50 protein-coding genes and 2 pseudogenes (1 of these 52 running past the window's edge) are annotated in these 56915 nt (G+C 72.5%); 19 read left to right on the top strand and 33 right to left on the bottom strand.

Translation table 11 applies throughout. The annotated features are described in order from the left end of the window. From galT to ACNAYW_RS12670, 3 genes are all read left to right on the top strand, one after another. A protein-coding gene (galT, locus tag ACNAYW_RS12680; RefSeq protein WP_415850057.1) for a galactose-1-phosphate uridylyltransferase crosses the window boundary here: on the top strand, positions 1-437 show its 3' end. It extends 664 nt beyond the left edge of the window; only the last 437 of its 1101 coding nucleotides appear in the window; its start codon lies beyond the left edge, outside the window; its stop codon occupies positions 435-437. Then, positions 434-1534, top strand: a complete 1101-nt coding sequence (gene galK / locus ACNAYW_RS12675; protein WP_415850056.1) for a galactokinase — start codon at positions 434-436, stop codon at positions 1532-1534. Before galT ends, galK begins: the two co-directional genes overlap by 4 nt. A gap of 95 nt (positions 1535-1629) precedes the next feature. After that, positions 1630-2400 carry an aspartate/glutamate racemase family protein gene (locus ACNAYW_RS12670; RefSeq protein WP_415850122.1) on the top strand — a complete coding sequence of 257 codons (771 nt, stop codon included), beginning with the start codon at positions 1630-1632 and terminating at the stop codon, positions 2398-2400. 32 nt (positions 2401-2432) lie between these two features. On the opposite strand, the gene ACNAYW_RS12665 is transcribed toward ACNAYW_RS12670, so the two are convergent. Further along, on the bottom strand, positions 2433-3464 hold the full coding sequence (locus ACNAYW_RS12665; RefSeq protein WP_415850055.1) for an ATP-dependent 6-phosphofructokinase: 1032 nt from the start codon (positions 3462-3464) through the stop codon (positions 2433-2435). Positions 3465-3644: 180 nt separating this feature from the next. On the opposite strand from ACNAYW_RS12665, the gene ACNAYW_RS12660 reads away from it, so the two are divergent. The 4 genes from ACNAYW_RS12660 (at position 3645) to gap (ending at position 8276) form a co-directional block, all read left to right on the top strand. Then, positions 3645-4607, top strand: a complete 963-nt coding sequence (locus tag ACNAYW_RS12660) for a sugar-binding transcriptional regulator (RefSeq protein WP_415850054.1) — start codon at positions 3645-3647, stop codon at positions 4605-4607. A 56-nt stretch (positions 4608-4663) separates the two neighbouring features. Continuing rightward, positions 4664-6094, top strand: coding sequence for a pyruvate kinase (gene pyk, locus ACNAYW_RS12655; protein WP_415850053.1), 1431 nt, complete (start codon positions 4664-4666; stop codon positions 6092-6094). A gap of 55 nt (positions 6095-6149) precedes the next feature. Continuing rightward, positions 6150-7175 (top strand): class II fructose-bisphosphate aldolase, encoded by a 1026-nt coding sequence (fbaA, locus tag ACNAYW_RS12650; protein WP_415850052.1) that lies wholly within the window; start codon positions 6150-6152, stop codon positions 7173-7175. A gap of 81 nt (positions 7176-7256) precedes the next feature. Next, on the top strand, positions 7257-8276 hold the full coding sequence (gap, locus tag ACNAYW_RS12645) for a type I glyceraldehyde-3-phosphate dehydrogenase (protein ID WP_415850051.1): 1020 nt from the start codon (positions 7257-7259) through the stop codon (positions 8274-8276). A gap of 44 nt (positions 8277-8320) precedes the next feature. On the opposite strand, the gene ACNAYW_RS12640 is transcribed toward gap, so the two are convergent. After that, positions 8321-9478 carry an aminotransferase-like domain-containing protein gene (locus ACNAYW_RS12640; protein ID WP_415850050.1) on the bottom strand — a complete coding sequence of 386 codons (1158 nt, stop codon included), beginning with the start codon at positions 9476-9478 and terminating at the stop codon, positions 8321-8323. 68 nt (positions 9479-9546) lie between these two features. Next, positions 9547-11106, bottom strand: coding sequence for a glycerol kinase GlpK (gene glpK / locus ACNAYW_RS12635; protein WP_415850049.1), 1560 nt, complete (start codon positions 11104-11106; stop codon positions 9547-9549). A gap of 27 nt (positions 11107-11133) precedes the next feature. Here glpK and ACNAYW_RS12630 point away from each other — a divergent pair, with 27 nt between their 5' ends. From ACNAYW_RS12630 to ACNAYW_RS12620, 3 genes are all read left to right on the top strand, one after another. Next, positions 11134-12948, top strand: a complete 1815-nt coding sequence (locus ACNAYW_RS12630; RefSeq protein WP_415850048.1) for a glycerol-3-phosphate dehydrogenase/oxidase — start codon at positions 11134-11136, stop codon at positions 12946-12948. A gap of 110 nt (positions 12949-13058) precedes the next feature. Then, on the top strand, positions 13059-14201 hold the full coding sequence (locus tag ACNAYW_RS12625; protein ID WP_415850047.1) for a sensor histidine kinase: 1143 nt from the start codon (positions 13059-13061) through the stop codon (positions 14199-14201). 1 nt (position 14202) lies between these two features. Then, positions 14203-14847: a response regulator gene (locus ACNAYW_RS12620; protein ID WP_415850046.1), complete on the top strand. Its 645-nt coding sequence runs from the start codon at positions 14203-14205 to the stop codon at positions 14845-14847. Positions 14848-14851: 4 nt separating this feature from the next. Here ACNAYW_RS12620 and ACNAYW_RS12615 read toward each other — a convergent pair whose 3' ends face one another. Together ACNAYW_RS12615 and ACNAYW_RS12610 are read right to left on the bottom strand one after the other, a co-directional pair. Continuing rightward, positions 14852-15409, bottom strand: a complete 558-nt coding sequence (locus ACNAYW_RS12615; protein WP_415850045.1) for an META domain-containing protein — start codon at positions 15407-15409, stop codon at positions 14852-14854. 50 nt (positions 15410-15459) lie between these two features. Beyond that, entirely contained in the window at positions 15460-17100 is a 1641-nt protein-coding gene (locus ACNAYW_RS12610) for an MDR family MFS transporter (RefSeq protein ID WP_415850044.1), read from the bottom strand. A 128-nt stretch (positions 17101-17228) separates the two neighbouring features. Here ACNAYW_RS12610 and ACNAYW_RS12605 point away from each other — a divergent pair, with 128 nt between their 5' ends. Next, positions 17229-17672, top strand: a complete 444-nt coding sequence (locus tag ACNAYW_RS12605) for an SRPBCC domain-containing protein (RefSeq protein ID WP_415850043.1) — start codon at positions 17229-17231, stop codon at positions 17670-17672. Positions 17673-17685: 13 nt separating this feature from the next. Here ACNAYW_RS12605 and ACNAYW_RS12600 read toward each other — a convergent pair whose 3' ends face one another. The 4 genes and pseudogenes from ACNAYW_RS12600 to ACNAYW_RS12585 form a co-directional block, all read right to left on the bottom strand. Next, positions 17686-17901, bottom strand: a complete 216-nt coding sequence (locus tag ACNAYW_RS12600; RefSeq protein WP_415850042.1) for a dodecin — start codon at positions 17899-17901, stop codon at positions 17686-17688. Positions 17902-17954: 53 nt separating this feature from the next. Next, positions 17955-18344, bottom strand: a complete 390-nt coding sequence (locus ACNAYW_RS12595; protein WP_415850041.1) for a hotdog fold thioesterase — start codon at positions 18342-18344, stop codon at positions 17955-17957. Positions 18345-19069: 725 nt separating this feature from the next. Continuing rightward, positions 19070-20479, bottom strand: a pseudogene (locus ACNAYW_RS12590) (acyl-CoA synthetase); the annotation flags it as partial. Beyond that, positions 20476-21816, bottom strand: coding sequence for an SLC13 family permease (locus ACNAYW_RS12585; RefSeq protein ID WP_415850040.1), 1341 nt, complete (start codon positions 21814-21816; stop codon positions 20476-20478). The gene ACNAYW_RS12585 and the pseudogene ACNAYW_RS12590, both read right to left, overlap by 4 nt. Positions 21817-21917: 101 nt before the next feature. On the opposite strand from ACNAYW_RS12585, the gene ACNAYW_RS12580 reads away from it, so the two are divergent. Beyond that, on the top strand, positions 21918-22661 hold the full coding sequence (locus ACNAYW_RS12580; protein ID WP_415850039.1) for an IclR family transcriptional regulator: 744 nt from the start codon (positions 21918-21920) through the stop codon (positions 22659-22661). 36 nt (positions 22662-22697) lie between these two features. Here the strand turns inward: ACNAYW_RS12580 and ACNAYW_RS12575 are convergent, their stop codons facing one another. After that, positions 22698-27167, bottom strand: a complete 4470-nt coding sequence (locus ACNAYW_RS12575; protein WP_415850038.1) for an ATP-dependent helicase — start codon at positions 27165-27167, stop codon at positions 22698-22700. Between the two features lie 189 nt (positions 27168-27356). Between ACNAYW_RS12575 and ACNAYW_RS12570 the strand changes: the two genes are divergently transcribed. After that, entirely contained in the window at positions 27357-27974 is a 618-nt protein-coding gene (locus ACNAYW_RS12570) for an LGFP repeat-containing protein (protein ID WP_415850037.1), read from the top strand. An 87-nt stretch (positions 27975-28061) separates the two neighbouring features. After that, entirely contained in the window at positions 28062-28868 is an 807-nt protein-coding gene (gene mftM, locus ACNAYW_RS12565; RefSeq protein ID WP_415850036.1) for a mycofactocin oligosaccharide methyltransferase MftM, read from the top strand. Positions 28869-28874: 6 nt separating this feature from the next. On the opposite strand, the gene ACNAYW_RS12560 is transcribed toward mftM, so the two are convergent. From ACNAYW_RS12560 to ACNAYW_RS12525, 8 genes and pseudogenes are all read right to left on the bottom strand, one after another. Continuing rightward, on the bottom strand, positions 28875-29525 hold the full coding sequence (locus ACNAYW_RS12560) for a MadR family response regulator transcription factor (RefSeq protein WP_415850121.1): 651 nt from the start codon (positions 29523-29525) through the stop codon (positions 28875-28877). A gap of 5 nt (positions 29526-29530) precedes the next feature. After that, entirely contained in the window at positions 29531-30865 is a 1335-nt protein-coding gene (locus tag ACNAYW_RS12555; protein WP_415850035.1) for a MadS family sensor histidine kinase, read from the bottom strand. Beyond that, entirely contained in the window at positions 30862-32037 is a 1176-nt protein-coding gene (locus tag ACNAYW_RS12550) for an iron-containing alcohol dehydrogenase (protein ID WP_415850120.1), read from the bottom strand. Before ACNAYW_RS12550 ends, ACNAYW_RS12555 begins: the two co-directional genes overlap by 4 nt. Positions 32038-32194: 157 nt before the next feature. After that, on the bottom strand, positions 32195-33691 hold the full coding sequence (gene madC / locus ACNAYW_RS12545; RefSeq protein ID WP_415850034.1) for a MadC family VWA domain-containing protein: 1497 nt from the start codon (positions 33689-33691) through the stop codon (positions 32195-32197). After that, a pseudogene (locus tag ACNAYW_RS12540) lies at positions 33678-33994 on the bottom strand (MoxR family ATPase); the annotation flags it as partial. The gene madC and the pseudogene ACNAYW_RS12540, both read right to left, overlap by 14 nt. Position 33995: 1 nt before the next feature. Beyond that, positions 33996-34739 (bottom strand): AAA family ATPase (locus tag ACNAYW_RS12535; RefSeq protein WP_415850033.1); only part of this gene is annotated, 744 nt, incomplete at its 3' end. Positions 34740-34768: 29 nt separating this feature from the next. Next, positions 34769-36040 (bottom strand): NDMA-dependent methanol dehydrogenase, encoded by a 1272-nt coding sequence (gene mdo, locus ACNAYW_RS12530; protein ID WP_415850032.1) that lies wholly within the window; start codon positions 36038-36040, stop codon positions 34769-34771. 261 nt (positions 36041-36301) lie between these two features. Next, a complete protein-coding gene (locus tag ACNAYW_RS12525; RefSeq protein WP_415850031.1) occupies positions 36302-36853 on the bottom strand; it encodes an NADPH-dependent FMN reductase in 552 nt (183 codons plus the stop codon). Positions 36854-37046: 193 nt separating this feature from the next. On the opposite strand from ACNAYW_RS12525, the gene ACNAYW_RS12520 reads away from it, so the two are divergent. Continuing rightward, positions 37047-37625, top strand: a complete 579-nt coding sequence (locus ACNAYW_RS12520) for a helix-turn-helix domain-containing protein (RefSeq protein WP_415850030.1) — start codon at positions 37047-37049, stop codon at positions 37623-37625. 4 nt (positions 37626-37629) lie between these two features. Here the strand turns inward: ACNAYW_RS12520 and ACNAYW_RS12515 are convergent, their stop codons facing one another. The 15 genes from ACNAYW_RS12515 to ACNAYW_RS12445 all read right to left on the bottom strand — a co-directional run bounded on the left by ACNAYW_RS12515 (position 37630) and on the right by ACNAYW_RS12445 (position 53174). Continuing rightward, a complete protein-coding gene (locus tag ACNAYW_RS12515) occupies positions 37630-38046 on the bottom strand; it encodes a hypothetical protein (RefSeq protein WP_415850029.1) in 417 nt (138 codons plus the stop codon). A 43-nt stretch (positions 38047-38089) separates the two neighbouring features. Then, positions 38090-38317: a hypothetical protein gene (locus tag ACNAYW_RS12510; protein WP_415850028.1), complete on the bottom strand. Its 228-nt coding sequence runs from the start codon at positions 38315-38317 to the stop codon at positions 38090-38092. 16 nt (positions 38318-38333) lie between these two features. Continuing rightward, the gene (locus ACNAYW_RS12505; RefSeq protein WP_415850027.1) at positions 38334-40142 is read right to left on the bottom strand and encodes an acetyl/propionyl/methylcrotonyl-CoA carboxylase subunit alpha; all 1809 of its coding nucleotides are present in this window, start codon (positions 40140-40142) and stop codon (positions 38334-38336) included. Between the two features lie 129 nt (positions 40143-40271). Next, positions 40272-41732 (bottom strand): condensation domain-containing protein, encoded by a 1461-nt coding sequence (locus ACNAYW_RS12500; protein WP_415850026.1) that lies wholly within the window; start codon positions 41730-41732, stop codon positions 40272-40274. 24 nt (positions 41733-41756) lie between these two features. Further along, the gene (locus ACNAYW_RS12495) at positions 41757-42173 is read right to left on the bottom strand and encodes a SufE family protein (RefSeq protein ID WP_415850025.1); all 417 of its coding nucleotides are present in this window, start codon (positions 42171-42173) and stop codon (positions 41757-41759) included. Then, positions 42170-43063 carry a sulfurtransferase gene (locus ACNAYW_RS12490; RefSeq protein ID WP_415850024.1) on the bottom strand — a complete coding sequence of 298 codons (894 nt, stop codon included), beginning with the start codon at positions 43061-43063 and terminating at the stop codon, positions 42170-42172. The genes ACNAYW_RS12495 and ACNAYW_RS12490 overlap by 4 nt, the downstream gene beginning before the upstream one ends. Positions 43064-43133: 70 nt before the next feature. Beyond that, a complete protein-coding gene (locus ACNAYW_RS12485; RefSeq protein ID WP_415850023.1) occupies positions 43134-44423 on the bottom strand; it encodes a hypothetical protein in 1290 nt (429 codons plus the stop codon). Further along, a complete protein-coding gene (locus ACNAYW_RS12480) occupies positions 44420-45679 on the bottom strand; it encodes a phthiocerol/phthiodiolone dimycocerosyl transferase family protein (RefSeq protein ID WP_415850022.1) in 1260 nt (419 codons plus the stop codon). The genes ACNAYW_RS12485 and ACNAYW_RS12480 overlap by 4 nt, the downstream gene beginning before the upstream one ends. Position 45680: 1 nt before the next feature. After that, the gene (locus ACNAYW_RS12475; RefSeq protein ID WP_415850021.1) at positions 45681-47054 is read right to left on the bottom strand and encodes a glycosyltransferase; all 1374 of its coding nucleotides are present in this window, start codon (positions 47052-47054) and stop codon (positions 45681-45683) included. A 1-nt stretch (position 47055) separates the two neighbouring features. Next, complete coding sequence (locus tag ACNAYW_RS12470; RefSeq protein WP_415850020.1) at positions 47056-47766, bottom strand: VC0807 family protein; 711 nt, start codon at positions 47764-47766, stop codon at positions 47056-47058. Continuing rightward, the gene (locus tag ACNAYW_RS12465; RefSeq protein ID WP_415850019.1) at positions 47763-49049 is read right to left on the bottom strand and encodes a phthiocerol/phthiodiolone dimycocerosyl transferase family protein; all 1287 of its coding nucleotides are present in this window, start codon (positions 49047-49049) and stop codon (positions 47763-47765) included. Before ACNAYW_RS12465 ends, ACNAYW_RS12470 begins: the two co-directional genes overlap by 4 nt. Positions 49050-49098: 49 nt before the next feature. Beyond that, positions 49099-50340 carry a phthiocerol/phthiodiolone dimycocerosyl transferase family protein gene (locus ACNAYW_RS12460; protein WP_415850018.1) on the bottom strand — a complete coding sequence of 414 codons (1242 nt, stop codon included), beginning with the start codon at positions 50338-50340 and terminating at the stop codon, positions 49099-49101. Positions 50341-50605: 265 nt separating this feature from the next. Further along, positions 50606-51232: a Maf family protein gene (locus ACNAYW_RS12455; protein ID WP_458630002.1), complete on the bottom strand. Its 627-nt coding sequence runs from the start codon at positions 51230-51232 to the stop codon at positions 50606-50608. Between the two features lie 20 nt (positions 51233-51252). Beyond that, positions 51253-51525 carry an acyl-CoA carboxylase epsilon subunit gene (locus ACNAYW_RS12450; RefSeq protein ID WP_415850016.1) on the bottom strand — a complete coding sequence of 91 codons (273 nt, stop codon included), beginning with the start codon at positions 51523-51525 and terminating at the stop codon, positions 51253-51255. Beyond that, positions 51522-53174: an acyl-CoA carboxylase subunit beta gene (locus tag ACNAYW_RS12445; RefSeq protein ID WP_415850015.1), complete on the bottom strand. Its 1653-nt coding sequence runs from the start codon at positions 53172-53174 to the stop codon at positions 51522-51524. The genes ACNAYW_RS12450 and ACNAYW_RS12445 overlap by 4 nt, the downstream gene beginning before the upstream one ends. A 61-nt stretch (positions 53175-53235) precedes the next feature. Here ACNAYW_RS12445 and ACNAYW_RS12440 point away from each other — a divergent pair, with 61 nt between their 5' ends. The 4 genes from ACNAYW_RS12440 to ACNAYW_RS12425 are packed head-to-tail and all read left to right on the top strand — an operon-like array spanning position 53236 to position 56891. Then, on the top strand, positions 53236-54042 hold the full coding sequence (locus ACNAYW_RS12440) for a biotin--[acetyl-CoA-carboxylase] ligase (RefSeq protein WP_415850014.1): 807 nt from the start codon (positions 53236-53238) through the stop codon (positions 54040-54042). 3 nt (positions 54043-54045) lie between these two features. Next, on the top strand, positions 54046-54591 hold the full coding sequence (locus tag ACNAYW_RS12435; RefSeq protein ID WP_415850013.1) for a PH domain-containing protein: 546 nt from the start codon (positions 54046-54048) through the stop codon (positions 54589-54591). Next, on the top strand, positions 54588-55274 hold the full coding sequence (locus ACNAYW_RS12430) for a response regulator transcription factor (RefSeq protein ID WP_415850012.1): 687 nt from the start codon (positions 54588-54590) through the stop codon (positions 55272-55274). Before ACNAYW_RS12435 ends, ACNAYW_RS12430 begins: the two co-directional genes overlap by 4 nt. A 45-nt stretch (positions 55275-55319) precedes the next feature. Beyond that, complete coding sequence (locus ACNAYW_RS12425) at positions 55320-56891, top strand: NAD(P)-binding protein (RefSeq protein WP_415850011.1); 1572 nt, start codon at positions 55320-55322, stop codon at positions 56889-56891. The last annotated feature ends 24 nt before the right edge of the window (positions 56892-56915 follow it).

Here is a 56915-nt window from a genome sequence, read left to right as displayed (position 1 = left end):
ACGGCGCGGACCTGTTCGAGGCGGTGCTCGCGGCCGAGATCGCCGACGGTGCGCGGATCCTCGTCCGCACCGAGCACGTGACGGCCTTCGTGCCCTACGCCGCGAAATGGCCCGCCGAGGTGCACGTGTACCCGAACCGTCACGTACACAACCTCGCCGAGCTCACCGACGCCGAGGCCGATGATCTGGCCGCGGTGTACCTGACGCTGCTCCGCGCGTTCGACGCGCTCTACGACGCGCCGCTGCCGTACATCGCCTCGTGGCACCAGTACCGGTCCGGCGTCGCCGAAGGGTACCTGCACGCGGAGCTGTTCTCCATCCGCCGTAGCGCCGACAAGCTCAAGTACCTCGCCGGATCGGAATCCGGGCGCGACGCCTTCGTCACCGATAAGACGCCCGAGGCCATCGCCGAGGAGCTCCGGCGGGTGATCGGATGACGGTGCGCGCCTACGCCCCCGGGCGGGTCAACCTGATCGGGGAGCACACCGACTACAACGACGGCTTCGCGTTGCCCATCGCGCTGCAGGTCGGGACCGTCGCCGAGTTCGAGCCGGCCGCCGACGGTTCCGTGATCGACGTCGTCTCCGCGCAGGAGGACGATGCCGTCCCGGTCCCCTTGGACACCCGCCCCGGTGTGGTGCGGGGCTGGGCGGGCTACGTCGCCGGATGCGTGTGGGCGCTCCGCGAGCACGGGGTGCTGGCCCCGGCTGGAACCCTGCGGCTCCGCTCCGATGTGCCGGTGGGGGCGGGGCTCTCGTCGTCCGCGGCCCTCGAGTGCGCGGTGCTGCTGGCCGTGCTCGACGCCGCGCCGGGGCCTGCTCCGGACCGGACGGCGCTGGCCCGCATCGCGCAGCGCGCCGAGAACGACTACGTGGGTGCGCCCACCGGCCTGCTCGATCAGATGAGCAGCCTGTACGGCGCGGAGGACGCGGCGTTGCTCCTCGACTTCCGCACGCTGACGGTGGATCCCGTGCCCCTGCGCCTCGACGCCGACGTGCTGCTCGCCATCGACTCGCACACCCCGCACCAGCACGCGGCGGGGGAGTACCGCCGCCGGCGCGAGGCGTGCGAGGCCGCGGCCGCGCAGCTCGGCGTCACGGCCCTGCGCGACGCCCCGGACGACGCGTGGGAATCGCTGGAGGACGTGGAGATCCGCCGCCGCGCCCGGCACGTGCTCACCGAGAATCGGCGCGTGCTCGACGCCGCCGCCGCGCTGCGCCGTGCCGATCACGCCGCCTTCGGCGCGCTGATGAACGCCTCACAGGAGTCGATGCGCGACGACTTCGCGATCACGGTCCCCGCGATCGATCTCATCGCGGAGACGGCGGTCGAGCTCGGGGCGTACGGTGCCCGAATGACGGGCGGCGGGTTCGGCGGCACCGTCATCGCCCTCGCGCCGGCCTCCGCTGCGGACCGGATCGCGAAGACACTGCCGGGACGGCTCACCAGCGCCGGCCACCCTGCGCCGACCGTGACAGCGGTCCGGCCGGGCCGCGGTGCCCACGTCCTCTCGGGTGTGCGATCGCGTCCATGAACACGATTCCCGACGCGCATCCGCGATTCGGAGTGTAGATTCCGCTGTACGAAAATCTGCGGTCCGGGAGGCCGGGCGGGAAGAGGTGCGGCGTGATGGTGCGGGGCGGGCTCGCGGCGGGGATCGTCGCGGTGACGATGGCCGTCGCGGGATGCGGCAGCGGCGACGACGGTGCAGCGGCGAGCTCGCCGAGTGCCGCGGCGCAGGTCAAGACCATCGTGCTGATCAATCCGAACTCCAGCACGAGTGCGACCGCCTCGATGGTCGAGCTGGCGACGGCGGAGGCGCGCGGTGCGGCGAAGATCGTCGGGGTCACCAACGACGGTGCGCCGGCGCTCCTGACCACGCAGCAGGACATGGCGACCGCGGCGCAGGGCGTGCTCCGGCGCGGTATCGAAGCGGCGAAGGATCCGAACGTCGCGGCGATCATCGTCTCGGCCTTCAGCGACCCGGGGCTCGCCGATCTGGATCGGGCGCTCGCGATCCCGGTGTTCGGCATCGGCACGGAGGCGTTCCGGGAGGCCGCTCAGGGCGGCCGCGCGTTCGGCATCGCGACGGTGACCTCCGATCCCGCGCTGGTGGAGTCCTTCCGGCAGAAGGCCGCCGAGCTCGGCGTCGAGGGGCAGTACCGCGGCGTGCGGGTCACGCCGGGCGACGCGACGGAGCTCGTGAAGTCCCCGGACGCGCTCGACGCGGCGCTCCGCGAGGCCGTGCGCCTGTCGGTGGATCAGGACGGCGCCCGCGCGGTGATCATGGGCGGAGGGCCGCTGTCGCCGTCGGCCCTGCGGCTGCAGCCGCAGTTCGACGTGCCGCTCGTCGTGGCCGTGAACGCCGCGGTGCGGAGCGTGCTCACGGCCGCGGGCTGAGTCCGGACCGGTCCGCCGCCGAGGAACCGGGCTCAGCCGAAGAATTCGGCGGCGTCGTCGTAGCGTTCGCGGGGGACGCGTTTGAGCTGCTTGACCGCTTCGGCGAGGGGGACGAGCCCGATCTGCGTGCCGCGGAGGGAGACCATCTGTCCGGTGTGACCGGCGTGGGCGGCGTCGGCGGCGTTGACGCCGTAGCGGGTGGCGAGCACCCGGTCGGCGGGGGTGGGGGTGCCGCCGCGTTGGACGTGGCCGAGGACGGTGGTGCGGACTTCCTTGTTGATGCGCTTCTCGATCTCCACGCCCAGTTGGTGGGCGACGCCGGTGAAGCGCTCGTGGCCGAACTCGTCGGTGCCGCCGACGCGCAGTTCCATGGTGCCTTCGGCGGGTTTGGCGCCTTCGGCGACGACGACGATGAAGCTGGCGTGGCCGCGTTGGAAGCGGCGTTTGATCATGGTGCAGAGTTCTTCGACGTCGAAGGGGACTTCGGGGATGAGGACGGCGTGGGCGCCGGAGGCGAGGCCGGAGTTGAGGGCGATCCAGCCCGCGTGCCGGCCCATGACTTCGACGATCATGACGCGTTGGTGCGATTCGGCGGTCGAGTGCAGGCGGTCGATGGCGTCGGTCGCGATGGTCAGCGCGGTGTCGAAGCCGAAGGTGACGTCGGTGCAGTCGATGTCGTTGTCGATGGTCTTCGGTACGCCGACCACCGGGACGCCCTCGTCGGCGAGCCAGGACGCGGCGGTGAGGGTGCCTTCGCCGCCGATGGGGATGAGGACGTCGATGCCGTTGTCGTCGAGGGTGGCTTTGATGCGGTCCAGGCCCGCGCGGAGGACGTCGGGGTGGGTGCGGGCGGTGCCGAGCATGGTGCCGCCCTTGGTGAGGAGGCGGTCGTTGCGGTCGTCGTTGGACAGGTGCACGCGGCGGTCCTCGAGCAGGCCGCGCCAGCCGTCCTGGAACCCGACGACGGCGGATCCGTAGCGGGAGTCGCTGGTGCGGACCACCGCGCGGATCACCGCGTTCAGGCCGGGGCAGTCACCACCACCGGTCAGCACTCCGATGCGCACTTCTCTCCCCTTACGTCCTAGGAACGAGGCCGTCCGGCCGTCGTCGTACTCGACTCATGAGACGCGGATCGGAACGTTTCGACAACGCCTGCGCCCATATGGGCGCGGATCGGTCTCCGGAGGATCTACCCTGGGGACGGCGGGATCGACCCGGCAGTCACGTTCTCGACGGAGGTTCCGATGGGGTCCATGGGGCCGGCCGAGGTGGTCCAGGCCGCCGCGATCGCGCGGCGGTTCTACTTCGACGGGAAGTCGAAGATGGAGATCGGCGCCGAGTACGGGCTGTCCCGGTACAAGGTGGCCAGGATCCTGGACGCCTGTCTCGAGTCGGGGCTGGTCCGGATAGAGATCAACACCGATGCCGCGATCGACGCGGACCTCTCCGAGCGCCTTCGCCGCGCCTACGGGCTGCGGCGCGCGCTGGTCGCCACCGGCTCCTTCACCGACTTCGACGGCCTGCGGCACGGGCTCGGGCGGGTCGCCGCCGACCTGCTCAGCGAGGTCGTGACCGAGTCGGACGTGCTCGGCGTCGGTTGGGGACGCACCCTGGACGCGATGGCGCAGCACGTCCGGGACCTGCCGCCGTGCACCATCGTCCAGATGTCCGGGGTGGTCGGCGACGTCCAGGCCAGTTCGGTCGATCTGGTGCGCCAGCTGACCTCGGTCTCGCGCGGCCCGCAGTACCCCATCTACGCGCCACTCATCATGTCGGATCAGCGGATGAAGGCGGCCCTCGCGCGGCAGCCCGGCGTGGCCACCGCGATGGAGCTGTGGAAGCGGATCACCGTCGCCGTGGTCGCCGTCGGCAGCCTCGATCTGACGGGCTCTCAGGTGTACGCCATGTTGTCGGATCAGGGCCGGGCGGAACTGGATTCGCTCAACGTCGCCGCTGAGCTGTGCGCCATCCAGTTCGACGCCGCGGGCCGCCCGGTGCGCACCAACTACAGCGGCCGCACGCTGGCCATCTCGTACCGCGAACTGAGTGCGGTCGACGAGGTCATCGCCATCGCCGGTGGTCACCAGAAGGTGGAGGCCATCCGCGCGAGCCTGATCAGCGGCGTCGTCACGTCCCTGGTCACCGACCGCGAGACCGCCATCTCGCTGCTGCGCGTCGCCCCCGCGGAATCCGCCGATCGGGCGTGATGCCCATATGGGCGTGATGGTTGTCACCCCGGCTCGCGGTGCATACGTTCCGTCCTGTGACTCGTCGAACCAAGATCGTCTGCACCCTGGGCCCTGCTGTCGGAACCGATGAGAAGGTGCTCGCCCTCGTGGAGGAGGGCATGGATGTTGCTCGCCTGAATTTCAGCCATGGTGAGCATGCTGATCATGCGGTGAACTACGACCGTGTCCGTGCGGCGTCGGATAGGACCGGGCGTGCGGTGGGGATCCTCGCGGATCTGCAGGGGCCGAAGATCCGGCTGGGCCGCTTCGCCGGTGATGGCCGCACCGTGTGGGAGACGGGTGAGACGGTGCGGATCACCGTCGAGGATGTGGTCGGTACGCATGATCGGGTCTCGACCACGTACAAGGAGTTGGCGCAGGACGCCCGGCCCGGTGATCGGTTGTTGGTCGATGACGGCAAGGTCGGCCTGACGGTGACGTCGGTGGACGGTGACGACGTGGTGTGTGAGGTCACTGAGGGTGGCCCGGTGTCGAACAACAAGGGTGTGTCGCTGCCGGGGATGAACGTCTCGGTGCCGGCGTTGTCGGAGAAGGACATCGAGGATCTGGAGTTCGCGCTCGGGTTGGGTGTGGATTTCATCGCGTTGTCGTTCGTGCGGTCGCCGGCGGATATCGAGCGGGTGCACGCGGTGATGGACCGGGTGGGTCGGCGGGTTCCGGTGATCGCGAAGCTGGAGAAGCCGGAGGCGATCGACAACCTCGAGGCCGTCATTCTGGCGTTCGATGCGGTCATGGTGGCCCGCGGCGACCTGGGGGTGGAGCTGCCGCTCGAGGAGGTGCCGTTGGTGCAGAAGCGGGCGATTCAGATCGCGCGGGAGAACGCCAAGCCGGTGATCGTGGCGACGCAGATGTTGGAGTCGATGATCGAGAACAGCCGCCCCACGCGGGCGGAGGCCTCGGATGTGGCGAACGCGGTGCTCGACGGTGCCGATGCGGTGATGCTCTCCGGTGAGGTGTCGGTCGGGAAGTACCCGATCGAAACGGTCCGGACGATGGCGAAGATCGTCTGCGCCGTCGAGGACGTGAAGGACGGTGCGCCGTCCATCCCGCCGCTGAACCACGTACCGCGCACCAAGCCCGGCATCCTCTCTTACGCGGCCCGGGATATCGGGGAGCGGCTCAACGCCAACGCGTTGGTGGCGTTCACGCAGTCGGGTGACACGGTGCGGCGGCTGGCGCGGTTGCACACCCGGTTGCCGCTGCTGGCGTTCACGCCGCTGCCCGAGGTGCGCTCCCAACTCGCCCTGTCGTGGGGGACGGAGACGTTCCTGGTCGACGGCGCCGACAGCACCGACGCGATGATCCGGCAGGTCGACCACTCGCTCGAGGGCATCGGTGGCTATTCCCGGGGCGATCAGGTCGTGATCGTGGCGGGCGCGCCTCCCGGGACGATCGGCTCGACCAACCTGATCCACGTCCACCGGATCGGCGAGGACGACCACTGAGCATCTGAGCGTCCCGCGCTCTCCCCACTCTCACTCCACTACAGAAGGATTCACCATGCCCATCGCCACCCCCGAGGCCTACCGGGAGATGCTGGACCGCGCCCGTGAGGGCGGTTACGCCTACCCGGCGATCAATTGCACGTCCAGTGAGACGATCAATGCGGCGATCAAGGGTTTCGCCGATGCGGGCAGTGACGGGATCATCCAGTTCTCCACCGGCGGTACCGAGTTCGGTTCGGGGTTGGGTGTGAAGGACATGGTGGTCGGCGCGGTGGCGTTGGCGGAGTTCGCGCACGTGGTGGCGGCGCAGTACGACGTGACGGTGGCGCTGCACACGGATCACTGCCCGAAGGACAAGCTGGACGGCCTGGTGCGGCCGTTGCTGGCGATCTCGCAGGAGCGGGTCGATCGGGGCGAGAATCCGTTGTTCCAGTCGCACATGTGGGACGGCTCGGCGATCCCGCTGGACGAGAACCTGGAGATCGCCCAGGAGCTGCTCGCCAAGTGCAAGGCGGCGAACATCATCCTGGAGATCGAGATCGGTGTGGTCGGTGGTGAGGAGGACGGCGTCGAGAACGAGATCAACGACAAGCTGTTCACCTCCGACGAGGACTTCGCGAAGACGGTCGATGCGCTGGGCACCGAGGGGTACCTGCTGGCGGCGACGTTCGGCAACGTCCACGGCGTGTACAAGCCGGGGAATGTGAAGCTGCGTCCGTCCGTGCTCGGTGACGGGCAGGCCGTCGCGTCGGAGAAGCTGGGCCTGCCCGCGGGCAGCAAGCCGTTCTCGTTCGTGTTCCACGGTGGTTCGGGCTCGCTCAAGAGCGAGATCGAGGAGTCGCTGGGTCACGGTGTGGTGAAGATGAACGTCGATACCGATACGCAGTACGCGTTCACCCGTCCGGTGGCCGGGCACATGTTCGCCAACTACGACGGTGTCCTCAAGGTCGACGGTGAGGTCGGTAACAAGAAGACCTACGACCCGCGCTCCTATCTGAAGAAGGCCGAGAGCTCGATGGCAGAGCGGGTCGTGGAGGCGTGCAACGACCTGCACTCCGCCGGCAAGTCCATCAGCACGTAGCCGGGACCGGCTGCGCCCCAGACTCATCCCGTCCGACGCCGCGGAGACACCGCGAACGGACACATCTGAAAGGAACACCCCATGACGATTCGCGTAGGTATCAACGGATTCGGTCGGATCGGCCGCAACTTCTTCCGCGCCGTCGCCGCACAGCAGGCGCTCGGCAGTGCCACCGACATCGAGATCGTCGCGGTCAACGACCTCACCGACAACGCCATGCTCGCGCACCTGCTCAAGTTCGACTCCATCCTCGGCCGCCTCGATGCGGACGTGGTCGCCGACGGCGACTCCATCCGCGTCGGCGACCAGGTCATCAAGGCTCTCGAGGTCCGCGAGGGGCCGGCGGCGCTGCCCTGGGGCGATCTCGGCGTCGACGTGGTCGTCGAGTCGACGGGCATCTTCACCGCCCGCGACAAGGCCCAGGGCCACCTCGACTCCGGCGCCAAGAAGGTGGTCATCTCCGCTCCCGCCTCGGGTGAGGACATCACCATCGTCATGGGCGTCAACGACGACAAGTACGACGGCAGCCAGAACATCATCTCCAACGCCTCGTGCACCACCAACTGCCTCGGCCCGCTCGCGAAGGTGGTCAACGACGAGTTCGGCATCGTCAGCGGCCTGATGACCACGGTCCACGCCTACACCCAGGACCAGAACCTGCAGGACGGCCCGCACAAGGACCCGCGCCGCGCCCGGGCCGCCGCGATCAACATCGTGCCCACCTCCACCGGCGCCGCCAAGGCCATCGGCCTCGTGCTCCCCGAACTCAAGGGCAAGCTCGACGGCTACGCGCTGCGCGTGCCCATCCCCACCGGGTCGGTCACCGACCTCACCGTCGAGCTGGGCAAGCGCGCCACCGCCGACGAGATCAACGCCGCCCTCAAGGCCGCGGCCGAGGGGAAGCTCAAGGGCATCCTCAAGTACTACGACGCCCCGATCGTCTCCTCCGACATCGTGACCGACCCGCACAGCTCGCTCTTCGACGCCGGCCTCACCAAGGTGATCGACGACCAGGCCAAGGTCGTCTCCTGGTACGACAACGAATGGGGTTACAGCAACCGCCTCGTGGATCTCACCGGCCTCGTGGGGAAGTCGCTGTGACGACGGCGGACGGAATCACCCCGATCCCGCTGCGCCGCCGCTGATCACAGCACCGTCGACAGTCGCCGGACGGCCTCGCGGAGGTCGTCCGGCGATCCGGTGGTGAAGCACAACCGCAGGGCGTGGCCGAGATCGCGCTGCACCGCGAAGGCCGAACCGGGGACGTAGGCGACGCCCGCCTCGACGGCCGCGGCGAGCGCGGCGGACGTGGTCGTGCCGTCGGTGAACTCGCCCCAGAGGAACATCCCGCCCTCGGGCGTCGTGAGCCGCAGGCGGTCGCCGAAGGCATCGACGAGCGCGGCGTGCAGAGCGAGCGCCCGCTCGGCGTACACCGCGCGGATTCCCGCGACGTGCCCGTCGAGCCACGCGGCGTCCGCGAGCAGCTCCGCCGCGATCGCCTGGGTGAGGCTCGATCCGCACAGGTCCGCGCCCTGCTTGAGGCGCTCCACCAGGGCGAGAACCGTGGCGTCGCCGTGCATCCACCCGACGCGCAGTGCCGGCGCGATGACCTTCGACGCGCTCGACAGCCGCAGCACTCGGTCGGAGTAGGTGGCGACGGGCGGCACCGTCGAACCCGCGAAGCGCAACCCGCCGTACGGATCGTCCTCGATGATCCAGAAGCCGAATTCGTCCGCGAGGCGGGCGAGTTCGCGCCGACGCTCCTCCGCCAGGGTGGCGCCGCCGGGGTTGTGGAAGTTCGAGACGGTGTGCACGACGCGGATCCGCTCGCGTTCGAGGAGCGGACGCAGCTCGTCGACGCACAGGCCGTCGGCGTCCATCGGCACGCCGACCACGCGGGCGCGGGTGGTGTCGAACGCCTGGAGCGCGCCGATGTACCCGGGGTCCTCGACGATCACCACGTCGCCGGGGTCCAGGAGGGCCTGCGCGAGGAGCGAGAGCGCCTGCTGCGAGCCGTGCGTCACGACCACGGCGCCCGCGTCGCGGCCGAGGGCCGCGGATTCCCGCGCGTGCACCACGTCCCGGAGCGCGGGGGCGCCGGTGGTCAGGCCGTACTGGAGCGCCGACGGTGATCGCAGTGCAGCCTGCGCTGCGCGCGCCACCCGCTCGGCGGGCAGGAGCTCTGCCGACGGCAGGCCGCCGGCGAGCGAGAGGACGCCGGGCCGCTCGGTGACGGCGAGCAGATCGCGGATCGCCGAGCCGCGCACGGCCCGGACGGACAGGGAACCGGTTTCCTCGGACATGCGAGTACCTTCTCAACAACCACTCTCAATTGTCGAGATAGTTATCCTAGTATGTGATACCGGCCTGATCAGGCCCAGTTCAGTGTGCGCTCCACCGCGCGGTTCCACTCGGCGTACAGGTGCTCGCGCTCGTCGGCGGGCATGGTCGGGACCCAGCGCGCATCCTCGGCCCAGTTGGTGCGGATCTCGTCCAACGTCCATACGCCGGTGGCGTAACCGGCCGCGTAGGCGGCGCCGAGCGCGGTGGTCTCGATGATCCGCGGCCGGATGACGGGGACGTTCAGCACGTCGGCCTGGAACTGCATCAGCGTGCCGTTGACGACCATGCCCCCGTCGACCCGCAGCTCGGTGAGCGGGATGCCGCTGTCGCCGTTCATCGCCTCGATCACCTCGCGCGACTGATAGGCCGTGGCCTCCAGGGCCGCCCGCGCGATGTGCCGCTTGTCGGAGAAGCGCGTCAGGCCGACGATCACGCCGCGGGCGTCCGGCCGCCAGCGCGGCGCGAACAGTCCGGAGAAGGCGGGCACCACGTACACGCCGCCGTTGTCGGGCACGCCGGTGGCGAGCTCCTCGATCTCGGGCGCCGCGGAGATGATGCCGAGGTTGTCGCGGAGCCACTGCACCAGTGAGCCGCTCACCGCGACGGAGCCCTCCAGCGCGTACACGGTGGCCTCGTCGCCGAGCTTGTAGCAGACCGTGGTCAGGAGGCCGTGCTCGCTGAAGATCGGGCGCTCGCCCGTGTTGAGGAGCAGGAAGTTGCCGGTGCCGTAGGTGTTCTTGGCAGCGCCCTCGTCGAGGGCCGCCTGGCCGAACATCGCGGCCTGCTGATCGCCCAGGATTCCGGCGATCGGCACGCCGCCGAACACGCCGCGCTCACGCACCGTGCCGTAGATCTCGGCGCTGGAACGGATCTCGGGCAGCATGGACATCGGAATGCCCATCGCCGCGCAGGTCGCCGGGTCCCAGGCGCCGTCCGCGAGGTTCATCAGCATGGTGCGCGAGGCGTTGGTGATGTCGGTGACGTGCAGCGGCCGCGCGGTGTCGCTGCGCCCCGGTCCGGTCCCGAAGTCGTCGTCCGTGGTCAGGTTCCACACCAGCCACGAGTCGATCGTCCCGGCGCACAGCTCCCCGCGCTCGGCGCGCTCGCGGGCACCGTCGACGTGGTCGAGGATCCAGGCGATCTTGGGCCCCGAGAAGTAGGTGGACAGCGGCAGGCCGCACGAGGCCCGGAAGCGGTCGCGATCCGGTTCGTCGAGCCCCACCGCGGCGAGCTCCTCACACAGGGCGTCGGTGCGGGTGTCCTGCCAGACGATGGCGTTGTGGATCGGCTCGCCCGTCGCGCGGTCCCACACGACCACGGTCTCGCGCTGGTTGGTGATGCCGACGGCCGCGATGTCCGTGGCGGTGAGGTCGGAGGCCGCGAGCGCCTCCGCGCACACCAGGCGCGTGTTCAGCCATATCTGCGTGGCGTCGTGCTCCACCCAGCCGCCGCGTGGGAAGATCTGGTCGTGTTCCCGTTGTTCGGAGGCCACGATGGTCCCGTGCCGATCGAAGATGATGCACCGCGTCGAGCTGGTGCCCTGATCGATTGCGGCGACGAACTGCGGGTCGCGCGATGAAAGAGCCACGACCGAATACTGACATGGTGATCACTGATGAACGCTGCCAACCCTGAAACCGCCACGACTCCGGGGACTTCCGGAGCGGCGTCCGCGGGTGTCGCGACCGCCGCATCGCTGCTGTCGCCGGAGTACCGGTCACAGGCCTGGGACCGCCTCGGTGCCGAGGAGTTCGACGTCGTCGTGATCGGCGGCGGCATCGTGGGCGTGGGCTCGGCCCTCGACGCGGCGACCCGCGGCCTGAAGGTGGCGCTGGTGGAGGCCCGCGACTTCGCGTCGGGCACCAGCTCACGCAGCTCGAAGATGTTCCACGGCGGCCTGCGCTACCTGGAGCAGCTGGAGTTCGGCCTGGTCCGCGAGGCGCTGCACGAGCGCGAGCTCTCGCTCTCGACCCTCGCGCCGCACCTGGTCAAGCCGCTGCCCTTCCTCGCGCCGCTCACCAAACGCGTCATCGAGCGGCCGTACATGGCCGCCGGCATGTTCCTCTACGACACCATGGGCGGCGCCAAGTCGGTGCCCGCGCAGAAGCACCTCACCCGTGCCGGCGCGCTGCGCCTCGCGCCGGGCCTCAAACGCGGCGCGCTGGTCGGCGGCATCCGCTACTTCGACACCGTCGTCGACGACGCCCGGCACACGATGACCGTCGCACGGACGGCCGCGCACTACGGCGCTGTCGTCCGCACGTCGACGCAGGTCGTCGACTTCCTGCGGGAGGCCGACCGGGTCTCCGGCGTCGTCGTCCGCGACAGCGAGACCGGTGCCACCACCGAGGTGCGCTCCACGGTGGTCATCAACGCGACCGGCGTGTGGACCGACGAGCTGCAGGCCCTCTCGCATCAGAAGGGCCGGTTCCGGGTGCGCGCGAGCAAGGGCGTGCACATCCTGGTGCCGCGCGACCGCATCGTCAGCGACGTGGCGCTGATCCTGCGGACCGAGAAGAGCGTCCTGTTCGTGATCCCGTGGGGCATCCACTGGATCATCGGCACCACCGATACCGACTGGAACCTGGACCTGGCGCACCCCGCGGCCACGGCGACGGACATCGACTACATCCTCGACCACGTCAACAAGGTGCTCATCACCGAGCTGACGCGCGAGGACATCACCGGCGTGTACGCGGGCCTGCGTCCGCTGCTGGCGGGGGAGTCGGACGAGACGTCCAAGCTGTCCCGCGAACACGCCGTGGCGGCGATCGCGCCCGGGCTGGTGACCATCGCGGGCGGCAAGTACACCACGTACCGGGTCATGGGTTCGGACGCCGTCGACGCCGCGGAGGCCTATCTGCCGCACAAGATCCCGGCGTCCTGCACCGAGAAGGTGCCGCTGCTCGGCGCCGACGGGTACTACGCCCTCACCAACCAGACCACGTCGATCGCGCGCGAGCACGACGTGCACCCGCACCGCGTGACGCACCTGCTCGATCGGTACGGCTCGCTCATCGGTGACGTGCTCGCGCTCGCCGAGGCCGACCGCGGCCTGTTGGAGCCGCTGGCCGGCGCCCCGCAGTACCTGCGGGTGGAAGCGCTGTACGCCGCGAAGGCGGAGGGCGCGCTGCACCTCGAGGACGTGCTGGCCCGCCGCACCCGCATCTCCATCGAGTACCCGGACCGCGGGCTCGAGGCCGCCGCCGAGGTCGCCGATCTCATCGCGCCCGTGTTGGGCTGGTCGGCGGCGGACATCGCGCGCGAACTCGAGAACTACGGCGCCCGCGTGGCCGCGGAGATCGAGTCCCAGAACATGCCCGACGACGAGACGGCCGACGCCCTGCGGGCCGCCGCGCCCGAGGCGCGGGGCGAGATCCTCGAGCCCGTGCCGGTTCCCGGCGTCGAGCACGGGGCGTCCCGGCACTAGCCGTGCGCCGTCCGCCGCCCGTCCCGCCTCGGCCGAACGGCCCAGTGGCCGCGGAGCGATTCGACCCTTCGGTGGAGTCGGCGGCGCCCGGGCTGCGGCAGAGTCGCGTCATGATCATGACGCGCGCGGATCGGGTCATGCTCGCCCTGGTCCTCGCTGGAGGGTGGGCGATCGGAACGATGATCTCCCTCGTCGTCAACTCGTCCCCGCTGTCCCTGGTCCTGAACGCGGTGGCGTCCCTGGGGGGTGCCGTCACCGTGTGGGCGGAGATCCGCGGAGCGAACGCGGCATGGTCATGGGGTGGGGCGGCGGTCGCCGCCGTGGCGTTCACGGCGGCGGCCGCGCAGCCCTCCGATGCGCCGATCTGGCCCGCCGGAGCGAGCTGGATCTTCGTGATCGTCGCCGGGATCACGGCGTCGTACGCGGATACCGCGCTCGACGGGGTCCTCGAACTCGTCGCGGGTGTCCTCGCAGTGCTGCCGGTCATCCCGCTGGCGGTGGAGGACCCGCGGCTGCTGGTCCTCGCCTTCCTCCTGGCCGGCGCCGTCAACGCGGCCGTGATGTTCGGGCACCGTCATCGGACGGCGGAGCGACGCCTCGAACAGACCCGGGCGGAGGTCCAGCTGGCCGAACGCACGGCGATGGCGCGGGAACTGCACGACGTCATCGCCCACGAGGTCACGGGGATCGTGGTGCTGGCCCAGGCGGGGATCGCCGCGGGTTCGGATTCCACCGGCACGCTCGCGCGGATCGAGCACAGTGGAGCCCGCGCCCTCGCGGACATCCGCGCCATGGTCGGGACCCTGCGGGAGCCCGCGGACGTTCCGGCGCCGCTCGCCCCGGCGGCGTCCGCCTCGTTCGGATTAGGGGTGGCGCTGGCCGAGCTCGCCCGGGACAGCGCGGAGGAGAGGATCACGGTGACGGTCGACCCCGCGGCGGACGCGGAGGACGTCCCCGACCTCGTGCGCCTGGTCGCGCACCGCGTGGTCAGCGAGGGGGTGACCAATGCCCGCCGGCACGCGCCGGGCGGGACCGTGCGGATCACCGTCGGGCGGAGCGCGCGGGGGATCCGGGTCGACGTGGCCGACGACGGCCCCGCCGACGGAGGCGTGCCGGGCCCCGGGCCCGGGGGCGGCATGGGCTTGGTCGGCCTGACGGAGCGCGCGGCCACCGTCGGGGGAGAGGTGGCCTACGGGCCCGACGGGAGCGGCTGGCGCCTCACCGCGACCCTGCCGATGCACGGGGTGCGTTGACGTGACGATCAGGGTGGTGCTGGCGGACGACCAGGAGATGGTGCGGATCGGGTTCGCGATGATCCTCGGTGCGGCGCCCGACATGGAGGTGGTGGGGCAGGCGTCCGACGGTGTGGAGGCGGTCTCGGTGATCGCCGAGACCCGCCCCGACGTGGCCCTGCTCGACATCCGGATGCCGCGGCTCGACGGCATCGAGGTGTGCCGGCGCGTCGTCGAATCGGCGACGCGGGTCGTGATCGTCACGACGTTCGGCGAGCCCGACTACGTCGACGCGGCGCTCGGCGCGGGCGCCTCGGGGTTCCTGCTCAAGGACGCCGGACCGGACCTGCTCATGGCGGCGGTACGGGCGGCCGCGACGGGGGACGCCCTGATCAGTCCGGAGCTGACCGTCGACCTGTTGGCGCGGAGCCGGGCGTCCGGTCGTCGCGACGCCGCGGCCGCGGTGGCCCTCGCGGAACTGACCGCGCGCGAACGGGAAGTGGCGCAGTGCGTGGCCCGCGGTCGCACGAACGCCGAGATCGCCGACGAGCTGGTGATCAGTCTGGGCACGGTCAAGACGCACCTCGGGGCGATCACCCGCCGGCTGGGGGCGCGCAACCGGGTCGAGGTCGCGGCGGCGATGTGGGCCGCGGGCGAGATGGACTGACGGCTCAGCGGATTCCCGGCGCGCCGGACGGTGCCGCGCTCGCCGACGGTGCCGCGCTCGCGGCGGAGGTCGCGCTCGGGGTGGGGACGGCGCTCGACGAGGCGCCCGCGGGGGTCAGGACGAAGGTCCAGGCGCGGTTGTTGTCGGGGTCGGTCAGCACCAGCTCGGTGCCGTTGCGCGACCAGATCCGCTCGCCCTTGAGCGCCTCGCTGATCGCGGTCTGGGTGCCCTTGGGGTCCGGGCAGTAGCGCTGCGTGGCCGCGAGGCCGGCGCCGAAGTCGACGCGGTCCGCGGTGGCCAGCGACGTGGCGCTGCCCGTCAGCGTGTTGCACGAATCGTTGCCCGAGATGTTCGAGCCCCGCACCCAGAACCAGGCCGTCGGGTCGGACTTGAGGCGCCACTGCGAGCCCACGAGGGCGGGCTTCGACGGCGCCGACGACGCGGACGGTGCTCCGCCCGTCGAGCCGGCCGGATCGGCGCCGGCCGAGGCGGCGCACCCGGCCGTGAGGACCGCGGCGCCCGCGAGCAGCGGAAGGGCGAGGGAGGCGGCATTACGCATCATGCATGCGATTATGCCGCCTCACCCGCCCCTTGCGCACCTTCAGTTACACCTCAGTTGGTCTTCGAGATGCCGACTCGGGTCGAGCCGCTGTTCTTCGCCGCGGTGTCGACACCGCCGTCCGTGCTGGTGGCGGGGCCCGCGGCGGTGTCGGCCGCGGCATCGTCGACGAGCCCGGGCGCCGCGCCGGGCTCCAGGTCCAGCGTGGTGCGCAGCGGCTTGTTGGGCAGCATGGCGACCGCGATCAGCGTGACGATCGCGCACGCCGTCGACACCAGGAAGATCCGGCCGGTGGCGTCGCCGAACGCGGCATTGGTGATCTCCATGAACAGCGGGTTGCGCGGGTCGGGGAGCACGCGGTGCTCGATCGCACCCGCCTTCACCAACTCGGTGACGCGCGCGGTGAGGACCGCGCCGAGCGCGGAGACGCCGATCGCGCCGCCGAAGGTCCGGAAGAAGGCGACCGAGCTCGACGCCGCACCGATGTTCTGCACGCTGACGGTGTTCTGCACCGCGAGCACCAGGTTCTGCATGAGCGCGCCCACGCCGAAGCCCATGATCGCGATGTACACCTGCACCTGCCAGATCGGCGTGAGGTGATCGATCGTGCTGAGCAGCGCGAAGCCGACGACCATCACGATCGCGCCGCCCACGACGAACCGCTTCCACTTGCCGAACCGGGTGATCAACTGGCCCGACACGACGGACGAGAGCAACATGCCGACGACCATGGGGATCGTGAGGACGCCCGCCATCGTCGGGCTGTAGCCGCGCGAGTTCTGGAAGTACAGGCCCAGGAAGGACATGGCGCCGAACATGCCGACGCCCACGGCGATCGAGGCGATGATCGCGAGCGCGGTGGTGCGCTCGGTGATGATGCCGATCGGGATGATCGGATCCTTGGCGCGCAGCTCGACCAGCACCGTCGCGACGAGCAGCGCGATGCCGACGATGAGGTACACCGCCGACGACGTGGAGACCCAGCCGTAGTTCTTGCCGGCGAACGAGACCCAGATGAGCAGCACGGACACGCCCGCGGTGAGCAGGGTGGCGCCGAGCCAGTCGATGGAGACGTCGTCCTTGCGGGTCGACGGCAGGTGCAGCGTGCGCTGGATGAGGATCAGCGCGGCGACGGCGAGTGGGACGCTGACGTAGAAGCACCAGCGCCAGCCGATGTGGTCGGTGATGATGCCGCCCAGGATCGGGCCGCCCGCCATCGACACGCCCATGACGGCGCCCATGTAGCCGGAGTACCTGCCGCGCTCGCGCGGCGGGACGATGCTGCCGATGATGGCGACGACGAGCGCGGTGAGGCCGCCCATGCCGATGCCCTGAATCACGCGGGCGACGAGCAGCACCTCGACGTTCGGCGTGGCGCCCGCGAGCACCGAGCCGGCGACGAAGATGACGATCGCGGCCTGGACCAGGACCTTCTTGTTGAACAGGTCGGCGAGCTTGCCCCAGATCGGGGTGGACGCGGCGTTCGCCAGGAGGGCGGTGGTGATCACCCACGAGAACGCCGTGGTGGAGGCGCCGAGGTCGGCGATGATGCGCGGGAGCGCGGTCGACACGACGGTGGTGCTGAGGAGGGCCGTGAACAGGGCGGCGAGCAGGCCCGCCATGACCTCGAGGATCTCCCGGTGGGTCATGGGGGCTGAGGGCTGGGGTGGCGTCTCCGCCAGGGTCTCGGACATCGACTCTTCTTTCAAAGATCTAAGCAATAACGTGCAGGGTGCAACTGTAACTTCGGCGAAGATATTCCGCCACCTCATTACTGTGTGACCCGGCTCGCAATCGGTGGAACATGTTCTAGATTGGGGGCATGGCCTTCACCGTCGACCACAGCCGCGAGATCGCGGCCCCTCCCGCCCTCGTCTGGCAGGCGCTCACCGACTTCGATGCCTACCCGCAGTGGAACCCCTTCGCCGTCGAGGCGACCTGCGACCTGCGGCCCGGCGGCGCCATCACCATGCGGGTGGCACTGCGCCCGCCGAAGGTGATGACGCAGAAGGAGTACATCGTCTCCGTCGACGAGGGGCGCGGCTTCGCGTACTCGATGAAGCCCGCGCCCGCGGGCCTGCTGCGCAGTATCCGTGAGCAGGACATCGTCGATCTCGGGGGCGGCCGGTCGCGCTACACCTCGCACTTCCGGCTCGACGGTCCGCTCTCGCCGCTCGTCGGCGCGATCCTCGGCGCGCACCTGCGCCGCGGCTTCGACGGCCACGTCGACGGGCTCGTCCGGCAGGCGGAGAAGCTCGCCGGCTGACCCGGGGCTCCGCTCAGTCGGCGCCGTCCATCCGGAAGCCGATCTTCAGCGTCACCTGGGTGTGCGCGACGGCGCCGTCCTCGATGTGGCCCCGGGTGGACACCACCTCGAACCACTCCAGGTTCCGCATCGTCTGCGAGGCGCGGGAGACCGCGTTCGCAATGGCCGCGTCGTACCCCTCGGTGGAGGTGCCGACGACTTCGATGACTCGGTACACGTTGTTCGTCATACCTCCCCATCCTCCACTTTCCGGGCGGTCGGGGTGGCGGAACGGCGAGGTCGCTAGCGCGCGCGGACGCGGCGCGTGAACCGGGCCGTGGCGCGGGCGATCACCTGATCGTCGGGGTCGGTGACCCGGATGACGAAGATGTCCTCCTTGGGGAGCCGCTCGCCGATGCTCGCCTCCGCGCGCAGGACGTCGCCGAGCCGGGTCGGGCGCAGGAAGTCGATGTGGATCGCGCTGGCGACCCCGGTGTGCTCGTCGTCGTTCGCCGCGGCGGCGACCGCCGTGCCCGCCATGGCGAAGACGAAGGCGCCGTGGGTGGTGTCGTGCGGATTGAGATGATCCTCGGTGACCGTCGCGGTCGAGACCGCGCGGCCGCCGCCGTGCCCGGTCACCTCGATCCCGAGGAACTTCGCGTAGCGATCGACGGGCTGCTGCGGGGTGCTCATCGGTCCATCTTCTCCGATCGCGCATCCGCCGCTGCGAGGGCGGCGCGCATCGCCGCGCGCTCGGCCTCCGGCCAGGGCCCGGAGGCGGCCAACGGGATCTCGGTCAGGAAGCGCCGCTGGTCCTCCGGGATCCGCGTCACGAACAGGTCGGGATCGCGGCCCGCCGTCGCGTACAGGTCCGGGCCGTTCGCGTAGAACGGGTCGATGAGGACGGGGCCGCCGTCCGCACGGAGCATGACGTTCGACGGGTCGGTGTCCAGCGGGCCGCACCACGGCAGGTCCCGGAGCGCATCCGCGTGGATCCGGCCCACGACGGCCGCCAGCTCCGCGACGGCCTCCGCGCCGGCCAGGACCGCCCGGTGGAAGGCCTGCGCCGCGTCCCGCGGGGCGTCGGTGAGGCGCTCCAGCACCTGCAGATCGCCGCCGCCCACGAGCCGGCGGTGCGCGTGCAGTACGGGGACGTGTCCCGTGCCCGCCGCCTCGCGGTACAGCGCCGCGGTGTAGGGCCCGACGGGGTCGAACGGACTGATCCGCACGACGAGGGCACCGTCGGGCGAGGCGAGCGCGATCGCCCAGTCCCCGGCGCCGCACCGCGTCCAGCCCGCGTCTGCGAACGCGGCCTCCGCGGCGCGGTGANCGGCGTCGGGCGGCAGGTCGACGGGGAGGGCGTCCACGGCCTGGGTGTGCCGCGCGGCGTCACCGGTCGGTGCGCCGCCGTCGCCCCGGATCAGGGCGGCCTTCTGCACCTTGCCCATGGCATTGCGAGGGAGGGCGTCGACGAACCGGACGGCGCGCGGCCGCTTGTGCCAGGACAGTTCTCCGGCGACGTGCGCGATGAGCCCCTCGGCGTCGGCGTTGCTCCCCGGCGCGGCGACGACGTAGGCGACGATCCGCTGGCCGAGGTCGGCGTCCGGTACGCCGACGACGGCGACCTCCCGGACCTCCGGCCGCGCGAGCAGCGACGTCTCGATCTCGCCCGCGCCGATCCGGTAGCCGCCGGACTTGATGAGGTCGACGGACTCCCGCCCGACGATGCGGTGGAACCCGGCCGCGTCCTTGACGGCGACGTCGCCGGTGATGAACCAGCCGTCCTCCGTCCACGATGCGGCGGTCGCGTCCGGCCGGCCGAGGTAGCCCGCGAACAGCATGGGGCCGCGGACCTCGAGCCGTCCGACGCTCTCGCCGTCGGCGGGCACGTCGGCGCCGTCCTCCGCGCGCAGCCGAGTGCGGACACCGTCGACCGCGGTGCCGACCCATCCGGGCCGGCGCTCGCCGTCGGCCCGGGTGCTGAGCGTGATCATGGTCTCGGTCATCCCGTAGCGCTCGATCGGGGCCTGACCGGTGAGCGCGCGCAGCCGCTCGAAGACGGGCAGGGGCAGCGGCGCGCTGCCGGAGACGAGCAGGCGCGCGTCGGCGAGTACGCGCGCGGAGTCCTCGTCGGCGACGATCCGGCTCCATACGGTGGGCACGCCGAAGTACATCGTGGCGGGCGTCGCGGCGTACCGCTCGGGTGTGGCCTTCCCGGTGTGCACGACGCGGGAGCCGATGTGCAGCGAGCCGAGGACGCCGAGGATCAGGCCGTGCGTGTGGAACAGGGGAAGGCCGTGTGCGACGGTGTCGCGGTCGGTCCAGTCCCACGCCTCCGCGAGCGCGTCGAGGCCCGCGGCGATCGCCGCGCGGCTGAGCAGCACGCCCTTCGGGGCCCCCGTGGTGCCCGAGGTGTACAGGATCATCGCGACGGCGCCGTCGTCGGCGTCCGGCCCCGCCGACTGTGCGGCAGGTGATCCCGTGCCCGGGGAGGCCCGGTGGACCGGGAGGTCGACGTGGTCGCGCGGCTCGCCGGCCCAGGCGGTCGCCGCCGAATCGTTGAGGATGTGGGCGATCTCGGCCGGGCCGGCGTCGGGCGGCACCGGCACGGCCGTGATGCCGGCGAGCAGGCATCCGGTGACGGCCACGACGGTCTCGAGCGTCGGCGTCGCACAGACCGCGACGGGTCCAGCGGTGCGCAGGGACGTGGCGAAGGTCAGCGCGGCGGAGCGCAGTTCGGCGCGCGAGACGCTGTGGCCGTCGATGGTCACCGCGCGCGGATCATCGGCGCGGGCGAGGTCGCGGAGTGCGGCGAGCAGAGCGGTCATGAGAACACCATTCCCGGGACGATGAGGACGAGAGTGAGGACGACGGGGCCGGCGACGACCATGGAGAGGCCCCAGCGTGTGAGCATCCGGGTCATGCGCGGGCGTTCGGCCTCGTCGACGGTGGTGGCGACGTAGGTGGCGCCGACGGTCGAGAAGGGTGAGACGTCGACGATCGACGAGCACACGCCGATCGCGCAGATCAGTGCCCAGCCCGGGATGCCCCCGTCGGCGATGAGGGGGAGGGCGAGCGGCACGAGCGCGGCGAGCATTCCGGTGGTGGATGCGAACGCCGAGATCAGCCCGGCGGCGGCGCACAGCAGGAGGGCGGCGACTAGCGGGGAGCCGAGGTGGACGGCCTGCCGGCCGAGCATGTCCACGACGCCGAGCTCGGTGAGCACGCCGACGAACGTGATGATGCCGCCGACGAGGAGGACGGAGCCCCAGTCGATCCGGGTCATGGCCTGCTTGCCCGCGACCGGGTCGACGAGGGCGAGGACGGCGCCGAGGGCGAAGCCGAGGACTCCGATGTCGGGCTCCAGACCGCTGACGGACAGCGCGATCACCGTGCCCACGAGGGCCGCCATCGCGATCACGGTGAGTATCTGGATCGGGGTGGGGCGGCCGGGCCGGGCCGGTGCGGCGGACGGGTCGCCCTCGTCGACCACGAGCGTCGACTGGCCCGATTCGGAGAGCGCCGCGCCGCGGGCCGTCATGGCCTTCGCGAACGCGGGGACGCGGCGATCCGCGCGGGCGCGCCCGAACAGCGCGTAGGCGACGACGACGAGCACCAGGTTCACGGCGACGGCGACGCCGAAGAGCAGGAGCGGGCTCAGCTGGATCCCCGCGGCGTCGGCGGTGCCCCAGGTGATGATGCCGAACAGGCTGGTGGGTGCGAACGCCCCCGCGCTGAGCCCGGCGCCCATGGCGAGCGCCATGAGCATCGGGTCGATGCCGCGGCGGTGGGCGATGCTCATGCCCATCGGCGCCATCACCAGGCCGCCGAGCGGGGCGCCCATCGCCGAGAGCGCGGCGGTGAGCACGAAGAAGACGATGGGGAACAGGCGGTCCCGCCCGCCGACGCGGGTGAGCGCGGATTCGATGAGCCAGTCGACGGTGCCGTTCGCGTGCGCGACGCCGAAGAAGTAGGTCACCCCGACGAGCAGCACCAGGATGGACAACGGGAATTCCGCGACGACGTCCTTGAGCGCCATGTCCGCGACCCAGAGTCCGACACCGCACGCCGCCGGGAACATCACGATCCCGATGTTCACGTTCCGGGCGGCGGACAGCGCGAAGATCGCGACGAACACTCCCAGCGCTATCAGTTGTGCTGACACGGGGGACCTCTTTTCTCATCGGTCCACTGTGTGGCACAATGGACTATAGAATGGACCAGCGGGATGTAATGTAGATCACGGCGCAGGAGGAGGGCAAGGGAATGGCCACGAACAGTGTGGTTTCGGCGTTCAAGGTGCTCGAAGCGGTGGCGCGGATGCAGCCGGTGGGGTTGTCCGAACTCGCCCGCGCGGTGGAGCTCCCCAAGAGCACGACCCAGCGGTGCCTGCTGACGCTGCAGGAGGTGGGCTGGCTGGCGCCCACCCCGAGCAGCCCGCCGCGCTGGCGGATGACCTATCGGGCGATCGCGGTGTGCGGCCGGGCCGGCGTGGGGGGCGGGCTGCGCGATGCGGCGATCGCCACGATGAACGAACTGCAGCTCTCCACGACGGAGACCGTCCATCTCTGCGCCCCGGACGGCGATGCGCTGGTGCTCATCGAGCGCCTCGACACCTCGCATCCCCTGCGCGCCTTCCTGCCGCTGGGAGAGCGGATCTCCTTGCACGCCAGTGCGACCGGACTCGCCTATCTGTCGGCGTGCGCGGCGGAGTTCGTCGAGGAGTACCTGGCCGGCCGGCTGGAGGCGCCGACGCCGGATTCGATCACCGACCCCGACCGACTGCGCGAGGTCGTCGCGGAGGTGGCGGCGCGGGGCTACTCGACGAACGTCGGCGGGCTGTCCGTCGGGATCAGCTCGATCGGCGCGCCGATCCTCGACCACGCCGGGACCCCGGTGGGTGCACTCTCGGTGTCCGGGCCGAGTAGCCGGCTCGTCGAGGAGCGCTTCGAGGAGCTCGGGCAGCAGGTGGCCGCCGCCGCGGCGCGCATCGGACGGCTCCTGCACTGATCCCGGTGCGGTCGGATCCCGGTGCGGGGGAAGGGCTCAGCGTACGCGCAGGCCCTTCGGTGTGCGCGCGAAGCCGGCCGCCGTCAGGGCGCCTGCCAGCGGCGCGGTGAGGGCCGGGGCACCGTCGACCTTCTCGATGGTCAGGCCCCCGAGCCGCGGCGCCGTCTCGGCGAGCGCGGTGAGCGCCGCCTCCGGCGCGTCGGTGAAGGTGAGCAGGGTGCGGCCCCCGCGCTCGACGAAGAGGGCCAGCGCGCCGTCGACCAGCACGACGAGGGCGCCCGCCTTGCGCCCGGGGCGCGCACCCTCGTCGCCGCGATCGGGCCAGGGGAGCGCGGCACCGTACGGATTGGCCGGATCGGTGGCGGCCAGGACCAGCGCGGAGGTCTCGCCGCGCTGCTGGGCCCGCTCGAGCGCGGACGCCGCGTCGCGCAGCGCGTCGACGGTGCCGCCCCGCGCGAACTGGGCCGCCCCCAGGCGCTCGATGAAGTAGCCGCGCCGTGCCTTCCCGGACTCCTCGAAAGCGGCCAGCGTGCGGTAGATCCGGGCGAACCCGCCCTCGACGTGCTCGGCCGTCACCGCGCCGCGGGTCACCACGCCGTACCGCTCCAACAGCTGCTCGGCGAGGGCGGCGGACTGCTCGGTGGCGCTCGACTCCGCCGGCGCGGGCGGCAGCGACCACCGCCCGGCGACCATGGGCGGAGCCTGATCCGCCGCGACGCGGAAACGCGCCCGGGGAGCGCGGCGGGGAGTGCGATGGGCCGTCGCCCGACGGCCGCCCGCGAGCCTCGCCCGGACCGGCGCGAAGGTGTCGCCCGTGAGCCGGCCGGCCCACACCAGGTCCCACAGCGCCTCCGGGGTGGCGCCGGTGAGCTGGCGGTAGAAGTAGGCGCCACCGCCGCGGACCGCGTCCTCGATCGCCTCGTGCGCGGCGACGGTGTCGAGCGGCCCCGGCGGCGGCAGGGTGAGTGGCGCGAGGTCCGTCGGGTGGAGGGCGATCCAGCCGTCCTGCGCGCCGATCGCCCCGTGCCCGGTCCACACCACTTCGCCGGTGCCGGTGAGCTCGTCGAGCATGGCGGGCGAGTAGTCGACGACCCGATGCGGCAGTACCACCGACTCCCAGGCGGACGCGGGGATGGGGACCCCGGCCAGCTGGTCGATCACGGTGGCGACGCCGTCGATCCCGCGCAGCGGGTGCTTCAGGTGGTGCCACCCGGCGAGGAACTCGGCGTAGGCCCGCTCGGGCACCGGCTCGACGTCCTGCCGCAGCCGCGCGAGGCTGCGCTGGCGGATGCGGCGCAGCACGTCCGCGTCGCAGAACTGCGGGACGCCGTCGACGCCCGCGTCCTCGCCGTCCGGGACGAACCGGCCCTCGATGACGCGCCGCGCCGCGACCAGCTCGGTGAGCGGGCGCTGCACCACCGCGACGCCCAGGCCGTGGCGTGCGGCGACCTCGGCGGCGGTGAACGGGCCGTGCCGGCGGGCGTACCGCGCGACCAGATCGCCCACCGGATCCGCGACGGCCGACGTGAACGCCGACGCGATGCCCGGTTGCAGTGGGACGCCCAGGCCGTCGCGCAGCCGCGCCGCGTCCTCGACCGCGGCGATCCACCCGTCGCCGTAGGCGAAGACGCGGCCCGCGGCGAGCAGCTCGTCGACCGCGGCGGGCGCGCCCTCGGAGCGCTCCTCGATCTCGGCGCGGGTGAGGGGGCCGAGTTCGCGGATGAGGTCCGACACCTGCTCGACGGTGCGCGCGCGGTACCCCGGCGCGGTGCGCTGGAGCTGGGCGGCGATCTCCGTGAGGATCTCGGCGTCGAGCAGCTCGGTGAGCTCGACCCGGCCGAGCAATTGGGAGAGCACCGCGGGGTCCAGGCTGAGGACCGCCGCGCGCCGCTCGGCGAGGGGCGCGTCGCCCTCGTACATGAACGCGCCGACATAACTGAACAGGAGCGATGCCGCGAACGGCGACGGCGCGACGGTCTCGACCTCGGCCAGCCGGACCGAGCGGGAATCGAGGGCGCGGTGCACGGCGATCAGCTCCGGCACGTCGTAGACGTCCTGCAGGCATTCGCGGACGGCCTCGAGCACGATGGGGAACTGCGGGTATCCGCGCGCCACCTCCAGGAGCTGGCTCGCGCGCTGACGCTGCTGCCACAGGGGCGCGCGCTTACCGGGATCGCGACGGGGCAGGAGCAGGGCGCGCGCGGCGCACTCCCGGAACCGGGAGGCGAACAGGGCGCTGGACCCGACGGCCTCGGTGACCAGCGCATCGATCTCGTCCGGCTCGAACCGGAAGAGCTCGGCGCCGGGCGGGGCGTCGTCGGTGTCGGGCAGGCGGACGAGGATCCCGTCGTCCGTCGCGGTGACGGCGCCGGACAGTCCGAGGGAGGCCGTGAGGCGGGCGCCGATCGCGAGGGCCCACGGCGCGTGCACCTTCATGCCGAGCGGCGAATGCAGCGCGACGCGCCAGTCGCCGAGCTCGTCGCGGAACCGCTCGACGACGAGGGTGCGGTCGGTGGGGAGCACGCCGGTGGCCCGTTGTTGTTCGTCGAGGAGGGCGATGAGGTTGTCGGTGGCCCACTCGCCGAGCCCCACCTCCTGCGCCCGCGCCCGTTGGTCGGGCGCACCGAGAGCGGTGAACTCGCGGGTGAAGCGCCCGATGGCGCGGCCCAGCTCGGCGGGACGGCCGACGGTGTCACCGATCCAGAAGGGCAGGCGACCGGGTTGGCCGAACGCGGGCGAGACCAGCACCCGGTCGTGCGTGATCTCCTCGATCTTCCAGCTGGTGGCGCCGAGCGCGAAGACGTCGCCCACGCGGGACTCGTAGACCATCTCCTCGTCCAGTTCGCCCACGCGCGAGGCCTTCTCGCCCACCATGAAGACGCCGAACAGGCCGCGGTCGGGGATGGCGCCGCCGGAGGTGACCGCGAGCCGCCCGGCACCCGGTCGTCCGGTGAGCGTGCCGGCGTCTCGGTCCCAGACCACGCGGGGACGCAGCTCGCCGAAATCCTCCGCGGGGTAGCGCCCCGAGATCAGATCGAGCACCGCCTCGTACGCCGAATCCGGCAGTGCGGCATAGGAGTGCGCCCGCCGCACCAGAGTCAGCCAGTCGTGCACGTCGAGCTGATCCATCGCGGCGGCGGCGATGGTCTGCTGGGCCAGCACGTCGAGCGGGTTGCGGGGCACGACGAGCTTCTCGATCGCGCCCTCGCGCATGCGCTGCACGGTGACGGTGCTGTGCAGGAGGTCGGTGCGGTGCTTGGGGAAGAAGACGCCGCGGCTCGGCTCGCCCACCTGGTGCCCGGCGCGGCCGACGCGCTGCAGTCCGGCGGCCACCGACGGCGGCGCCTCCACCTGGATCACCAGATCGACGGCCCCCATGTCGATCCCGAGCTCCAGGCTGGACGTGGCGACCACGCAGCGGAGCCGGCCCGACTTCAGGTCGTCCTCGATGATCGCGCGCTGCTCCTTGCTCACCGAGCCGTGGTGCGCCCGCGCGAGCACGGGCTCGGCGCCGTGCGTCTGCCCGCTCGCGAGCAGCTGCGCGGGGGAGCCGCCGGCGACGGCGGGGTTCGGCGGGCCGGCGTGCACACCCGCGGCGAGTTCGTTGATCCGGGCCGTGAGGCGCTCCGCGAGGCGGCGTGAGTTGGCGAAGACGATGGTGGAGCGGTGCCGCTCGATGAGCTCGACGATGGACGACTCCACGTGCGGCCACAGCGAACCCTGCTGCACCGGCTCGTCCGGGTCGTCCGAGACCACGTCGAGTTCGGTCATGTCCGGGACGGGCACGGTGACGGTGAGCTCGAACTCCTTCTGCGAGGGCGGGCGCACCACCGTCGCGGGACGGGGCCCGCCGAGGAAGGCGGCGACCTCCTGCGCGGGCTCGACGGTGGCGGAGAGGCCGATCCGCTGGGCCGGCTCGTCCAGCACCTCGTCGAGCCGCTCGAGCGAGAGCGCCAGGTGCGTACCGCGCTTGGTGCCGGCGACGGCGTGCACCTCGTCGACGATGACCGTGCCCACCCGGGTCAGGCTCTCGCGGGCCTGGGACGTGAGCATGAGGAAGAGCGACTCGGGCGTGGTGATGAGGATGTCCGGCGGCGTCCGGACGAGCTGCCGCCGTTGCTGGGCCGGGGTGTCGCCGGACCGCACGCCCACCGTGACCGCGGGGGCGGGCTCACCCCGGCGCTCCCGGACCCGGGCGATCCCGGCGAGCGGCGCACGCAGGTTGCGCTCCACGTCGACCGCGAGGGCCTTGAGCGGAGAGATGTAGAGGACGGAGGTGCCGCGCGCGGCGTCGGACTCCTGCGGGGCCGGGCGGTCCATGAGTCGATCGAGGGCCCACAGGAACGCCGAGAGCGTCTTACCCGAGCCGGTGGGGGCCACGACCAGTGTGTTCTTCCCCTGGGCGATGGACCGCCAGGCGCCGGCCTGCGCCGCGGTGGGCGCGGCGAACGACTCGGTGAACCATTCGGCGGTGGCGGGCGTGAACGCCCGGAGGGCGTCCGGCATTCCTCCATCATGGCGCAGCCCTCCGACAAGTCCATCGCGTCCGTTCGCCGCGGTTCTGCATCGGTCGGGGTCAGAGCCGTCGACGCGTCGGAAGTTCAGCGCGCACACGGCGACACACCAGTGATTGTTGTTGTTTGTGTGACTTGTGTGATTCATGATGTTCAGGAGGTACGGACCTAAGGAGCAGGAATGACCACGCACGTCTCGTCGAACAGCCACCGTCGCGCCTGGTTCCGGGGCGCGGTCGCCGCGGCGGCCGTCGCCGTGGGCATCAGCGGCGGCGTGACCGCCATCGCCAAGGCCGACCAGCAGGTCGGTCGATTCCTCGTCAAGGGGCAGATCGAGGTCTCCTACTTCGCGACCGGCGGGGCGCCCACCTGGGGCGTGCCGCTGATCCCCGAGACCAACGCCGGGCGCGGTGGCAAGTTCCAGACCTTCAAGAACCAGGCGTCGTTCTACTGGCATCCCGGTGCCGACGGCGGCAACGCCCACCAGATCGGCGGCGCCATCCGCGCCAAATGGGGCGAGAACCGCTGGGAGAACGGCCCGCTCGGCTACCCGATCACCGACGAGCTGCAGTCCCGCGGCCCGTTCAACGCCGTCACGGGCGCGATGAACGCCTTCCAGGGCGGCGTGATCTACTGGTCGCCCGCGTCCGGCGCGTGGCCGGTGTGGGGCGAGATCCTCGTGAAGTGGAGCGCCGACAAGCGCGAGTCCGGCAAGTACGGTTACCCGACCGGACCCGAGATCCGCACCGGCAGCAGCTTCTCCCAGACCTTCCAGCGCGGCGTGATCACCTGGCCGTGACGCCCGGCGCCACCCCTCCCATCGGGTAGGCCGCGGCCCGTTCGTCGGCCCGGTGTGCGGCTCCACGGGCGTTCCTACGCTCGGAGGATGATCGATGCGCTGGCCCCGCAGCGGCCCGGAACCTGGTCGGACGGAACGGTGACCGTCTCCCGGTCGGACCGGCCCGACGGGGCCCTCGTCACCGTCGAACGAGCGGGCCGCCGGGTGCACGTGCAGCACCGCTTCCGCCCCGAGCACCTGCGCGATTCCCTCGCGGCGCGGCTCGCTGCGATCGCGGCACCGCGCACCGTCGACGAGTTCGAGCGGATCGTGGTCGGAGCCGTCCGCAGCACCGTCGACGCGCCGCACGACGCCTGGCTGACGTACTACCGCAACTCGCTCGACGATCTCGAATCCGGCAGTACCGCTTTCGCGCCCGTCCACGCCCGCGCGGAGGAGCTGTTGCTGGGCGAATCGGTGCTCGACCTCGGGTCCTGCTTCGGCTTCTTCCCGCTGCGCGTCGCCCGTCGCGGGTGGCGCGTCACCGCGTCGGACCTGTGCCCGGGCACCATGGATCTGCTCGCGCGGGTCGCGCCCGACCTGGGGGCGCCGCTGCGCACCGTCGCCGCCGATGCGGCCGCGACCGGCCTGCCCGACCGGTACTGCGACACCGTCACCGCCCTGCACCTGCTCGAACACGTCCCGCCCGCGGCGGGGCGCGCGATCCTCGCGGAGGCCGTGCGGCTCGCCCGCCGCCGGGTGATCGTCGCGGTGCCCTACGAGGACGAGCCCGACGCGCGGTACGGGCACGTGCGGACCTTCACCGCCGCGACGCTGCGCGAGCTCGGCGCCGCGACCGGCCTCGCCTGGACAGTGGGCGAGCACCACGGCGGGTGGCTCGTGCTCGACCGCTGATCCCCGTCAGATGAGCCCGCGCTTGCTGGCCTCGTACGCCGCTTCGGTGCGGCGGCTCACGCCCAGCTTGCGCAGCAGGTTGCTCACGTGGAACTTCACAGTGGTCGGCGAGATGAACAGCTGCTCGCCGATCCGCGTGTTGGAGTGGCCCTTCGCCAACAGGCGCAGCACCTCCAGCTCGCGGGCGGTGAGGGTGTCGTCGGGCGCGCCGCCCGCGAGCGTCTTCACCACGGCGACCGCGGTGCGCGAGTCGAAGGCGCTCTGCCCCCGCGTCACCGATCGGATGGCGCTGACCAACTCCGTGGTGTCCACGTCCTTGACCACGTAGCCGCGGGCGCCGGCCTGGACGGCCTCCACCACGAGCCGCTCGTCGAGGAAGGTCGTGAGCACGAGCAGGCCGATCTCCGGGTGCGCGGCGGTGAGGTCCCGGCACAGGCTCAGGCCCTCCAGCTCCGAACCGCCCGAGAGCTTCAGGTCGATCACCATCACGTCGGGCCGCGCGTGCTCGGCCACTGCGCGGGCCTCGGCGCGGGAGACGGCCTCGCCGACGACCTCCAGGTCGGGCTCGCGCTCCAGCACGGACCGCAGCCCCTGCCGCAGGATGGCGTGATCGTCGACCAGCACCAGCCGCGACCGCTCCACGGGCCGTTCCCGCATGTCCGTCACGAGTCCTCCTCCACCGGTAGTGCCACCTGTACCCGGACCCCGCCGATCCGTGATCGCCGGATCGCCAGCCGGCCACCGCATTCGGCGGCCCGAGCCGCCATGTTCGCCAGTCCGCGTCCGTGGCCGTCGAGATCCCGCTCCCGGCTGGTCGCCAGCGCGGCGCGGAGCGCGGCCGGATCGCCCGCCCCGTCGTCGTCGACGGCGAGCTCGACCGCATCCGGTCCGTAGCGCAGCGCGAGCACGGCGCGGCTCGCGCCCGCGTGCACCGCGACGTTGAACAGCGCTTCGCCCGCGATCCGCAGCAGCGCGTGCTCGACGGCAGCGGGCAGCTCGCGGGCCTCGCCGCGCACCCGGACCGCGACCGTGAGTTCGTCGGGCTCGTGCACCACGCCGAGTCGGCGCAGCATCTCCGGGAGCGCCGCGTCCTCGTGATCGTGGCTGTTCCCCAGCGTGTAGATCGCCGCACGCAGCTGCTCCACGCCGCGCCGCGTCATCTCCTTCGCCAGGTCGAGGCGCTCGGCCCGCTCGGCGGCGGGAATGTCGCTGCGGCACACCTCGATCTGCATGCCCGCGGACAGAACCGCCTGCGTCACGCTGTCGTGCAGCTCGCGGGCGATGCGGTGGCGCTCGTCGTCGAGTACGCGCTGCCGCTGGGCCACGCCGAGCTCGCGCTGCGTGCTGACGAGCTCGGCGTTGCGCACCGCGAGGTCGGCGGCGGTCCGGCGGGCCTGCGCGTGCGCTTGCTCCGAGCGGGTCAGCAGCGTGGCGATGCCCTCGTACAGTGCCGCGTTGTGCAGCGCGACCGCGGTCTGGCTGGCCAGGATGCTGAGCACCGCGGCGTCGGTGCCGTCCAGCTCCCGGCCCGCGGGCATCCACGCGGCGATCGCGCCGACCACGGCACCGTCGAGCACGAGCGGCACGAACGCGTGCCGGCCGTCGAGCGTCGTCCGGTCCGAGACCGTCGCGGGGTCCCGGATCCGTTCGAGGCAGTCGAGCACCTCGTAGGGGAGGGGCGGCCCGGTCACGCGGTCTACGAGGTACGGGATGCCGTCCGGGCCGAGCACGAGGCGCCGCATCCCCGCCGCCGTGAGCCGGCCGTCCGTGAGCGCGAAGACGACCCAATCGGCACGCAGGTGCTCGCGGGCCACCTCCGCGACCGAGCACACCAGGGTCTCCGGCCCCTCGACGGTCCGCACCAGGGCGCCGGCGATCAGATCCAGCGCGTGCAGGACGCGCTCGGCGCGCTCGACCGCGCCGCGGTACTGCGGGTAGTAGCTGCTCTTGCCCGACCGCAGACCGGTGAGCGCGGCCAGGTCCGATTCGGCGGTCACATCGCCGCCCGGAACAGGTCGGTGATCTCCGCGACCGTGGCCGCCCGCGGATTCGTGGTCATGCACGAGTCCTCGAGGCTCTGCGCGGCCAGCCGGGGGAGGACCTCCTCGGGGACGCCGAGCTCGGACAGGCCGCGCGGCACGCCGACCTCCCGCGCCAGCTCCTCCACCCGGTCGGCGACCGCGGCGGCCGCCTCCGCGGGCGGCGCGTGCTGCTCGTCGAGCCCCATCCCGGCGGCGATCGCCGTGTACGGCGCCGGATCGGCGGCCGCGTTGAACCGCACCACGTGCGGCAGCAGGATGCCGTTGATCACGCCGTGCGGCTTGTCCAGCAGCCCGCCCACCTGATGGCTCATCGCATGTGCGGCCCCGAGGATCGCGTTGGTGAAGGCCATCCCCGCCTCGAGGCTGGCCTGCGCCATCACCAGGCGCGCGGAGATGCTCCGCGGGTCCGCCATGCTGGCGGTGAGCGACTCGGAGACCAGGCCGACGGCCCGCAGCGCGTGGTGGTCGGTGAGAGGGTTGTGCGCCAGCGAGACGTACGCCTCGACGCCGTGCGTCAGCGCGTCGAGGCCGCTCGCGGCGCCGAGCCACTCCGGCATCGTGGTCAGCAGCCGCGGGTCGATCACCGTGACGTCCGGGACCAGTGCGCGGCCCAGGATGGTGACCTTGGTGGCCCGCTCAGTATCGGTGACGATGCAGAACTGGGAGACGTCGGCGCCCGTGCCCGCGGTCGTGGGGACCATGACCGTCGGCGGGATGGGGCGGGTCACCCGGTCCACGCCCACGTAGTCGAGGATCCGACCACCGTTCGTCGCGAGGATCGCCACGCCCTTGGCCGCGTCCATCACCGAGCCGCCGCCGATGCCCAGCACCACGTCGCACCCGGCCTCGGCGTACCGCTCGTAGGCCGCCGCGACCTCGTGGTCCTTGGGATTGGGCGTGACCGCGCTGACGACCTCGGGGCGCAGGCCCGCGCCGCGCAGGTGCCCGAGCAACTCGTCGACCCAGCCGGCCTCGATCAGCCCCGGATCGGTGACCAGCAGCGGCCGGACCGCGCCCAGGCGGGCCGCCGCGTGGGCCGCCTCGCCGAGCGAGTCGACGCCGAAGACGATCTCGGGGGCGTGGAACTTGACGGTGCGCGGCACCTCGCGGGACACCAGCGGCACCATCGCCGTGCGGTGATCGAGGTCGTTCGCGGCGCGATCATCGAGGTGGGTCACGGGCTTCTCCTCAACGGATCGATGTGATCCATGTTACAGAAGCGGTGCGGCTCCACGCCGGGCCGTTCGCACGGGCGGGTACCTGCCCGATCGGGTAGGTGCGCGCTCAGCGCAGTGCGTTCCCGAGCTCCGCGGCCCGCTCGATCAACTGGTCCGCGTCGCGCGCGGTGACCACCGTGTCGCAGTGCTCGCGGTACGCCGGCATCGCGCACGTGGCCTGCGCCCAGTACCGCTCCGGTTCGGGCGTGATCCACGCCAGCCGGTGCACCCGCCGCCGCAGCTCCGCGAGGTGTTCGACCCCGTCGGGCAGGCCGCCCGAGCGCCCGTCGCCGACGATGAGCAGGGAGGTACGGCGGGTGAGGCCGGCGGGCGCCGCGAGCAGCTCCGCGAACACCCGCCCGTAGTCGCTGGAGGCCTCGAGGTCGATCTCCGGATCGGCCAGTACGCGCGCGAGCGCCGCGTCGCCCGCGCCGGGCAGCAGGGCATCGGTCACGTCCACGGGGCGGTCGACGAAACCGTAGACCTCGCACCGGGCGGTGCGTCGCCGGATCGACTGCGCGAGGCGCAGCACGAAGCCGGTGACCGGCCGCACCGAGAGCGAGACGTCCGCGAGGATCAGCAGGCGCAGCCGGTCGGGACGCGGGACGCGGGTGGCGAGCCGGAACGGGACGCCGTCGGTGCGCTGCGCGGTGCGGGCGGTCGTGCGCAGGTCGAGGCGGCCGTGGCCGTGGTAGCGCACCCGCTCGCGGGGCGCCCCGCGCATGCGGCGCAGCACTTCGTGCACCGCCAGCTCGAGCTCGGCGTGCGGCCGCGATTCGACCTCGCCGGGCGGACCGGGCGGCACCTGGCCCGCGCCGGCCAGCGCCTCGACGAAGGCGCTCAGCGCGGCCGCCAGCCGGTCCGCGGTGGCCTGCGTCAGCTCCTGTTCCGGGCCGGCGTCGGCGTACACCCGGCCGGGGTCGTACCGGTCCAGCCAGGCCAGGATCGCCGCCGGATCGTCCCAGCGCAGCGTGCCGGCCGCCGCCATCGCGGCACCGTCGGACAGGGCTCCCACCTCGGCGGTCCCGGCCCGGGCCACGTCGAGGGTGTAACTCACGCCGCGGCGGCCGCCGTCCTCCGCGGAGACGGCGAGCTCCCCACTCGCCGCCGAGGTCACGGAGAAGTCGTCGTCGTCCTTGTGCGGGTTGAAGCCCTCCTCCGCGTCCGGGGTGTCGACGACGAGGTCGCCGACCTCCGCCGCCCGCTCGTTGTAGTCGGCGTAACGGCCGATCTCCCCGTCGGGATCGAGCACCAGGTCCTCGGGCAGGCCGCCGGTGAGGGCCGCGTGCGCCGGCGCGTCGTCCGGGGCGCCGACGGCCGTCTCGACCGCCGCGAAGAGCTCGGCGAAGGCCGCGTCGAAGCCGGCGTCCTCGTGCGCGTACTTGACGCACGTCGCGCGGAGACCGGCCCCGAGACGCGCCCGGTCGCGGGCACCGTACAGCGCCAGGACGCGGCGCACCTCGATCACCTCCGCGGGCGAGGCGCCCACGCCGTGCGCGCGCAGCCGCGCCCCGAACGCCGCGGCGACGACGTCGAGCAGGCCCGCGGTCTCAGTTGCCGCCACGACCCCGGCCCCCGTGCCCGCGGAAGACGGCCGTCGTGGTGTTGGCGGGGTTGGCCGCCACCGTCGTCCGGTCCGGCCGGCCGACCGTCTCCGCCGCGCCCGACGGTGCCCCGTGCTCCCGGTTCCGCACCAGGTCCACGTCGGTCGAGTACTTCAGCAGCGCGGCGTAGAGGAGGTCGGGCCGCTCCGCGGGCGCCGTGCCGGTGCCGGCCAGCACCGCCGCGATCCGGGCCGCGTCGATCACCTCCGAGATCGACGGGCTCTTGCGCAGCGGCAGGTCCCGGAGCCGGCCCGCGAGCTCGGNGNCCTCCCCGATCGCCGCCGGCTCCACGTCGGGGGCGCGGGCGGCGACGATGTCGCGCTCGCGGTCCGCCGTGGGGTAGCCGAGGTGGTAGTGCAGGCAGCGACGCTTGAGGGCGGCACTGAGTTCGCGGGTGTCGTTGGAGGTCAACACGACCCACGGTACGGTGCGTGCGGTGAAGGTGCCGATCTCGGGCACGGTCACCTGGTTCTCCGCCAGCACCTCGAGCAGCAGCGCCTCCATCGATTCCTCGGTACGGTCCACCTCGTCGACCAGCAGCACCACCGGCTCCTCGGACAGGATCGCGGCGAGCAGCGGCCGCGCCGCGAGGAAGGTCTCCGAGTAGAGCCCGAAGTCCTTGGCGGCCAGGTGCGCCGATGCCTCCTCCAGGGTTCCGAACCCCGCCAGCTCGGTACCGATCCGGTCGCGCAGCATCTGCACGTGCAGCAACTGCCGCGCGTAGTCCCACTCGTACAGGGCGCGGCTGTCGTCGAGCCCCTCGTGACACTGCAGCCGGATCAGCCGGCGGCCCGCGACCTCCGCCAGCGCCTTCGCCAGCTCGGTCTTGCCGACACCGGCCGGACCCTCCAGCAGCAGGGGCCGGCCGAGCACCGTCGACAGGTGGACCACGGTGGCCAGGTCGGGGTCCGCGATGTAGTCCGCGCCGCGCAGCGCCTCCCGCAGCGCCGGGCCGTCGGCGAATCCCGGCTCCGCCGTGGGCGTCTCGATCGTGGCCACCGTGGTCATGGCTGTCTCCCTTCCGAATCCTCGTGGTGTCAGTACGTGCCGTTGATGCAGTGGTCGACGACGGGGATCATCGACGCCACCGTGACCTCGCGCGGGTTGCCCGGCGTGCACCAGTCGTCCTGGATGTGCTCCGAGATGGCCAGCACCGACTTCTCGTCGCCCTTGATCACCTCGCCGCGCCCCGCGTACTTGCCGGAGTTCATCTGGTTCTTGTCGTACGAGTCGGTGCGGATCTGCCCGAAGTTGTCCGGGATGCCCACGTCCTTCGCGAGTCGGATGGCCGCCTCCACGGCGGCGTCCGCCGCCTGCACCGTGGTCATGTTGCGGGTGTCCACGCCCATCGCGACCGCGATCTCGGCGTACCGCTCGTACCGCGAGGGCAGGTTGTACTCCCACACGCGGGGCAGCGCGATCGCGTTGTTGAGGCCGTGATGGCTGTCGAAGAACGCGGAGACGGCGTGCGAGATGGAGTGCACGATGCCGAGGCCGCCGGAGTTGAAGGCCTGCGCCGAGATGTACTGCGCGTTCATCATGCCCTCGCGCGCCTTGAGGTTGCGCGGCTCGAAGGTGGCCTCGCGCAGGTTCTTCGCGACCAGCTCGATCGAATAGAGGGCGTTGCCCAGCGACGGCGCGAAGTCCAGCCGCGAGACGTAGGGCTCGCTGCCGTGGGCGAGCACGTCGAAGCCGCAGTACGCGGTGAAGTGCTGCGGGCACGAGTAGTACAGCAGCGGATCGTCGATCGCGAGCGTCACGATGGAGGCCTCGTCGAAGGCCACCCACTTGTGCGGCTTGTCCATGTCGGACGTATCGGTGATCACGTACGCCCAGGAGGTCTCCGAGCCGGTGCCGGCGGTGGTGGAGACGGCGATGTGGGGCGGGTTCTTCTTGTTGCTGGACTTCGCGAAGCCCTCGAACTCGTTGATGTTGCGGCCGTCGTGCGCGATGACCACGCGCGCGCCCTTGGCGGCGTCGTGGCTGGAGCCGCCGCCCACGGAGATGATGCTGTCGCACTTCTCCTTCTCGTACATCGCCGCGGCTTCCATGACGTTGTAGTCCTTGGGGTTCGACTCCACCTTGTCGAACAGGACCACCTCGACGCCCTGGTACTCGATCTTGCCGATGAGCTCCTCGATGATGCCCGAGCCGCGCAGGCCGGTGGTCACCAGCAGGGCGCGCTTGAAGCCGAGGTTCTTGGCCTCCACGCCGATGATGTCGTGCGCGCCGACGCCCATCAGCGCGCGGGGGAAGGGGTGGAACTCCTTGATCGGGAAGTCCCAGATCTGGTTCAGCTCGATGGCCATGTCGTCTCCTGCTCGTGCGGTCCGGGCGAGATGGCGTGATCCACCTCACAGGAACACTGTGGGCTCGGAACGACGTGCGCGGGAGGGGCTGCGGGCGAAACCGTACGGTCGTCGCCCCGGGCCCGTCCGGTCGGGCAGGTGCGGGACCGGCCCGACCGGCGGGCGCACCGGCGTCCCGCAAGCCCGTGCGCCCCGCCCCCGGACGACGACGGGCGGCCCAGCCGTGCGGCGCGGGCCGCCCGGAGACGGCGGAACCGGTGATCAGCCCTGTTCGCGTGCGGTGGCCGCGATCAGCTGGTCGAGCACCGTCGCGAGCTCGTGCTCGCGACGCTCCAGCGGCGTGAAGGCGCCGTCGCCGTCGAAGTCGGTGAACAGGCCGAGGCTGACCTGCGCCCGCACGTCGACCATCGAGAAGTTGGCGGTGATCTGGCGCCAGTGCTCCACCGAGCGGACGCCGTTGTCGGCGCCGTAGGCGACGAAGGCCACGGTCTTGCCGGCCCACTCGGGACCGATCGAATCGAAGGCGTTCTTGAATCCGCCCGGCACGGAGTGGTTGTACTCGGGGGTGACGAAGATGAAGCCGTCCTCGGCATCGATGGCCTTGCCCCACGCGGTGACCGCGGCGCTGTCGTAGTTCCGGTTGGCGGCACCGGGCACGGTGGCGGAGGTCAGCAGCGGCACGTCGAACGCCTTGAGATCGATGACCGTGATCTCGACGCCCTCACGCGCCTCGGCGTGGGCGGCGACCCACGTGCCGACCTCCTCCGCCTTGCGCCCATCGCGGATGGAGCCCAGGATGATGCCGATCTTCATGTGAGTCCTTTCGGGTTTGCGATCGCCCACGTGGGCGCACGGCTCTCACCGTAACCGAGCGCCCGCACGCCCACCCGGTGTCGGAACAGCTGCGCGCGGTGAGGGCGACGAGAGCGTCGAGGTGTCGCTGCCGGCTCGTCGGATCGGCGGTGCGTGATCGAGGTGTCGCGCGAGGTACCGGCACAATGGATGGATGCCGGACATCGACGATCCCGTCCTCGCGCACGTCGGACCGCGCTTGCGCGCGATCCGGCAGGAGCGCGACATCACCCTGACCGCGGTCGCGGAGGCCACCGGCATCTCGGTGAGCACGCTGTCTCGTCTGGAGGGCGGCACGCGCAAGCCCACGCTGGAACTGCTGCTCCCGCTCGCCCGGACCTACGGGCTCCCGCTCGACGAGCTCGTCGACGCCCCCGAGACCGGCGACCCGCGGGTCCGGCTCAAGCCCCAGCGCCACGGCGACCGCACCATCGTTCCGCTGACCCGCCGTGCCGGTGGCCTGCGCACCTTCAAGGAGGTCATCCGGCCGCGCCCGGGTGACGGGGCCGCGCCCACGCCGGTCTCGCACCCCGGCTACCACTGGGTGTACGTGCTCGACGGCGCGCTGCGCCTGATCCTCGGGGAGAAGGAGATGGTGATCAAGCCGGGCGAGGTGATCGAGTTCGACACCCGGCTGCCGCACTGGTTCGGCAGCGCCGACGGGAAGCCCGTGGAGTACCTGGGCATCTACGGCCCGCAGGGCGAGCGCGCGCACCACGTGCGGGGGGAGTAGCGCGTCAGTCGCCGCCGCGGCCGGTGACCTTCTTGAGCTGGTTGACGCCGGGCAGCCTGCCGACGCCGCGCTCGACCCCGCGCTGGACGTCGCTGAGCCTGTTCGTGACGTCGACGAGCGGCGGAAGCACCGCGTCGAGGGTGTTCAGGGCCGGGTCGGCGACGGCGGTGAGCCGCTCCACCCGGTCGATCACGTTGTTGGCGCGCTCGATCATGTCGGCCATCGCGAGCATCACCTTCGGCAGCTCGGCGATGAGCTCGATGGTGTCGGGCGGGATGGTACTGAGCTTGCCGACGCTGGTGACCGTCCGGCCGGTGTTGTCCATCGCCCGGCCGGCGGCGGACCGCACGGAGTCGACCAGGTCGTTGACCGATTCGCTGATGCTGGGTGGGGCCTTCGGGGGCTCCGGCTTTCTCGCCATGCCTCGATCATCGCCCGTCGGGCGGTCGCGCACGGGGATTTGGCTAGAGCGACGCGCCGAATCGTTCCACCGCCGCGCGGGCGGTGCGCAGGCCCTCGCTGTCCGGTCCGTCGACGACGACCTCCCCCGAGGGGAGCAGGGTGACCTCGCCGATCGAGTCGCCGGTGGTGTTCACGCGCACGGCCCAGGCGTAGGCCCGGTCGGCCAGCCAGGCGTCGGGGCGCAGTTCCGTGAGGTACCACGCCCCGACGTTCAGGCCTACGGGGTCCATTCCCGGTCCGTCCGGATCAGGCCTCGTCGGACTTGATCTCGAGCAGGACGGTGCCCTGCGTGACGGCGGTGCCGGGCTCGACGGCCAGGCCGGTGATGATGCCGTCCTTGTGCGCGGCGACCGGGTTCTCCATCTTCATGGCCTCGAGCACGACGACGAGGTCGCCCGCGCTGACCTGCTGGCCGTCCTCGACGGCCACCTTGACGACGGTGCCCTGCATGGGCGCGGTCACGGAGTCGCCCGTCGCGGCCACGCCGGCGCCGCGATCACGGGTGCGGGCCTTCGGCTTGCGGCGGATGACGCCCGCGCCGCCGGCCGCGCCGCCACCGCCGAGCGACAGCTCGCCGGGCAGCGAGACCTCGACGCGGCGGCCGTCGACGACCACGACGACGTTCTGGCGCGGCAGGGAGTCGTCCTCCTCGATGGCCTGGCCGCCGGTGTACGGCTCGATCGGGTTCTCCCAATCGGTCTCGATCCACTTGGTGTAGACCTCGAAGCCGTTCTCGTCGCCGACGAACGCGGGGTTGGAGACGATGTGGCGGTGGAACGGGATGACCGTCGCGAGGCCCTCGACCTCGAACTCGGCCAGCGCGCGCCGCGAGCGCTCCAGCGCCTCCTCGCGGGTCGCGCCGGTCACGATGAGCTTGGCCAGCATCGAGTCGAACTGGCCGCCGATCACGTCGCCCTGGTCCACGCCGGAGTCGACGCGGACGCCGGGGCCCGTGGGCTCGCGGTAGACCGAGATCGGGCCGGGGGCGGGCAGGAAGCCGCGGCCGGCGTCCTCGCCGTTGATCCGGAACTCGAAGCTGTGACCGCGGGGAGTGGGATCCTCCGTGATCGTCAGCTCCTTGCCCTCGGCGATACGGAACTGCTGGCGCACGAGGTCGATGCCCGCGGTCTCCTCGGTGACGGGGTGCTCGACCTGCAGGCGGGTGTTCACCTCGAGGAAGCTGACCAGGCCGTCGGCGGCGACGAGGAACTCGACGGTGCCGGCGCCGTAGTAGCCCGCCTCGCGGCAGATGCGCTTGGCCGACTCGTGGATCGCGGTGCGCTGCTCCGTGGTGAGGAACGGCGCGGGCGCCTCCTCGACCAGCTTCTGGAAGCGCCGCTGCAGCGAGCAGTCGCGCGTGCCGGCGACGACGACGTTGCCGTGCTGGTCGGCGATCACCTGGGCCTCGACGTGGCGGGCCTTGTCGAGGTAGCGCTCCACGAAGCACTCGCCGCGACCGAAGGCGGCGGTGGCCTCACGGGTCGCCGACTCGAACAGCTCGGGGATCTCCTCGATGGTGTAGGCGACCTTCATGCCGCGGCCGCCACCGCCGAACGCCGCCTTGATGGCGACGGGCACGCCGTACTCCTGCGCGAAGGCGACGACCTCGTCGGCGTCCTTGACCGGGTCCTTGGTGCCGGGCGCCATCGGGGCCTCGGCGCGCTCGGCGATGTGCCGCGCGGTGACCTTGTCGCCCAGGTCGCGGATCGACGAGGGCGAGGGGCCGATCCAGGTCAGGCCCGCGTCGATGACGGCCTGCGCGAAGTCGGCGTTCTCGGACAGGAAGCCGTAGCCGGGGTGGATCGCGTCGGCGCCGGATTTGCGGGCGGCGTCGAGGATCTTGTCGAAGACCAGGTAGGACTCGGCCGAGGTCTGTCCGCCCAGGGCGAAGGCCTCGTCGGCGAGGCGGACGAACTTGGCCCCGGCGTCGGGCTCCGCGTACACGGCGACGCTGGTCAGGCCGGCGTCCCGGGCGGCGCGGATGACGCGGACGGCGATCTCACCGCGGTTGGCGATCAGCACCTTCTCGATCTTCTTGTCAGCGTGGGCTGCCACTCAATCTCCTCGTTCCTTGCGGCGCGCGTCGGGGACGCNCCCCGACATGGGTATCCCGTAGAACACAGTCGACGTTCAGTCTATGCCTACGGACCTGTGGCGCAGCTGACAGTCCCCGTCCGGGTTCGGTTACCCGCGAGTAACCGTCGCATCGCCTATTTCGGTCAACAACGAACGTAGCGCGCCCAGATACAGGGTGACACTCCGGTGTGCCGTTTCGAAGCCGGGGAAGCGCGCCGCCACGTGCAATCCGGACGGTGTGCGCAGCATCCAGAGGTAGACGTCGTCGATCGAGTAGTCCCGCGAGCGCAGCGCCCCGGCCCCGCCCGCGTCGTTGACCTCGGAGCCGGGGGCGGAGCGGGTGTCCATGAAGGAGACGACGAACCGCGGCGGCGGGGCCTGGGAGCGGCCGGGCTCGTCCGCGAGGACCTCGCCGATGCGCAGGTAGGGCAGGGTGCTGCCGGCCTTGGAGTGCTTCCACGCGGCCTGCGCCCGCTGCGCCAGCTCGCCGAAGGTGCGGGTGCCGGTGGTGTCGAGCCGGAAGGGCGCGATGCCGACGAACCAGCCGAGCGCCGCGATCCACTGCTCGGCGTCGCGGGTGTGCCGGGTGACGGCGCAGCGGAACACGGGGCCGAAGCCCAGGTCGGTGTTGATCTTCGCCATGCACGCGAGGACCCCGGTCACCAGCGAGGCGCCCGACTCCGAGCACACGCGGGTGAAGTTGTTGGACCGGTCGTCGTCGAGCAGATGGAAGTTCAGCGCGCCCTGCGGCAGCCTGGGCACCCCGTCGGGATCGCGACTGAGCGCGGCCCGCGTCTCGTCGGCGAGCACCTTCGCGCTGAGCGGCAACAGCGGCATGGGGAAGGGGTCGGGCTTGAAGCCGGTCTCGCTGAGGTACTCGTCCCACATCCGGGCCGCCGGGTGGCTCGCGCCGGCCCGGTCAGCCGACTGCCGGTCGGTGTCCGAGTAGTCGACGTAGCTGCCGGTGGGCAGCAGGCGGGGCTGCTCGCCGTGCACGGCCTCGCGGTAGAACTCGCGCAGCTCGTAGGGGCTGAGGATGAGGGAGTAGCCGTCGAGCAGGGAGTGGTCCGCGGCGAAGAACAGGGTGAAGGAGTCCTCCCGCGCCACCGTCGAGAACAGGTATGCCGGCCAGGTCAGCGGGGCCGTCGACCGGTCGAACTCGCCCAGCAGCTGCTCGGCGAGGGGCCCGGTGGAGCGGTAGGTGCCGATGACCTTGATCCGCAGGTCGACGGTGGCGGTCTGCGCGCTCCGGCGGCGCGGCCGGTCGTCCTCGAGGAAGACGTGGGTGCGCAGCACCTCGTGGCGGTCGATCCACGCGCGCAGCGCGGTGCGCATCCCGGGGATGGACAGCGGCTCGTCGAACTCGATGCCGAGGCCCAGCCAGGACTCGCGGCCGCCGTCGATGTGCCGGCGCTGCAGCACCGCCTGCGCGCCCCGCAGATGCGCCTCGTGAACGTGCGACGTGGCGCGCGGATCGTCGCGCCAGCGCGCGGCCGGCCCCGTCGTGGGGATCCAGTTGCGCAGTTCACCCGGGCGCAGCGGGTACGCGTCCAGTTCGGTGAAGTGCATGGCGGGCTCGCTCGAAGGACCGGGCTACCCGGCGAGCCGGCGCTTGATGCGGGCGAGCATCGCCGACATGCCGCGCAGGCGCAGCGGGCTGACCACGGCGTCGAGGCCGAGGGCGTGGTGGAAGTCGTCGGGCACGGCGACGATCGCGGCGGCCGACTGCCCGTCCAGGCCCTGCGCGAGGATCGACGCGAAGCCGCGGGTGGTCGGCGCCTCGGGCGGCGCGCTGAAGTAGAGTCGCACCGCCTCGGGATCCGAGGCGTCGACGTCGAGGAACAGCGGCGACTGGCACTCCGGGACGGGCTCCATCGCCGCCGCGGTCAGGTGCTCGGGGAGCTCGGGCAGCTCGCGCGAGAACTCCAGCAGCAGCTCGAGCCGGTCCTGTTCGCCGACCCCGGCGAAGTCGTCGACGATCTCCGCCAGAGGCGGAGGGAGGGCGCTCATGCGCCGGGCGCGGCGCCGGGCTCCTCGCCGCGCACGATGGGGGCCCGCACGGTGTTGCCCCACTCGGTCCACGAGCCGTCGTAGTTCTTGACGTCCGCGAAGCCGAGCAGGTGGGTGAGCACGAACCAGGTGTGACTGGAGCGCTCGCCGATGCGGCAGTACGCCGTGACGGGCGCCTTCGGATCCAGGCCGCCGTACACATCGAGGAGGTCGGCGTGGGGGAGGAACCGGCCGTCCTGCCGGGCCGCCTTCGCCCACGGGATCGACACCGCGGTGGGGATGTGACCGCCGCGCAGGGCGCCCTCCTCCGGATAGTCGGGCATGTGGGTGCGCTCGCCGGTGTACTCCTGCGGCGACCGCACGTCGACGAGGGCGCGGGTGCCGAGGTCGGCGCGGACCTGATCGGCGAAGGCGCGGATCACCGTGTCGTCGCGGTCGACGACGGGGTAGTCGCTGCGCGGGTACTCGGGCTGCTCGAGCGAGACGTCGCGTGCGTCGCTGATCCACTTGTCGCGGCCGCCGTCGAGGAGGCGCACGTCCGGATGTCCGAAGAGGGTGAACACCCACAGCGCGTACGCGGCCCACCAGTTGGACTTGTCGCCGTAGATCACGACGGTGTCGTCGCGGCTGATGCCCTTGGCGCGCATGAGTTCCGCGAACTGCTCGCCGGTGATGTAGTCGCGCGTCACCGGGTCGTTCAGGTGCAGGTGCCAGTCCACCTTCTGTGCGGTCGGGATGTGCCCGATGTCATAGAGGAGCACGTCCTCGTCGGACTCGATCACCTTGAGGCCGGGGACCCCCAGGTGCCCGCTCAGCCAGTCCGCGGTGACGAGGCGCTCGGGGTGTGCGTAGTCCTGCAGTTCCGCGCTCGGATCGGTCTCGATAGCCACGTCCGCCAGCCTAGCCCCCGCGCGCTCCGGCCGCGCCGCGGCGACCCCGGGCGGGCGCGTGTCCCCGCGCTCAGTGGTCCGCGAACTCGGGCACCGATCGCCCGACGACCCCGCGCAGGTCGGCGGCGGCCGCGAGGTTGCTCGCGACGAACAACGACGTCTCGGTCTCCGTGCCCGTCCACCCGACGTAGAGGTACGGCGGACGCGGCCGCGCGATCCGCCCCGGCAGCGGGGACCACGCCAGGCGGAACCAGGCGCGGTCCGCCGGAGTGCCGTCGGGCGCGCGGACCGGCGCGGGCAGGGCGCCGACGCCGGCGCACGTCGTCACGGGATGCGCCGGATCGGGTGGCGCGTCGATGAGAGCCGCCAGCGTGCGGCGCGGCAGCAGCGTGAGGAGGGGGCCGAAGGCGTCGTAGCGCCCGGCGTCGGGGAGCGCGCCGAGCACGCCCTTGAGGTCGGCGCGCAGGGCCACCACGCCGTCGGGACCCGTCGCCGGGTCGACGAGGAGCTCCGCATCGACGATCGCGTTGCCGCGCAGGTCGCCGTCCTCGCGGCGGTTCACCGAGAGGCCGAGCACGGCCTGCCCGTCGGGTCGGACCCAACCGAGTCCGGCAGCGATCCGCGCGGCGGCGCGGAACAGCAGGGTCGACTCGGTGCCGCCCGATGCGGCGGCGCGCGCGGCGAGCGACGCGCGGTCGAGATGCGCGACGGCCCAGCGGTCCTGGCCGACGGGGTGGGTCGGCGCGGGATCCGTGGGCGCGGCGCCGGCGTGCTCGAGGCGTCCTCGCGCGAGGCGGGCGGCGGCCGCGGCGGCCCGCGCGGCGGCGGGCAGCGCGCGCACCGTCAGGGCGGCGTCGCGGCGGGCGGCCCGCACCGGCGGCGCGGCCTCGCGCGGGTAGGGCAGGTCGCGGACGGCACCCAGCGCCGCCTCCGCGACGGCGGTCGCGGTGCCCACCCCGTCGGCGAGGACGTGCGAGACCACCAGGGTCACGGCGGAGCCGCCGTCGGTCAGGGGCAGCACCCCGAGGTGCCAGCCGGGCCCCGACCACGGGTCGATCGGCGCGGCTGCGCGCTCGTCGAGCCAGCCGTCGATCGCCGCGCGCGGGCGCGGTGCGGCCTCCACCGCGATCCGCGGTGCGGCGGCGGTCGCCACCCAGCGGTCCCGGCCGAAGGGCAGCGGTGAGTGGGCGATCCGGCGGCCCAGGAGCCCGCCGGTGAGCGCGGTGCGGAAGCGGTCGAGCCCGGCGAGGTCGACGCCGTCGTCGTAGACCCAGGTCACCTGGATGAGCGAGTTGCGGCCGGTCGCGCGGGTGCCCGACGCCGCGCCCTGATCCACGAACGCCAACAGGTCGGCCGTCATGCGGCGGCCTCCGCGCCGACGAGGCCGGCGGTGATCCGGTCCCGGATGCGGCGGGCGGCGTCGGACGCGAGGGTGCCCGGCGCGTGCCGCAGTTCGATCGACAGCCGCCCGTCGAAGGTGAGCGCGTGGTGGTGCAGGCCGACCAGCGGTGCCAGCGCCTCGGGCGGCGCGTGGCGAACCAGCGCGCGGACCCGCTCGATGTCGACCTCCGAGCTGGTGTGGAAGTCCAGGGCCGCGACGCCCGCCGGGGTCGACGGTGCCGGAATCGCGCCGATGTTGCTCAGCCGCACCGGGACTCCGCCGGTCACCGTGACCGGGGCGGCGCCGGCGAGCGCGGCGGCGACGGTGCCGTCCGCGAGGTCCGCACGGAGCCGCTCCAGGACGATGCGACCGATCTCCTCGGGCGTCGTGTCGCCGCGCACCGCGACGGGCACCGTCGACGACCCGGCGAAGTTGGTGACCGCCGCTGCGGGGACGGCGGGCTCGGCGCGCGCCCGGAGGTCGACGGGGCTGAACACGGCGAGCGGGACGGCCTCGTCGGCGGGGCGGTCGAGTTCGGCGCGCTCGGCGGCGACGATGATCCCGGCGAGGAGGCCGTGGAGGCTCAGTCCCGCCTCCTTGGCGCGGCGGCGCAGCGCCTCGGTCGCGGTGGGGTCGAGGCGGATCCGGTCGAAGGCGAAGTCCCCGGCGTCGACGTCCGCGGCGGAGGGCACCGCCGCGGTGGGGACCACCTCGACGACGGAAGCGGCCGGCGGCTCGCTCGCCGGCAGTCCGTCCGCGAGGCGGTCCGCCAGCTCGGTCGGGGCGGCGGGGAGGCCGGCGGGCTGCGCGGGCTCGGCGCCCGAGTACAGCTCCCACAGGCGCAGATTCAGGTACAGGGCGTGCGCGCCGTCCGCGACGGCGTGGCTCACGCCGAGCGTGACGCGGTGCAGGTCGCCGTCGGAGACGAGCTGGACCGCGGCGATCGCCCGCTCGGCGTCGATGCCGAGCCGCACGTCGCCGGGCGCGAAGGGGCGCAGTTCGACCTGGATCGGCGCGGCGCCCTCGTCGGGCGCGGCGTCCGGGGCGACCAGGTCGAAACCGAAGGCGTGCGCCTCGATCCGGCCCGCGAGGACGGGGTGTTCCCGGCGGAGCCCGGCGTAGGCCCGGGCCAGGCGGCCCGCGTCGACGGGGCCGCGGACGGTGAAGCTGCCGCTGGAGACGGTCCCCGTGAGCACGTAGGGGATCTCGAGCGGCGTCAGTGCGCGTCGGGACATGTCACACCTCCAGTCCGGCGAGGGAGACCACGTCGGCGGCGTCGAAGTCGACCGTGTCGGGCGCCACGACCGGCCGCACGTCCACCCCGTCGTCCTCCGCGATCGACTCGATGATGGTCGCCGCGCGGCGGGCCGGGATGTCGTCGAGGTCGATGAGCGAGGAGATCCGCTGCGCGCGACGGCGAGTGGCCGGATCGAGCAGCAGGTCGAAGGCCGCGTGCAGGCGCTCCGCGGTGACGTTGCGCATCGGCAGGCAGGCGCCGACACCGAGGTCGGTGACGCGGGCGCCCCAGAAGGGTTGGTCCGCGAGGACGGGGCAGATCAAGGTGGGCAGCCCGGCCCGCAGCGACGCGGCGGTGGTGCCGGCGCCGCCGTGGTGCACGGCGGCGGCGCAGTGCGGCAGCACCTCGGCGTGCACCACCTCGTCGACGACGCGGACGTGATCGCCGAGGTCTGCGCCCGTCAGATCGCTCCACCCGGCGACGATGAGGCCGCGCCGGCCGCGCTCGGCGCAGACGCGGGCGAAGGTGCGCGCCATGCCGTCCGGATCCGCGATGCGCATGCTGCCGAAGCCCCAGTAGATCGGGGCGTCGCCGGCCGCGAGCCAGGCCATGAGGTCGGCGTCCGTGCGCTTCTGCTCGCCCCGACGCGACCAGGCCTCGGCCGGCACCTCGAGGAAGCCGAGCATCGGCCGGGTCCGGCTGAACTCGGGGACCAGGTCCGGGGTGAGGGCGGGATCGTAGAGCTGCAGGTCGACGATCTCGTCGGCGTCGCGGTTCTTCGCGCGCCGCGACCGGTACGGCGCTTCGCCGACCGACATCCGGTGGAAGTTCACCGCCGCCCGCACGTGGGTCCAGGTGAAGGAATCGCCGAGGGCCCACGTCGCCCGTTTGACCATGCGGGGCGAGCGGGACAGCACGTCGCTGGTCAGGCCGGCCGGCGTGTACTGCGTCATGGGGTAGACGCTGTTGGTGGTGCCGGGGAAGAACCGGTAGCTGATGATGGTCGCGCCGCTGCGCCGGGTGATGGGCAGGGCGAAATCGACGGCGTCCGAGTGGGTGAGCACCACGTCGGCGTCGCGGCACACGATCTCGGTCTCGCGGGAGATGGTGGCGATGTTGCGGATCAGCCAGCGCCCGTAGGCCCGCATCCGCTCGACCGGCCGGTGGATGACGTCGCGGTAGTCGTCGTCGTAGTCCGGCACGAAGTCGTTGAGCCGGTGCGCGTCCAGGCCCGCGGAGCGGATGAGTCGCACCAGGGGATCACCCATCGCGGCGATCGTCACGTCGTGTCCGCGGGCGCGCAGCGCGAGCCCGATCGCGATCGTCGGCTGGACGTCGCCGCGGCTCCCCATGGCGAGGATGCAGACCTTCATGTCAGTTCGTCCTTTCGACGGTCGGGTGGAGATCGGTTCGAGGGGCCCGCGCGGCGGGCTCCGCGCCGGGTGCGTCGGCGAGCGCGGCCCGGACGGGGCGCAGGAGCAGCAGGGTGAGCGGCAGCACCGGGACGGCGACCAGCAACGGGATCACCTGGCACGCGACGACGGCGTAGTCGATCGGCAGGCCCAGGGCCGCCGTGATCGAGGCCGTGGTGCTGGCGACGACCGCGGCGAGCCACAGCGGATCGACGGTGCCGATCGCCCGGACGCAGCGCCGTTCGGTGCGGACCCGGCGGTTCCACCGCTGGGCCCGATCGGCGTCGCCGCGCACCGTCAGCCGCATCATGAGCGTCGCGACGGCCCGCCGCCGCAGCACCAGGCCGGCGGCGATCGCGACGGCCATCAGTGCACCGATCGCCGTCTCCACCAGCAGGATCACGCGGGGGCTGCCCGAGATCGCGGCGGCCGTGATGGAGCCGGCGAGGAGGGTGAGGGTGAACAGCTCCAGCGGGTCGGTCGCGCGGCGCACGAGCGAGCGGGCCAGGATCCGGAGTGCCACCAGGGTGGTGCCGGTGACGAGGGCGACGAGCTGGCTCGCGCCGACCAGGTAGCGCAGCGCGAAGTACACGCCCAACTGGAGGCCGACGTCGACGAGCAGCGCCACCGGCGGGGCCGGCGGCGATTCGGTATCGGCGAGCGGGACGGTCATGCCGCGGTGCCGATCTCGAGCAGCGCGTGCACCCCGTCCGCGATCCGTTCCAGGAGGCGGAGGCGGACGGCACCGTCGAGCGTGCCCGGCAGCGCCCGCACCTCGATCGAGAGGCGGCCGCCGAAGGCCGAGACCAGGTACGAGGTGCCGATCGGCGCGGCCGGGAGGCCCGGGCCCGTGTGGCCCGCGGCGTACTCGCGGATCCCCGTGGCGCTCCGCACGATCTGCGCATGGAAGTCGAGGACCTCGAGCCCCGCGGGCGCGACGGGATCCGGCACGACGCCGAGGTTGCTGATGAGGACGGGCGGGCCGTGGCGGCGGGTCCGCGGATCCGGCATCGGGCTCACCGCGGTCCGCAGCACGGTGCCGTCGCGCACGTCGGCGCGGATCCGGTCGGCCACGGTGCGGGCGATCTCCGCGGCGGGGGCGTCGCTGACCGCGACGTAGGAGAAGCCGCAGAGCGCGGTCACCGATCGCAGCGGGATGGGCGGGGAGACGCGGGCGCGGAAGTCGACGGGGGTCAGCAGCGCGACCGCCGCGTCCTCGGCGCACTCGGCGAGCTCGGCGCGCGCGATGAGGCCGCTGACCAGCGCGTGCGCGGAGACGCCGTGGGCGCGGGCGGCGGCCTCCAGGGCCGCGGTCTCGCCCGTCGTGAACCGGGCCCGGAGCGCGTCGTCGACGTCGGGGCCCGGCTCGTCCGGGAAGTCGACCGGGACCGCGCCGTGCCAGACGGTGCCCGCCAGCCGCTCCTCGTAGTCCAACTCCTCCGGGAGGTGCCCGCGCGCCGCCATCACCAGGTGCGGCTCGGTGGGGAAATCGTTGGCGCGCCGGATGATCGGCGTCGCGCCGCTGGCGAGCGCGGTGTACAGCTCGAACAGCCGGGCGGCGATCGCGACGATGCCGGATCCGTCGGTCGCGGCGTGGCTGGCCCACAGGGTGAGCCGGTACCGGTCGCCGATACCGGTGAGCGCCAGGGCCGCCAGCTGCTCGGAGCCGACGAACCAGGGCGGCGTCTGCTCGTAGCCGGTCCACGGCGCCGTGGTGTCGCGGAAACCGATCGCTGCGGCCACGGCGGCGTCGCCGGGGGCGAAGTGCGGGCGGCCCTTGACGTCCACGATGCGCGCCGCGAGAACCGGATACTCCTCCAACAGGGCGGTGAAGGCCGAGCGCAGCGCGGTGCCGTCGACGACGCCCCGCAGCTCGAACGACGTGCCGATCACCTCGCGCGAGGTGGGCCGCACGAAGGAGGCCTCGGAGAAGGTGAGTGCGCGGTGGTTCTGCATGTGCGGCTCCTGTTCTGGACGGCGGGTGCGCGGGGCGGCAGTACGCGGCTCAGGCCGCGGGCGCCCGGCGGGCGGCGGCGTGGACGAGGGCGTCGATGCGGTCGGCGACGGCGGCGCGGGCGGCCGCGGAGGCGGTGCCGCCCAGGGTGATCGCCTCGATGCCGAGGCGACCGCGGAAGGTGGAGACCTGGTGGATCGTGGCCGACGGGGCGGGCCGGCGCGGACCGGCGGGCAGGTGCAGCCCGGCGGAGTCCATGGACAGGACGGGGCGAAGATCCTCGGCGACCAGGCCGTCGGGGAGCTCCACGTCGAGGGGGCCGAGGTTGCTGAGCACCACGGGCGGCTCGGAGGCCTCGCCCGCCGGGGCCGCGACGGCCAGCGCGGTGAGGGCGCGGCCGCCGCGCACGTCCCTGCGGACCGTCCGGGCGAGGTCCTCACCCACCGCGGCGGGGTCGGACGCGGCGGTGAGCTCGGCGGCGGCGTACGAGGCGCCGACGAAGTTGGTCACCTCGGTGGGTCCGAGCAGTGGGCGCACCCGGCGCCGCAGGTCGACGAGGGTCATGGCGCCGATCCGGACGGGCGCCGCGGGGTCCTCGTCGAGGAAGCCGGCCCGCTCGGCGGTGAGCAGGATGCCCGAGAGCAGGGCGTTCAGGCCGATGCCCTCGGCGGCGGCCAGCAGGCCCGCGGTGGTCTCGGCGGGGAAGCGCAGCGAGATCGTCTCGGGGAGCACAGCGTCGCGGTCCCGCGGGCCGAGGACGGGCGCGTTCCCGTACCAGCGCGCGCCCTCGAGCCGGGCGCGGCCGGTGCTGACCTTCGGGACGTCGAGGCCGGCGAGGACCCGCTGGGCGGAGTCCGGGAAGGGCTGCGGCGCCGCGACGTCCGTCGTGCCGGTGCGCACCAGCGCGGTGTAGTGCGACCACAGGCGGGTGAGGAGCCCGTAGAGGTGGGTGCCGTCGGCGAGGGCGTGGTTGACGGCGAGGGCGACCCGGTGGCGGTCGCCGAGCGAGGTGACCCGGAGGTGGGCGAGCGCGGCCGCGGGGTCGACCAGCGGCTCGCCGGGACCGTCGGTGCGGGTGGCGCCGCCGGTGGGTGCGACGAAGACGTAGCCCTCGCCGGCGGGGGCGACGGCGGCGTCGAGCGCGGGGTGCTCGGTGCGCAGCGCGGCGAAGGCGGCGGTGAGGGCGTCGGTGTCCAGCGGGCCGCGCACGGTCAGCTCGAAGGCGCACGTGGTGGGGTGCGGGCCCACGAAGCCGATCTCGGAGGAGGCGAGGGGGCGGAGCGTCGTGGTCATGGGATGACGCTAAGTCGACGTCCATTCCTTTCGCGAGGCGAACGAGTGGTGTCGCTCGTCACGCTCCCGGACCCTTGACCAGGGTTGGTGGAGGCCGCGGTGGGCAAGTACTTCGGTGTTCTTGCAGCTCGAACGGCGTACGCGAGGGAAGTGTCGAGTGCGCTTCTCAGCTGCGGAAACGTCCTGATCGCGCGGAGTTAACGCGATGCTTACGGAATGCGGATCGAGAATCCTGTGAGGTCCAGCACATCCGCGATGGCGAAGATCACGCCCGGTCGGACCACAGCTCGACGGGCGAGAGGCCCAGCTCGGCGAGCAGCCGCCGGGTCAACGGCAGGGAAATGCCGATCACGGAGCTCGGGTCGCCGTCGACGCCCTCGACGAACCAGCCGCCGAGCCCGTCCAGGGTGAAGCCGCCGGCCACCTCCAGGGGCTCGCCCGTCGCGACGTAGGCGTCGATCTCCTCGTCCGACGGTGCGCCGAACCGCAGCGTCGTCGACCTGGTGCCACCGGACTCGGCGGCCACGGCACCGTCGTCGAGGAGGACCGCGCAGTGCCCCGTGAGAAGGCGGCCCGTGCGGCCGCGCACCGCGCGCCAGCGCGCGGCCGCGACCTCGGGGGTGTGGGGCTTGCCGACCAGCTCGCCGTCGATGGAGAGCATCGAGTCGCAGCCGATCACCACGGCGCGGCCCGGCACGGGTTCAGCGGCGATCCGGGCCGCCACGTCCTGCGCCTTCGCGCGGGCCAGGGCGAGCACGGTGTCCTCGTGCGTGGTCCCGGTGGGCAGTGCGGCCTGGACGGCGTCCTCGTCGACCTGCGAGACCGAGACCAGCGGGTCGGTGCCAGCGGCGCGCAGCACCGACAGCCGCGCCGGTGAGGCCGACGCGAGCACGAGCCGCACCGGAGCGGGGATCAGGACCCCTTGGTCCAGAAGAGCGGCGTCTGGCTGGTGAAGGCGTTGGGGCCGTTGAAGTACTGCGGCCGCATCCGGTCGCGGACATCGCCCCACAGCGACTTCGGGCCTTCGGGGCCCGTCTGCGGCGCCGAACCGGTGGCCGCGGCGAGCACCGCGACGACGGCGGCGACGTCCACGTCCGAGGGGTTGCCCTTCTCGAACCGGATGGCGGCGCGGAGCTTCTCGACGTCGGCGGCGCTGGCCTCGACGGGCTTGTCGTCGGCGCTCACAGCGGGATGTTCCCGTGCTTCTTGGGCAGGGTGGCGACCACCTTGCGCTCGAGCATGTTCAGCGCCGTGACGATCTGGCCGCGGGTGTGCGAGGGCGGGATCACCGCGTCGACGTAGCCGCGCTCGGCAGCCACGTAGGGGTTGACCAGCGTGTCCTCGTACTCCTCCTGGAGCTTGAGGCGCAGGGCCTCGACGTCCTCGCCCTTGTCGGCCGCCTCCGCGAGCTCCTTGCGGTAGACGAAGCCGACCGCGCCGCCCGCACCCATCACGGCGAACTGGGCGGTGGGCCACGCGAGGTTGATGTCGGCGCCCATGTCCTTGCTGCCCATCACGCAGTACGCGCCGCCGTACGCCTTGCGGGTGACCACGGTGATCTTCGGGACGGTGGCCTCGCCGTACGCGTAGAGCAGCTTCGCGCCGCGCCGGATGATGCCGTCGTACTCCTGGCCGGTACCGGGCAGGAAGCCGGGCACGTCCACCAGCGTGACGATGGGGATGTTGAAGGCGTCGCAGAAGCGCACGAACCGGGCGGCCTTCTCCGAGGCGTCGATGTCGAGGCAACCGGCCAGCTGGGTGGGCTGGTTCGCGACGAGGCCGACGCTGCGGCCGTCGATGCGGCCGAAGCCGACGATGATGTTCATCGCGCGCTGCGGCTGGATCTCGAGGAACTCGTCGTCGTCGAGCAGGCGGCGGATGACCTCGTGCATTTCGTAGGGCTGGTTCGGCGAATCCGGGATCAGCGTGTCCAGCTCGCGGTCCTCGTCGTTCACCGACTCCTCGATCGAGCCCGTGAGCGGATCGGTCGGCACGAAGCGCGGTGCCTCGGCGCGGTTGTTCGACGGCAGGTACGTGAGCAGCTCGCGGACGTAGTCGAGCGCGTCCTGCTCGCCCGACGCGACGTAGTGCGCGGTGCCCGACTTGGTCATGTGGGTCTGGGCGCCGCCCAGCTCCTCCTTGGTGACCTCCTCGCCGGTCACCGACTTGATGACGTCCGGGCCGGTGATGAACATCTGGCTCTCGTGGTCCACCATCACCACGAAGTCCGTCAGCGCGGGGGAGTAGACGTGGCCGCCGGCGGCCGCGCCCATCACCACGGAGATCTGCGGGATGACGCCCGACGCCTGCGTGTTGCGGAAGAAGATCTGCGAGTACAGGGCGAGCGAGACGACGCCCTCCTGGATGCGGGCGCCGGCGCCGTCGATGATGCCGACCAGCGGCCGCCCCGTCTTGGTGGCCAGGTCCATGACCTTGACGATCTTCTCGCCGTAGACCTCGCCGAGCGAGCCGCCGAAGACCGTCGAGTCCTGGCTGAAGACGCACACCTCGCGGCCGTCGATGGTGCCGTAACCGGCCACCACGCCGTCGCCGACCGGGCGGCGCGCCGCCATGCCGAAGTTCGTGGCTCGGTGCTGGGCGAGCTTGTCCAGCTCCACGAACGAGCCCTCGTCCAGCAGCGCGAGCACGCGCTCGCGGGCGGTGAGCCGGCCCTTCTCGTGCACCTTGTCGATGGCCGCCTGGCCCATGGGGGCCAGCGCCTCGGCGTCCTTCTTGCGGAAGGCGGCCAGCTTTCCGGCCGTGGTGTGGATGCTGGGCTCGGCGTCAGCGGTGTTGCCGCCGGAGGCGCCGTCGGTGGTGGAGGCACTCGTCATGAACCCGACTCTAACCAATAGAGTCGATTCCGAACCGCACAGCCCATAGAAGGAGGAGGTCGTGGTGCTTCCCGATCAGACGGCGATCGCCGCAGCCGTGCGCGGCACGCGCTGGCACGAGGTGTCGGTGGTGCCCAGCACCGGCTCGACCAACGCCGACCTCGCCGACGGTGTCCGCGCGGGCGACGAGGCCGGCCGCGTGCTCATCGCCGACGTCCAGACCGCCGGCCGCGGCCGCCACCTGCGCCCCTGGTCGGCGCCCGCGGGCACCCAGCTCTCCATCTCCGTCACGGTGGCCGTGCCGGCCGCCGCGGCGCCCCGCGCGGGGTGGCTCTCCCTGGTCACCGGCGTCGCCGCGGTCGCGGCCGTGCGCGAGGTGACGGGCCTGACAGCGGGGCTCAAGTGGCCGAACGACGTGCTCCTGGAGGCGGAGCCCGGGAAGCGCGGTGGGAAGACCGCCGGCATCCTCTCCGAGCTGGCGACCGCGCCCGGCGGGAACCTCGTCGCCGTGATCGGCACGGGCCTCAACACCACGCTCGCCGAGGCCGACGTGCCCGTCGAGACGGCCACGTCGCTCCAGCTGGCGGGCGCCGAGGACCCCGACCGCACCGCGCTGGCCATCGCCTACCTGCGGCACCTCGACGCCGGGCTGACCGCCTGGACCGACGACCCCGCCGCGGCCCGCGCCGCCTACCTGGCCGCGTGCGTCACCGTCGGGCAGGAGGTGACGGTCTCGCTCCCCGCCGACGAGGTGTTGCGCGGCACCGCGGTCGACGTGGACGCCGAGGGCCGCATCGTGGTGCGGGACGAGGCCGGGACGAACCACGTGCTCTCCGCCGGCGACGTGACCCACCTGCGGCCGGCCTGAGACGTGGGCTTCCCGGCGAAGGCGCTCGTCGACGACGAGCGGATCCTGCTGCACACCCGCCCGCACGCCACGCGGATGATCGTGCCGGTGCTCGTGCTGTTCGCCGCGTGCGCCGGCGCGGGCGTCGCGCTCGGCCTGCTCAGCCGGGCCGAGCTCGACGGCGCGCTGCCCGACTGGCTGCTGCTCGCCGTGGTGGTGGTCTGGCTCGCGGTGGTCGGCTGGTGGACGGCGCGCCCGTGGGCGGTCTGGCGCGCCACCCACCTGGTGGTCACGGACGTGCGGATCATGTTCCGCTCGGGCATCGTGCGCCGTCGCGGCATCGACATCCCGTTGCGCCGGATCAACTCGGTGCAGTACCACCAGCGGCTCGTCGACCGGGCGCTGCGCAGCGGCGTGCTCACCGTCGAGTCCGCGGGGGAGGACCCGCTCGACTTCCCGGACGTGCCGCGGATCGCCGCGACGCACGCGCTGCTCGTCGACGCGCTGGACGACGCGGACGAGTACCGGGGCCGCGACGGCGGCTCGGCGGAGTACCCTCGGCGCTCATGACCACGCGGGTGCTCCTGGCCGAGGACGACGAGGCGATCGCATCGCCGCTGGCCCGGGCGCTCTCGCGCGAGGGGTACGACGTGGACGTCGCGGGTACCGGCACCGACGCCCTCCGGCGCGCCCTCGACGAGGAGTACGCCCTGCTCATCCTCGATCTCGGGCTCCCCGAGCTCGACGGGCTCGAGGTGTGCCGCGAGGTGCGCGCCGCCCGGCCCGACCTGGCCGTGCTCATGTTGACCGCCCGCACCGACGAGATGGACTTCGTCGTGGGCCTCGATGCGGGCGCCGACGACTACGTGGGCAAGCCCTTCCGCATGTTCGAGCTCATGGCCCGCACCCGCGCCCTGCTGCGGCGCAGCGCGCCCGCCCACGACGCCCCCGACGTCGTCGAGGCCGGCGGCATCCGGCTGGACGCCACCGCGCGGCGCGTCACCGTCGACGGCGACGACGTGGCCCTGGCCAACAAGGAGTTCGAGCTGCTGCGCTTCCTCATGGAGCACGCGGGGCGGCTGCTCTCGCGCGAGGAGATCCTCGCCGACGTCTGGGGCGACTCCGACCTGCGCGGCTCGAAGACCCTCGACATGCACATCTCCTGGCTGCGCCGCAAGATCGGCGACGACGCCGGCGGGCAGCGGCGCATCGTCACCGTCCGGGGCGTGGGCTTCCGCTTCGACGCGGAGTAGCGCATCCCCCGGACCCGCATTGCGATCGCAACCTAGAATCCGGGGATGATCAGCCGCACGACCCGCGTGCTCGATCGGCGCGCGTTCCTCGCCGGGGCGGCCGCGACGCTCGCCGCCGGCGCCCTGCCCGCGCCGGCGGGCGCCGTCCCCGAGCGCACGCACTTCCCGGCCGTCGTCATCGGAACGGGCTTCGGAGGCGCCGTCGCCGCCGCCCGGCTCGGCGCCGCGGGCGTCGAGACGCTCGTGCTGGAGCGCGGGCGCCGGATCGGACACGACGACCACCGCGCCACCTACGCCGCGGGGCTCGACGCGACGAACGGGAACGCCCTGTGGGAACCGGCGGTCGGGCGCACGGGCGTGCTCGATCTGGAGATCGCGGGCAGTGTCGGCGTCGCCCGGGCGGCGGCGGTCGGCGGCGGCTCCGTCGTCTATCACGGCGCCACCGTGCCTCCGGAGCGCACGTACTACGACAAGGTCTTCCCGCACGGGCCGCGTCATCCCGAGCTGATCGGCGAGTACGTCCCCCGCGCCGTGCGCCGGCTCCGCGCGCAGCGCATCCCCGACGACGTGCGCCGCAGCGCGCCGTTCGCGGGCATGCGCGAGTTCGAGGAGTCGATGGCGCGGGCGGGCTGGCCCTGCACCTCGCTCCTGTCCACGGTCGACTGGGACGTGGTGCGCCGCGAGCTGCGCGGCGAGGTGCGGCCCTCGATGATCGCCGGCGAGATCGTCTTCGGCAACAGCAACGGCAGCAAGCGGGAGCTGTCGAGCACGTACCTCGGCGAGGCCCTCGCCACGGGCACCGTGCGACTGCGGCCGCTGCACCGCGTCACCGGCCTGGTGCAGGAGCGGAATCGGATCGCGGTGCACGCCGAGGAACTCGACGTCGCGGGGCGCGTCCTGCGGAGGCGGAGCTACACCTGTGACGAGCTCTACCTCGGAGCCGGAGCCTGGGGGAGCACCGAGCTGCTCCTGAACTCGCGCCTCGACGGCGGGCTGACCAGGATGAACGAGCACGTGGGCACCGGGGTCGGTGACAACGGCAATCAGTTCAGCTCCCGCATCGTCGCCCGCCCCCTCGAGATCCAGGCGGCGCCCATCGTCACCTCCGCCTTCGTCGACGACGACCCGAACCACCTCCCCGTGCGGGTCGAGACCGCCGGCATGCCGCTGCCCGTCCCCGCGATCGGCTGGTTCACCGAGACCGTCGACTGGGAGAACCGCACCGCGTGGACGACGGTCGGCGGGCGGGCGGCGCTGCTGGTGCCGCCGTACACCCTCGCGCGCGACGCGCAGGCCGCGAACTCGCGCGTCCTGCATCGCGTGATCGACGTGAACGGCGGCGTCGCGGTGGATCCGCTGCCCGGTGTCCCGGTCGGCGGGCCCGTCCCCGGTCTGGGCCTGGGCGGCAACGGGCTGCCCGTGTCGGCGACCGCGCACCTCCTGGGCGGTGCGCCGATCGGCCTCGCGACCGACGATTCCGGCCGCCTGCGGGGGCATCCCGCGATCCGGGTGGTCGACGGTGCGCTCAACCCCGGCAACGCCGGCGGCGCCAACCCGTCTCTGGTGATCACCGCTTTCGCGGAGTACGTGATGGATCGCCGCGCGGCCGGCGCCTGATCACCGCGGCTCGGGGTCCGGGGC

The sequence above is a fragment of the Tsukamurella ocularis genome (genome assembly GCF_965138335.1).
Lineage (GTDB): Bacteria > Actinomycetota > Actinomycetes > Mycobacteriales > Mycobacteriaceae > Tsukamurella > Tsukamurella ocularis_A.
This window is presented reverse-complemented; position numbering and strand designations above follow the sequence as displayed.

Bases quoted from the DNA above. Each gene is read 5' to 3' on its own strand.
- galK (WP_415850056.1), top strand. From the start codon at position 434: ATGACGGTGCGCGCCTACGCCCCCGGGCGGGTCAACCTGATCGGGGAG.
- ACNAYW_RS12670 (WP_415850122.1), top strand. From the start codon at position 1,630: ATGGTGCGGGGCGGGCTCGCGGCGGGGATCGTCGCGGTGACGATGGCC.
- ACNAYW_RS12660 (WP_415850054.1), top strand. From the start codon at position 3,645: ATGGGGTCCATGGGGCCGGCCGAGGTGGTCCAGGCCGCCGCGATCGCG.
- fbaA (WP_415850052.1), top strand. From the start codon at position 6,150: ATGCCCATCGCCACCCCCGAGGCCTACCGGGAGATGCTGGACCGCGCC.
- gap (WP_415850051.1), top strand. From the start codon at position 7,257: ATGACGATTCGCGTAGGTATCAACGGATTCGGTCGGATCGGCCGCAAC.
- ACNAYW_RS12640 (WP_415850050.1), bottom strand. From the start codon at position 9,478: ATGTCCGAGGAAACCGGTTCCCTGTCCGTCCGGGCCGTGCGCGGCTCG.
- ACNAYW_RS12630 (WP_415850048.1), top strand. From the start codon at position 11,134: ATGAACGCTGCCAACCCTGAAACCGCCACGACTCCGGGGACTTCCGGA.
- ACNAYW_RS12625 (WP_415850047.1), top strand. From the start codon at position 13,059: ATGATCATGACGCGCGCGGATCGGGTCATGCTCGCCCTGGTCCTCGCT.
- ACNAYW_RS12615 (WP_415850045.1), bottom strand. From the start codon at position 15,409: ATGATGCGTAATGCCGCCTCCCTCGCCCTTCCGCTGCTCGCGGGCGCC.
- ACNAYW_RS12610 (WP_415850044.1), bottom strand. From the start codon at position 17,100: ATGTCCGAGACCCTGGCGGAGACGCCACCCCAGCCCTCAGCCCCCATG.
- ACNAYW_RS12605 (WP_415850043.1), top strand. From the start codon at position 17,229: ATGGCCTTCACCGTCGACCACAGCCGCGAGATCGCGGCCCCTCCCGCC.
- ACNAYW_RS12600 (WP_415850042.1), bottom strand. From the start codon at position 17,901: ATGACGAACAACGTGTACCGAGTCATCGAAGTCGTCGGCACCTCCACC.
- ACNAYW_RS12595 (WP_415850041.1), bottom strand. From the start codon at position 18,344: ATGAGCACCCCGCAGCAGCCCGTCGATCGCTACGCGAAGTTCCTCGGG.
- ACNAYW_RS12580 (WP_415850039.1), top strand. From the start codon at position 21,918: ATGGCCACGAACAGTGTGGTTTCGGCGTTCAAGGTGCTCGAAGCGGTG.
- ACNAYW_RS12575 (WP_415850038.1), bottom strand. From the start codon at position 27,167: ATGCCGGACGCCCTCCGGGCGTTCACGCCCGCCACCGCCGAATGGTTC.
- ACNAYW_RS12570 (WP_415850037.1), top strand. From the start codon at position 27,357: ATGACCACGCACGTCTCGTCGAACAGCCACCGTCGCGCCTGGTTCCGG.
- mftM (WP_415850036.1), top strand. From the start codon at position 28,062: ATGATCGATGCGCTGGCCCCGCAGCGGCCCGGAACCTGGTCGGACGGA.
- ACNAYW_RS12560 (WP_415850121.1), bottom strand. From the start codon at position 29,525: ATGCGGGAACGGCCCGTGGAGCGGTCGCGGCTGGTGCTGGTCGACGAT.
- ACNAYW_RS12550 (WP_415850120.1), bottom strand. From the start codon at position 32,037: ATGGTGCCGCTGGTGTCCCGCGAGGTGCCGCGCACCGTCAAGTTCCAC.
- mdo (WP_415850032.1), bottom strand. From the start codon at position 36,040: ATGGCCATCGAGCTGAACCAGATCTGGGACTTCCCGATCAAGGAGTTC.
- ACNAYW_RS12525 (WP_415850031.1), bottom strand. From the start codon at position 36,853: ATGAAGATCGGCATCATCCTGGGCTCCATCCGCGATGGGCGCAAGGCG.
- ACNAYW_RS12520 (WP_415850030.1), top strand. From the start codon at position 37,047: ATGCCGGACATCGACGATCCCGTCCTCGCGCACGTCGGACCGCGCTTG.
- ACNAYW_RS12515 (WP_415850029.1), bottom strand. From the start codon at position 38,046: ATGGCGAGAAAGCCGGAGCCCCCGAAGGCCCCACCCAGCATCAGCGAA.
- ACNAYW_RS12510 (WP_415850028.1), bottom strand. From the start codon at position 38,317: ATGGACCCCGTAGGCCTGAACGTCGGGGCGTGGTACCTCACGGAACTG.
- ACNAYW_RS12500 (WP_415850026.1), bottom strand. From the start codon at position 41,732: ATGCACTTCACCGAACTGGACGCGTACCCGCTGCGCCCGGGTGAACTG.
- ACNAYW_RS12495 (WP_415850025.1), bottom strand. From the start codon at position 42,173: ATGAGCGCCCTCCCTCCGCCTCTGGCGGAGATCGTCGACGACTTCGCC.
- ACNAYW_RS12485 (WP_415850023.1), bottom strand. From the start codon at position 44,423: ATGACGGCCGACCTGTTGGCGTTCGTGGATCAGGGCGCGGCGTCGGGC.
- ACNAYW_RS12480 (WP_415850022.1), bottom strand. From the start codon at position 45,679: ATGTCCCGACGCGCACTGACGCCGCTCGAGATCCCCTACGTGCTCACG.
- ACNAYW_RS12475 (WP_415850021.1), bottom strand. From the start codon at position 47,054: ATGAAGGTCTGCATCCTCGCCATGGGGAGCCGCGGCGACGTCCAGCCG.
- ACNAYW_RS12470 (WP_415850020.1), bottom strand. From the start codon at position 47,766: ATGACCGTCCCGCTCGCCGATACCGAATCGCCGCCGGCCCCGCCGGTG.
- ACNAYW_RS12465 (WP_415850019.1), bottom strand. From the start codon at position 49,049: ATGCAGAACCACCGCGCACTCACCTTCTCCGAGGCCTCCTTCGTGCGG.
- ACNAYW_RS12460 (WP_415850018.1), bottom strand. From the start codon at position 50,340: ATGACCACGACGCTCCGCCCCCTCGCCTCCTCCGAGATCGGCTTCGTG.
- ACNAYW_RS12445 (WP_415850015.1), bottom strand. From the start codon at position 53,174: ATGACGAGTGCCTCCACCACCGACGGCGCCTCCGGCGGCAACACCGCT.
- ACNAYW_RS12430 (WP_415850012.1), top strand. From the start codon at position 54,588: ATGACCACGCGGGTGCTCCTGGCCGAGGACGACGAGGCGATCGCATCG.
- ACNAYW_RS12425 (WP_415850011.1), top strand. From the start codon at position 55,320: ATGATCAGCCGCACGACCCGCGTGCTCGATCGGCGCGCGTTCCTCGCC.